56 protein-coding genes (1 of these 56 only partly in view) are annotated in these 55236 nt (G+C 72.4%); 34 read left to right on the top strand and 22 right to left on the bottom strand.

All coding sequences use genetic code 11. The annotated features are described in order from the left end of the window. Together HYV93_05775 and HYV93_05770 are read left to right on the top strand one after the other, a co-directional pair. Positions 1–41 carry the end of a pyridoxamine 5'-phosphate oxidase family protein gene (locus tag HYV93_05775; protein ID MBI2525472.1) on the top strand. 595 nt of this gene lie to the left of the window's left edge, so only the last 41 of its 636 coding nucleotides appear in the window; its start codon lies beyond the left edge, outside the window; it ends in the stop codon at positions 39–41. A gap of 237 nt (positions 42–278) precedes the next feature. After that, entirely contained in the window at positions 279–1295 is a 1017-nt protein-coding gene (locus HYV93_05770; protein MBI2525471.1) for a Gfo/Idh/MocA family oxidoreductase, read from the top strand. Here the strand turns inward: HYV93_05770 and HYV93_05765 are convergent. From HYV93_05765 to HYV93_05755, 3 genes are all read right to left on the bottom strand, one after another. Further along, entirely contained in the window at positions 1284–2291 is a 1008-nt protein-coding gene (locus HYV93_05765; protein ID MBI2525470.1) for an alcohol dehydrogenase catalytic domain-containing protein, read from the bottom strand. The two genes, HYV93_05770 and HYV93_05765, sit on opposite strands and share 12 nt — an antisense overlap. A 180-nt stretch (positions 2292–2471) precedes the next feature. Continuing rightward, positions 2472–2963: a hypothetical protein gene (locus HYV93_05760; protein MBI2525469.1), complete on the bottom strand. Its 492-nt coding sequence runs from the start codon at positions 2961–2963 to the stop codon at positions 2472–2474. 74 nt (positions 2964–3037) lie between these two features. Continuing rightward, the gene (locus tag HYV93_05755) at positions 3038–4957 is read right to left on the bottom strand and encodes a S9 family peptidase (protein ID MBI2525468.1); all 1920 of its coding nucleotides are present in this window, start codon (positions 4955–4957) and stop codon (positions 3038–3040) included. A 99-nt stretch (positions 4958–5056) separates the two neighbouring features. Between HYV93_05755 and msrA the strand changes: the two genes are divergently transcribed. Beyond that, a complete protein-coding gene (gene msrA / locus HYV93_05750; GenBank protein ID MBI2525467.1) occupies positions 5057–5713 on the top strand; it encodes a peptide-methionine (S)-S-oxide reductase MsrA in 657 nt (218 codons plus the stop codon). A 67-nt stretch (positions 5714–5780) separates the two neighbouring features. Here the strand turns inward: msrA and HYV93_05745 are convergent, their stop codons facing one another. The 3 genes from HYV93_05745 to HYV93_05735 are packed head-to-tail and all read right to left on the bottom strand — an operon-like array spanning position 5781 to position 8993. Next, the gene (locus HYV93_05745) at positions 5781–7163 is read right to left on the bottom strand and encodes an amidohydrolase family protein (protein ID MBI2525466.1); all 1383 of its coding nucleotides are present in this window, start codon (positions 7161–7163) and stop codon (positions 5781–5783) included. A 37-nt stretch (positions 7164–7200) separates the two neighbouring features. After that, a complete protein-coding gene (locus HYV93_05740) occupies positions 7201–8016 on the bottom strand; it encodes an SDR family oxidoreductase (protein MBI2525465.1) in 816 nt (271 codons plus the stop codon). A 20-nt stretch (positions 8017–8036) separates the two neighbouring features. After that, positions 8037–8993, bottom strand: coding sequence for a cyclase family protein (locus HYV93_05735; protein ID MBI2525464.1), 957 nt, complete (start codon positions 8991–8993; stop codon positions 8037–8039). 161 nt (positions 8994–9154) lie between these two features. Between HYV93_05735 and larA the strand changes: the two genes are divergently transcribed. Next, the gene (gene larA, locus HYV93_05730) at positions 9155–10468 is read left to right on the top strand and encodes a nickel-dependent lactate racemase (GenBank protein ID MBI2525463.1); all 1314 of its coding nucleotides are present in this window, start codon (positions 9155–9157) and stop codon (positions 10466–10468) included. Here the strand turns inward: larA and HYV93_05725 are convergent. Further along, on the bottom strand, positions 10431–10679 hold the full coding sequence (locus tag HYV93_05725; GenBank protein ID MBI2525462.1) for a hypothetical protein: 249 nt from the start codon (positions 10677–10679) through the stop codon (positions 10431–10433). The two genes, larA and HYV93_05725, sit on opposite strands and share 38 nt — an antisense overlap. Here HYV93_05725 and HYV93_05720 point away from each other — a divergent pair. The 3 genes from HYV93_05720 to HYV93_05710 all read left to right on the top strand — a co-directional run bounded on the left by HYV93_05720 (position 10678) and on the right by HYV93_05710 (position 13620). Continuing rightward, the gene (locus HYV93_05720; GenBank protein ID MBI2525461.1) at positions 10678–10905 is read left to right on the top strand and encodes a hypothetical protein; all 228 of its coding nucleotides are present in this window, start codon (positions 10678–10680) and stop codon (positions 10903–10905) included. The genes HYV93_05725 and HYV93_05720 overlap by 2 nt on opposite strands. Then, positions 10902–12515: a thiamine pyrophosphate-binding protein gene (locus tag HYV93_05715; protein MBI2525460.1), complete on the top strand. Its 1614-nt coding sequence runs from the start codon at positions 10902–10904 to the stop codon at positions 12513–12515. Before HYV93_05720 ends, HYV93_05715 begins: the two co-directional genes overlap by 4 nt. A 151-nt stretch (positions 12516–12666) precedes the next feature. After that, a complete protein-coding gene (locus HYV93_05710) occupies positions 12667–13620 on the top strand; it encodes an ABC transporter permease subunit (GenBank protein MBI2525459.1) in 954 nt (317 codons plus the stop codon). A gap of 5 nt (positions 13621–13625) precedes the next feature. Here HYV93_05710 and HYV93_05705 read toward each other — a convergent pair whose 3' ends face one another. Further along, on the bottom strand, positions 13626–14222 hold the full coding sequence (locus tag HYV93_05705; GenBank protein MBI2525458.1) for a hypothetical protein: 597 nt from the start codon (positions 14220–14222) through the stop codon (positions 13626–13628). Then, positions 14219–14947 carry a hypothetical protein gene (locus tag HYV93_05700; protein MBI2525457.1) on the bottom strand — a complete coding sequence of 243 codons (729 nt, stop codon included), beginning with the start codon at positions 14945–14947 and terminating at the stop codon, positions 14219–14221. The genes HYV93_05705 and HYV93_05700 overlap by 4 nt, the downstream gene beginning before the upstream one ends. A 95-nt stretch (positions 14948–15042) precedes the next feature. On the opposite strand from HYV93_05700, the gene HYV93_05695 reads away from it, so the two are divergent. The 5 genes from HYV93_05695 (at position 15043) to HYV93_05675 (ending at position 21361) form a co-directional block, all read left to right on the top strand. Then, entirely contained in the window at positions 15043–15633 is a 591-nt protein-coding gene (locus HYV93_05695; protein ID MBI2525456.1) for an SRPBCC family protein, read from the top strand. Between the two features lie 45 nt (positions 15634–15678). After that, the gene (locus HYV93_05690; protein MBI2525455.1) at positions 15679–17679 is read left to right on the top strand and encodes a tetratricopeptide repeat protein; all 2001 of its coding nucleotides are present in this window, start codon (positions 15679–15681) and stop codon (positions 17677–17679) included. Between the two features lie 156 nt (positions 17680–17835). Then, positions 17836–18219 carry an STAS domain-containing protein gene (locus tag HYV93_05685; GenBank protein ID MBI2525454.1) on the top strand — a complete coding sequence of 128 codons (384 nt, stop codon included), beginning with the start codon at positions 17836–17838 and terminating at the stop codon, positions 18217–18219. Then, positions 18219–19178, top strand: a complete 960-nt coding sequence (locus HYV93_05680) for an MBL fold metallo-hydrolase (protein MBI2525453.1) — start codon at positions 18219–18221, stop codon at positions 19176–19178. The genes HYV93_05685 and HYV93_05680 overlap by 1 nt, the downstream gene beginning before the upstream one ends. A 107-nt stretch (positions 19179–19285) precedes the next feature. Beyond that, positions 19286–21361, top strand: coding sequence for a CHASE2 domain-containing protein (locus HYV93_05675; GenBank protein MBI2525452.1), 2076 nt, complete (start codon positions 19286–19288; stop codon positions 21359–21361). Here HYV93_05675 and HYV93_05670 read toward each other — a convergent pair. Together HYV93_05670 and HYV93_05665 are read right to left on the bottom strand one after the other, a co-directional pair. Continuing rightward, a complete protein-coding gene (locus HYV93_05670) occupies positions 21348–21962 on the bottom strand; it encodes an OmpA family protein (GenBank protein MBI2525451.1) in 615 nt (204 codons plus the stop codon). The two genes, HYV93_05675 and HYV93_05670, sit on opposite strands and share 14 nt — an antisense overlap. Before the next feature lie 16 nt (positions 21963–21978). Beyond that, positions 21979–22425 (bottom strand): FecR domain-containing protein, encoded by a 447-nt coding sequence (locus HYV93_05665; protein MBI2525450.1) that lies wholly within the window; start codon positions 22423–22425, stop codon positions 21979–21981. A gap of 62 nt (positions 22426–22487) precedes the next feature. On the opposite strand from HYV93_05665, the gene HYV93_05660 reads away from it, so the two are divergent. Beyond that, on the top strand, positions 22488–22934 hold the full coding sequence (locus HYV93_05660; GenBank protein ID MBI2525449.1) for an ATP-binding protein: 447 nt from the start codon (positions 22488–22490) through the stop codon (positions 22932–22934). 26 nt (positions 22935–22960) lie between these two features. Here HYV93_05660 and HYV93_05655 read toward each other — a convergent pair whose 3' ends face one another. Then, a complete protein-coding gene (locus HYV93_05655; GenBank protein ID MBI2525448.1) occupies positions 22961–23938 on the bottom strand; it encodes a hypothetical protein in 978 nt (325 codons plus the stop codon). Further along, positions 23935–25815: an adenylate/guanylate cyclase domain-containing protein gene (locus tag HYV93_05650; protein ID MBI2525447.1), complete on the bottom strand. Its 1881-nt coding sequence runs from the start codon at positions 25813–25815 to the stop codon at positions 23935–23937. Before HYV93_05650 ends, HYV93_05655 begins: the two co-directional genes overlap by 4 nt. Before the next feature lie 9 nt (positions 25816–25824). On the opposite strand from HYV93_05650, the gene HYV93_05645 reads away from it, so the two are divergent. Together HYV93_05645 and HYV93_05640 are read left to right on the top strand one after the other, a co-directional pair. Continuing rightward, positions 25825–26535 (top strand): ChaN family lipoprotein, encoded by a 711-nt coding sequence (locus HYV93_05645; GenBank protein MBI2525446.1) that lies wholly within the window; start codon positions 25825–25827, stop codon positions 26533–26535. Next, the gene (locus HYV93_05640; protein ID MBI2525445.1) at positions 26526–26753 is read left to right on the top strand and encodes a hypothetical protein; all 228 of its coding nucleotides are present in this window, start codon (positions 26526–26528) and stop codon (positions 26751–26753) included. Before HYV93_05645 ends, HYV93_05640 begins: the two co-directional genes overlap by 10 nt. A gap of 6 nt (positions 26754–26759) precedes the next feature. On the opposite strand, the gene HYV93_05635 is transcribed toward HYV93_05640, so the two are convergent. Continuing rightward, positions 26760–27356, bottom strand: coding sequence for a hypothetical protein (locus HYV93_05635; protein MBI2525444.1), 597 nt, complete (start codon positions 27354–27356; stop codon positions 26760–26762). A 120-nt stretch (positions 27357–27476) separates the two neighbouring features. Here HYV93_05635 and phnD point away from each other — a divergent pair, with 120 nt between their 5' ends. The 5 genes from phnD to HYV93_05610 are packed head-to-tail and all read left to right on the top strand — an operon-like array spanning position 27477 to position 31617. Then, entirely contained in the window at positions 27477–28502 is a 1026-nt protein-coding gene (gene phnD, locus HYV93_05630) for a phosphate/phosphite/phosphonate ABC transporter substrate-binding protein (GenBank protein ID MBI2525443.1), read from the top strand. A gap of 16 nt (positions 28503–28518) precedes the next feature. Further along, positions 28519–29241, top strand: a complete 723-nt coding sequence (locus HYV93_05625; protein ID MBI2525442.1) for a phosphonate ABC transporter ATP-binding protein — start codon at positions 28519–28521, stop codon at positions 29239–29241. Continuing rightward, positions 29238–30029, top strand: a complete 792-nt coding sequence (phnE, locus tag HYV93_05620; protein MBI2525441.1) for a phosphonate ABC transporter, permease protein PhnE — start codon at positions 29238–29240, stop codon at positions 30027–30029. The genes HYV93_05625 and phnE (HYV93_05620) overlap by 4 nt, the downstream gene beginning before the upstream one ends. Continuing rightward, the gene (phnE, locus tag HYV93_05615) at positions 30026–30832 is read left to right on the top strand and encodes a phosphonate ABC transporter, permease protein PhnE (protein MBI2525440.1); all 807 of its coding nucleotides are present in this window, start codon (positions 30026–30028) and stop codon (positions 30830–30832) included. Before phnE (HYV93_05620) ends, phnE (HYV93_05615) begins: the two co-directional genes overlap by 4 nt. Beyond that, positions 30829–31617: an HAD-IIA family hydrolase gene (locus tag HYV93_05610; protein ID MBI2525439.1), complete on the top strand. Its 789-nt coding sequence runs from the start codon at positions 30829–30831 to the stop codon at positions 31615–31617. The genes phnE (HYV93_05615) and HYV93_05610 overlap by 4 nt, the downstream gene beginning before the upstream one ends. 62 nt (positions 31618–31679) lie before the next feature. On the opposite strand, the gene HYV93_05605 is transcribed toward HYV93_05610, so the two are convergent. Both HYV93_05605 and HYV93_05600 read right to left on the bottom strand, forming a co-directional pair. After that, positions 31680–32417, bottom strand: a complete 738-nt coding sequence (locus tag HYV93_05605) for a TerC family protein (protein ID MBI2525438.1) — start codon at positions 32415–32417, stop codon at positions 31680–31682. A 19-nt stretch (positions 32418–32436) separates the two neighbouring features. Further along, positions 32437–33378: a TIGR03560 family F420-dependent LLM class oxidoreductase gene (locus HYV93_05600; GenBank protein MBI2525437.1), complete on the bottom strand. Its 942-nt coding sequence runs from the start codon at positions 33376–33378 to the stop codon at positions 32437–32439. Positions 33379–33653: 275 nt separating this feature from the next. Between HYV93_05600 and HYV93_05595 the strand changes: the two genes are divergently transcribed. The 6 genes from HYV93_05595 to HYV93_05570 all read left to right on the top strand — a co-directional run bounded on the left by HYV93_05595 (position 33654) and on the right by HYV93_05570 (position 37560). Then, positions 33654–34955, top strand: coding sequence for an ATP-grasp domain-containing protein (locus HYV93_05595; protein MBI2525436.1), 1302 nt, complete (start codon positions 33654–33656; stop codon positions 34953–34955). An 81-nt stretch (positions 34956–35036) separates the two neighbouring features. Continuing rightward, a complete protein-coding gene (locus HYV93_05590) occupies positions 35037–35459 on the top strand; it encodes a nucleotidyltransferase domain-containing protein (protein ID MBI2525435.1) in 423 nt (140 codons plus the stop codon). Then, entirely contained in the window at positions 35452–35865 is a 414-nt protein-coding gene (locus HYV93_05585) for a DUF86 domain-containing protein (GenBank protein MBI2525434.1), read from the top strand. Before HYV93_05590 ends, HYV93_05585 begins: the two co-directional genes overlap by 8 nt. A gap of 60 nt (positions 35866–35925) precedes the next feature. Then, complete coding sequence (locus tag HYV93_05580) at positions 35926–36231, top strand: hypothetical protein (GenBank protein ID MBI2525433.1); 306 nt, start codon at positions 35926–35928, stop codon at positions 36229–36231. A 33-nt stretch (positions 36232–36264) separates the two neighbouring features. After that, entirely contained in the window at positions 36265–36792 is a 528-nt protein-coding gene (locus HYV93_05575; GenBank protein MBI2525432.1) for a hypothetical protein, read from the top strand. Positions 36793–36795: 3 nt separating this feature from the next. Next, complete coding sequence (locus HYV93_05570) at positions 36796–37560, top strand: CoA synthetase (GenBank protein ID MBI2525431.1); 765 nt, start codon at positions 36796–36798, stop codon at positions 37558–37560. 103 nt (positions 37561–37663) lie between these two features. Here the strand turns inward: HYV93_05570 and HYV93_05565 are convergent, their stop codons facing one another. The 4 genes from HYV93_05565 to HYV93_05550 all read right to left on the bottom strand — a co-directional run bounded on the left by HYV93_05565 (position 37664) and on the right by HYV93_05550 (position 42817). Continuing rightward, positions 37664–38455: a glucose 1-dehydrogenase gene (locus HYV93_05565; GenBank protein MBI2525430.1), complete on the bottom strand. Its 792-nt coding sequence runs from the start codon at positions 38453–38455 to the stop codon at positions 37664–37666. A gap of 334 nt (positions 38456–38789) precedes the next feature. Further along, on the bottom strand, positions 38790–39635 hold the full coding sequence (locus HYV93_05560; GenBank protein MBI2525429.1) for an RluA family pseudouridine synthase: 846 nt from the start codon (positions 39633–39635) through the stop codon (positions 38790–38792). 6 nt (positions 39636–39641) lie between these two features. Then, a complete protein-coding gene (locus HYV93_05555) occupies positions 39642–42134 on the bottom strand; it encodes an ABC transporter permease (GenBank protein MBI2525428.1) in 2493 nt (830 codons plus the stop codon). Next, positions 42131–42817 carry an ABC transporter ATP-binding protein gene (locus HYV93_05550; protein MBI2525427.1) on the bottom strand — a complete coding sequence of 229 codons (687 nt, stop codon included), beginning with the start codon at positions 42815–42817 and terminating at the stop codon, positions 42131–42133. Before HYV93_05550 ends, HYV93_05555 begins: the two co-directional genes overlap by 4 nt. Position 42818: 1 nt before the next feature. On the opposite strand from HYV93_05550, the gene HYV93_05545 reads away from it, so the two are divergent. From HYV93_05545 to HYV93_05535, 3 genes are all read left to right on the top strand, one after another. After that, positions 42819–43484 carry an arylesterase gene (locus HYV93_05545; protein MBI2525426.1) on the top strand — a complete coding sequence of 222 codons (666 nt, stop codon included), beginning with the start codon at positions 42819–42821 and terminating at the stop codon, positions 43482–43484. 108 nt (positions 43485–43592) lie between these two features. Further along, positions 43593–47069, top strand: coding sequence for an indolepyruvate ferredoxin oxidoreductase family protein (locus tag HYV93_05540; protein MBI2525425.1), 3477 nt, complete (start codon positions 43593–43595; stop codon positions 47067–47069). A 47-nt stretch (positions 47070–47116) separates the two neighbouring features. Next, on the top strand, positions 47117–47617 hold the full coding sequence (locus HYV93_05535; GenBank protein ID MBI2525424.1) for a superoxide dismutase family protein: 501 nt from the start codon (positions 47117–47119) through the stop codon (positions 47615–47617). Positions 47618–47641: 24 nt separating this feature from the next. On the opposite strand, the gene HYV93_05530 is transcribed toward HYV93_05535, so the two are convergent. After that, a complete protein-coding gene (locus tag HYV93_05530) occupies positions 47642–47785 on the bottom strand; it encodes a hypothetical protein (GenBank protein MBI2525423.1) in 144 nt (47 codons plus the stop codon). Between the two features lie 9 nt (positions 47786–47794). Next, positions 47795–48262: a hypothetical protein gene (locus HYV93_05525; GenBank protein ID MBI2525422.1), complete on the bottom strand. Its 468-nt coding sequence runs from the start codon at positions 48260–48262 to the stop codon at positions 47795–47797. 142 nt (positions 48263–48404) lie between these two features. Between HYV93_05525 and HYV93_05520 the strand changes: the two genes are divergently transcribed. The 5 genes from HYV93_05520 to HYV93_05500 all read left to right on the top strand — a co-directional run. Continuing rightward, positions 48405–51308 carry a GAF domain-containing protein gene (locus tag HYV93_05520; protein ID MBI2525421.1) on the top strand — a complete coding sequence of 968 codons (2904 nt, stop codon included), beginning with the start codon at positions 48405–48407 and terminating at the stop codon, positions 51306–51308. Next, positions 51298–51693, top strand: a complete 396-nt coding sequence (locus tag HYV93_05515; GenBank protein MBI2525420.1) for a response regulator — start codon at positions 51298–51300, stop codon at positions 51691–51693. The genes HYV93_05520 and HYV93_05515 overlap by 11 nt, the downstream gene beginning before the upstream one ends. Next, positions 51690–52781, top strand: coding sequence for a response regulator (locus tag HYV93_05510; protein ID MBI2525419.1), 1092 nt, complete (start codon positions 51690–51692; stop codon positions 52779–52781). The genes HYV93_05515 and HYV93_05510 overlap by 4 nt, the downstream gene beginning before the upstream one ends. A 96-nt stretch (positions 52782–52877) precedes the next feature. Beyond that, entirely contained in the window at positions 52878–54596 is a 1719-nt protein-coding gene (locus HYV93_05505; protein ID MBI2525418.1) for an adenine deaminase, read from the top strand. 124 nt (positions 54597–54720) lie between these two features. Continuing rightward, a partial coding sequence (locus HYV93_05500; GenBank protein ID MBI2525417.1) for a peptide ABC transporter substrate-binding protein occupies positions 54721–55236 on the top strand: 516 nt, incomplete at its 3' end.

The raw sequence follows: 55236 nt of genomic DNA, 5'->3' as shown, positions 1-55236 counted from the left end.
ATCGGCGCCTCCAGGACGGCTACCGCACCGGGCTGTACTGAGCGCCCCGCAGCCTCAGCCCACGCTTGCCTGGAACACGCGGCGGACGTTGCCCCCGAAGACCGCGGCGACCTCTTCCGTCCACCTCTCTTGACAGCCCCCGGCCGCCCGCGCAGTATGGCGCCCGGCAAGTGCGGTGTGATCGGCCCCGCGGCAGGCGGGATGCCGCGCATCACGCGGGCAGTCGCCGAGGATATCCGGCCTGCGCCCGATTCGACGGTGGCTGGCTCGAGGTGGGCATGAGGGGAGAGAAAGAGTTGCGCTTCGGGCTCGTCGGAACGTCCGGCCACGCCAGCCGCGTCGCGGCGCCGGCTCTCCGGCAGAGCCCGGACACGGTCGTGCTCGGTGCGGTGGGGAGCCGTCCGGAGCGCAGCGCCGAGTTCGCGGCCCGCCACGAGCTGCCCCGCGTGTACGGCTCCCTGGATGACATGCTCGGCGACCCGGAGGTCGACGCCGTCTGGATCTGCTCGCCCAACTTCCTGCACGCCACCCACATCGCCCGCTGCGCGGCGGCCGGCAAGCACATCCTCGCCGAGAAGCCGCTGGCCACGACCGACCGGGACGCCGCGGTCGCCATCGGCGCCGCGCACGAGGCCCGCGTGACGCTGAGGGTGGGGTACCAGCATCGCTTCCGTCCCGCGCATCTCCGGCTGCGGGACCTGCTGGGGGCGGGCGCCGTCGGCGACATCGGCCTCTTTCGCATCCACCGCTTCTGGCGCTATCCCTACTATGGCGACCAGGACGCCTCCGGCCCGCCGTCGTGGCGGCGGTCGGCGGTGGAGAGCGGGGGCTGGGTCATCAACGATCTCGGCTCTCATCTGATCGATCTCATGCTGTGGCTGGGCGGGCCCGAGGCCAGCCTGGTCGGCGCCGCGCTCGCCGCGCAGCGCTTCGCGGTGGAGACCGAGGACACGGCCGCGCTGCTCCTCGCCCTGGGGGGCCAGGGCATCGGCATCGTCGAGACCAGCGCGGCCAGCGCCAGCCCCGGAAGCCGCGTCGAGATCTACGGCAGCGCCGGCTGGATTCGCGCCGATGACACGTTCACCGGGGCGGCCACGCTCCAGACCTCCGCCGCCGGGGGAGGGACTTTCGCGGCACCGGCAGCGCTGGCGCCGTACGCGGCCCTGGTCGCGGACTTCGTGCGCGCGGTGCGCGGGCAGCGGGGGGTGGGCGCGACGGGCGACGAGGCCGCGGCCAACGTGGCGATCGTCGAGGCGGCCTGCGCCCGGCCGGTACTTCGGCGGTCAGGGGCGTGAGCCGGCTGGCGTGATGACGGTCTTGATGCCCTTCCCGGCCGCGGCGTGGGCGAAGGCCTCGGCGATGCAGTCGAGCGGGAAGCGCGCGGTCACGAGCCGCTCGACGCCCAGTGACGGCAAGAGCGCGAGGGCGCGACGGAAGGCGGTGCCGCGGCCGAACACGCCGCCGATCCTGATCTCACGGTACTGGGCGTCGAAGAGATCCAGCGGGAGGCGACTTTCCCGGGGGCTCACGCCCACCAGGTTCACGATGCCGGCGAATCTGGTCAGGGCCACCGATTGGGCCACGAGCTCCGGCCTGCCGACGGCCTCGCAGACGACGTCCGCGCCGCGCCCGCGCGTCAGTGCCATCAGCCGGTCGCGCAGGTCCTCCCTCGCGGGGTCCACGACGGCGTGAGCCCCGAGCCGCCGGGCCACCCGGCGGCGCTCCTCGACGGGGTCGGAGAGGACGAGGCGCCGCGCCCCGCGCCGTCGGGCCAGCACCATGGTGAGGAGCCCCATGAGGCCTCCTCCGATGACGAGCACGGTGGCCTCGGGCGGCATGCGGAACGCCTCGAGGCCGGCCAGACAGCAGGCGGCCGGCTCGGCCATTGCGGCAGTGACGGGGTCGAGCCCTCGGGGCAGCGGGTGGACGCAGCCGGCGGGCAGCAGGGCGCGCTCGGCGAAGCCGCCGACACGGACGCACTGTGCGCACTGGCTGATGCGCCCGAGGCGGCACGGATCGCACCGGCCGCACCCGTACGAGGGCTCGCAGGCCACCCGGCGCCCGACGAGGCGGGGGTTCACGCCCCGGCCCGTCTCTCGTACCACGCCGCTGTACTCGTGGCCGAGGACGAAGGGCGCCGGGCGAGCGAAGAGGCCCTGGACGGTATGGACGTCGGTGCCGCAGATGCCGGCGGCCTCGACATCGACGACCACCTGCCTCGCCCCCGGCGCGGGATCGGGCACCCCGTCGATCGTGAAGCGGTCGCCGCCCCGCCAGGTCGCCACCTTCATGGCCCCGTCTCCTTCCCGGTCATGGCCGCTTCGCTATTGCGGGAAAACCCTGCAGGCGGCTCAAAGAGGTTCAGATGCGAGGCGGCGCCCGACGGTCGCACGCGAGGCGTACTCGCTGTACGTTGAGCGTGCGGCCGAGGGCGCCGTACCTCCGCAGATGGGCCTCTTTCAGCAGCCTGCCTAGGTGCTGGGTCGCGCGAACCGGCACACGGTGGCGCCGGAGATCCGCACGAGGTCCTCACGGCGCATGGTGATCGAGACGGAGTTGCTTCCCGCGTTGAACGCCACCCGCTCGTTCCGGCAGAGCGCCTCGTCGACGAGCACGGGCAGGCCGAACAGGTTGCCGAAGGGCGGCACCGCGCCGGGGGCGCAGCCGGTCAGGGCGGAGAGCTCCTCCGGCGTCGCGAAGCGGAGCTTTCGGGTGCCGAGGATGATGCGGAGCTGCGCATTGTCGGCCTTGAGGTGCGCGGGCAGGACGACCTGCACGTAGCGATCGTCCGCGCGCACCACGAGCGCCTTGGCGCCCTCCTCGAGCGGCGTGCCCCGGGCGCGGGAGGCCTCCTCGCTGGTGTGCACCGGCGCGTGCTCGAAGATGGCGAAGTCCACCCCGGACTCGCGCAGCCACCGCTCGAGCCTGTCCGTGACCGGCGTTCTCGCCCCGGGGTCGGCCATGCCCCCGGTAGCATGCCGCCGTTCCGGCTGCGCGGCAAGAGCCCAGGGAAGGCGAGAGTGTCCGAGTGCGACCCTCACGGCGTTCTCCGCCCGCCGAGGCAGCGGGCGAGGAAGTCCTCGACCTCCGTGTAGTGCCGGATCGCGTTCCGCCAGTTGCCGTAGCTGCGGCTGTGGCCTTCGTCGGGGAAGACGACGAAGCGCACCTCCTTGCCGGCCTGCTGGAGCGCGGCGACCATCTGCTCGGACTCGCGGACGTTGACGCGGACGTCCCGGGCGCCGTGGATGATGAGCAGGGGCCGCTCGGCCTGGTGCGCCCTGAAGAGCGGTGACTTCGCCTCCAGGCGTCGCCGGTCCTCGGGACGGCCGGGATCGCCCACGTACTTGTGAAAGAGCGGCATGACCCCGAGTTGCCAGTACGGCGGCACCGTCTCGTAGAAGGTCACCAGATTCGAGATGCCCACGATCGCGACGCCGCAGGCGAACTGCTGCGGCGTGAAGGTCATGCCCACGAGGCTCGCGTAGCCGCCGTAGCTGCCGCCGTAAATCGCCACCCGCGCGGGGTCGGCGACGCCCGTGCCGACCGCCCACCGCACCGCGTCGATCAGGTCATCGTGCATCTTGCCGGCGTACTCGCCGACCGCGAGCTCGCGGAACGCCCGGCCGTACCCGGTCGAGCCCCGGTAGTTCACCTGGAGCACCGCGTAGCCGCGGTTGGCGAGGAACTGGACGAGGCTGCTGTAGCCCCAGTAATCGCGGGCCCAGTGGCCGCCGTGGACGAGCAGCACCACCGGGCCCGGGCCCGCGAAGCCGGGGGGGCGCGTGAGGTAGCCGTGCAGGGACAGGCCGTCGCGGGTGGGGAGCCCGATCGGCTCGGTCGTGGCGAGGGCCTCCGCGAACTGGACCATCTGCGAGCGGCCGAGAAGGGTGCGCGCCTTCGTCTGCCGGTCCACGAGATAGTTCTCGAAGCCTTTCTCGGTGAAGACCTCGACGGTCACGAAGCGCTCGGCATCATCGAAGCTGAGCATGTGGAAGCCCGTCGGGATCCCGCGCCGGAGGGGCTCGAGATCCGCCTGCAACGACGGGTCGAAGAAGTGGATCGCCTGGCGGCCCGGGTACGTCACGACGGCGAGGGGGGTCCGCGTCCGCGCGCTCATGATCGCCCACTCGAGGTCGAGCCGGGGGTCTTCGTGGACGAGCGACTCCGCCCCGGTCGTGAGATCGACGCGGACGAGCGAGAGGCGGTCGCGCCCACGGCTGGACAGGAGCCAGAGCCCGCGGTCGTCCGGCGTGACGTCGAGCATCCGGAGGTTGAACTCCTCGAGGTCCAGGCGCTGGAGCTCGACCCAGCCGCCCTCGCGCAGGACCTCGAGCGCGCGCGCCTCGGCGCCGATCCGGCGGACCCGCGCGCGAGGGCGGCTGTCCGCGTCGGTGAGCCAGTCGAGGACGTCGCCGGGGTTCTCGGCGATCAGCGCCGGCTGGCGCGTGTCGAGGTGCACCCGGTACAGGTCGAAGACCGCCCGGTCCCGCCTGTTCCAGGCGATGACGACGTGGGCCGGATCCCTCCGGCTCACGCGGTGAACCCAGGCCCGGCTGCCCGGCGCTGGCGTGAGATCGACGGGCGGGTCATCCGGGCGATCGATGGACGCCAGGTAGACGTGGGTGTTCTCGTCCCCGCCCTGGTCGTGCAGGTACAGGATGCGGCGGCTGTCGGCCGCCCACGTGAAGGAGAAGACGGTGCGCCGCGAGTGCGTGTCGATCGGGCGAGCGTCGTCCGCCCCGATCGTGCGGAAGTGCACGGTGCTGCGGCCCCCGTGGGAGGCGAGCCAGCCGAGACGCGTCCCGTCAGGGGACACGCGATAGCCCCAGTTGACCTCGCGGCTCGCGAAGAAGTGGCGAAGCGCGATCAGCTCGGGCGGGCGGGAGGGTGCGGGCGTCGGACCCGCCGGCGCCATGGCGCAGCCCGCGAGCAGGAGGGCGGCCAGCCAGATCCTCATGACGTCACCTCCGCCATCCATGGTACCCGAAGACGCCTCCAGTCGGCCGCGCTTGCCCTGGGGGGTACGCTGTGTCTACCCGGGGAGGAGGGGGGCACCATGCTGGGAGCGTGGAAGAAGACGATCGTGATGCCGACGCGAGAGCAGGCGCTGGCCGGGCGCGCGGAGCCGATGCCCCTGTCCGACCGGCACTTCGTCCATGGCCGGAGGCTCCGGCCGCCGTTCCCCGAGGGCCTCGAGTCGGCCCTGTTCGGACTCGGGTGCTTCTGGGGCGCCGAACGCGTCTTCTGGCAGATCCCCGGGGTGTGGACGACCGCCGTCGGCTACGCGGGAGGCGTGACGCCCAACCCGACGTACGAGGAGGTGTGCTCGGGCCTCACCGGCCACAATGAGGTGGTGCGGGTGGTGTTCGATCCGCAGGCGGCCAGCTACGAGGCGCTGCTCCGCCGCTTCTGGGAGAGCCACGATCCCACGCAGGGCATGCGCCAGGGCAACGACGTCGGCACGCAGTACCGCTCGGGAATCTACATCCACACGCCCGAGCAGCGCCGACTCGCCGAGGCCTCACGCGACGCCTACCAGCGGGCGCTCCGCCAGGCAGGGTACGGGCCCATCACCACCGAGATCGTCGAGGCGCCGGAGTTCTACTACGCGGAGGAGTACCACCAGCAGTACCTCGCGAAAGATCCGTCCGGGTACTGCGGGCTCGGCGGCACCGGCGTCGGGTGCCCGGTCGGCATCGCCGCGTCAGCGTGAGCGCGAACGTCCGAGGAGGAGCCGCTCCCCGGCGTCGGGCCGCTCCCTTCAGGGCACAGCCGCGGGGTCAGCAGGCCGGGCGCGCGAGCACGGCGGGGTCGATCTTCCGGGGGACGAGGCGGCCGTCGTCCGTGCCGCCCAGCAGCCGGCCGCCCTCCACGATGACCTTGCCACGCAAGATGGTCGTCACGGGCCAGCCGCGCGCCTCCCACCCCTCCCAGGGGCTGTAGTCGCTCACGTGGAAGTCCTCGCGGGTGAGCCGCTTCCTGATGGCGGGGTCGATGAGGACGAGATCGGCGTCGCTCCCGGGCGCGATCACCCCTTTTCGGGGGTAGAGCCCGAGCAGGCGGGCCGCGTTCGTCGCCGTGACCTCGGCGAAGCGCTGGAGCGACATGCCGTGCCCGACCACGCCCTCGGTGAACACGATGCCCATCCGGGCCTCGGCGCCGAGGTTGCCGCCCGTGACATCCTCCACGCTCTTGCCCCTGAGCTTGAGCTCGAGCGAGGTGGGGAACTCGTCGGTGCCGACCGTGGACACCCCGCTGCCCAGCAGGCCATCCCAGAGCGCGCGCTGATCCTCCGGACCCTTGAGGGAGGGGTAGGTGTGGTAGCAGAAGCCGCGCGGGGTCCGGTAGTCGTCGGCGGTGAAGCACGTGTAATGGTGGAGCGTCTCCGCGTACACGGGCTGCCCCGCCGCGCGCGCCTCGGCGACGGCCTCGACGCCGGCCTGCGCGGAGGTGTGGACGAAGTAGACGGCGGCGCCCGTCGCCCGGGCGAGCGCGATCGTCCGGCGGAAGGACAGCGCCTCCGAGAGCGTGTTGTGGATGAGGTGCAGGTTGGCGCCCTCGAGCCGGCCGTCTGCCCGGAACCGCTCGTAGTTGAACTGGACGATGTCGTGGTCCTCGCCGTGCACGGCCATGATCCCGCCGTGGCGGGCCACCTGCTCCATGGCGGCCTGGATCCGGCCGAAGTCGAGCCGCGAGGGGGGCCGCTTCGCATGCGGGGGCAGGATGTCGGCGGTGAAGACCTTGATGGACGGGAACCCCTGCTGTATCGCCTCGGGGATCTGGTCGAAGATCCGCAGCGGCTGGACGCCCAGCAGCGCCACGCGGGGCTCGATCACCTCGGCCAGGTCCTTGCCGGGTCGCACGAAGCAGAAGTCCACGTGCGTCGTGGTGCCGCCGAAGGCCATCCCGCGGGTGTCCTCCTCGGGGCCCAGCGTGAAGAGCGGCTCCTCCGGCTGCATGGAGATCCAGTGGGCGAGATGCGTGTGGGGCTCCACGCCGCCCGGGACGACGATCTTCCCCGTGGCGTCGACCACGCGCCCGACGTCCCGGAGCTCGCCGAGCAGCCCCACCATGGCGATCCGCTCGCCCTGGACGCCGATGTCCCAGGCCCCCACGCCCTGCGGGGTGACGACCTGTCCGCCGCGAATCACCAGATCGAGCATGTCGTGCTCCTCATCGGGGCGCCGGGCGGGGCGCGCCTCAGTCGCCCATGACCAGGCCCCCGTCCACCTTGATGGCCTGCCCGGTCATGTAGTCGGAGTCGGGGCCGGCGAGGAAGGCCACCACGCCGGCCACGTCCTCGGCGCGCTCCGGCCGGCCCAGCGGGATATCCGCCGTGCGCCGCTTCCACGCCTCGCCGACGGGCCACCCCTCGAGCGCGCCCCACTCGCGGTCGATCTGCTCCCACATGGGGGTGTCCACCGCGCCCGGGCAGACGCAGTTGGAGGTGATCCGGTGGCGGGCCAGGGCCTGGGCTCCCGAGCGGGTGAGGCTGATGAGGCCCGCCTTGGTCGCCGCGTAGGGGGCGAGCAGCGGGTTGCCGCCGCGGTACGCGGCGATGGAGGCTGTCTGGATGAGCTTGCCGCGGAGCTCGGAGCCCGGGATCGGGTCCTGCGCGACCATGCGCCGCGCGGATGCCTGGAGCACGAAGAACGCCGCTTTCAGGTTGACCGCCACGACGCGGTCCCACTCGGCCTCGCTGACCTCGAGCAGGGGCTGGGCCCTGATCACGCCCGCGTTGTTGAAGAGGACGTCGAGGCGGCCGAAGCGGCGATAGGGCTCCTCCACCATGCGCGCGATGTCGGCCCCTCGCGTCACATCGACCTGGACCGCCGCCTGGCCGAGCGCGGCGGCGAGCCGCTCCACCGCGGGGCCGTCCACGTCGGCCAGCACCAGACGCGCCCCCTGGGCGTGGAGCCGGCGCGCGCAGGCCGCGCCGATGCCGCCGGCCGCCCCCGTGATGAGGACCACCCGTCCGCCCAGGTTCTCTCCGCCGCTCGTCCCGCGGTCGCTCATGGCTCCCTCCCGCCGGCCGGCTACTTGATCGCCTGCGGGTTGATGGGGGAGCCAGTGCCGCCGGTGATCACCAGCGGCGGCGCGCAGAAGAAGAACTCGTACACGCGGTCGGCCGCGCAGTCCTCGGCGAGCTCCTTGAGGTAGAAGATCTCGCCGTGGACGATCCCGATGGCCGGGATCGTGACCCAGTGCCAGGGCTGGAAGACATCCGGTCCCGAGTCGTTCGGCCGCACCTCGATCCCCCAGGTGTCGCTGCACATGGCCGCGACCTGCTTGGCGTGGATCCAGTCCAGGGTCTCGAAGGCCAGCCCCGGCGCGTCGCCCCCCGCGTAGCCGCCCCAGTCGTCCCGCTTCAGCCGGTCTTCCATCTGCCCGGTGCGGATGATCACGAAGTCGGCCCGCCCCACCTCCACCCGCTCCGCCTTCGCCGTCTCGTCGAGGTCGCGGATGGTGATGGGGTATCCGTCCCGGAGGAACTCGACCCCCTTGTGGCGCGCCACATCGAGCAGAACGCCCCGGCCCACCATCTTGCTGGCGAACTGCTCGATGCCGTTCCGGTGCGCGCCGCGGCAGTCCACGAGCGTGGCCGGGTAGCCGTTCCACATCTGCTCGCCGAGGAAGACATGCGAGAGCGCATCCCACTGCGTGGCGGCCTGGGTGGGCAGGTTGATGGCGTCATCCGCGTAGCGGAGGCCCGGCGTGACGTCGTGCTTGCCGGCGACGGCGTCGGTGCCCGTGGCGAGCATCTGGTGGATGGGGTTCCAGCGGCCGCCGAACATGCCGCGCTGGGGCCCGTTCTCGTCGAGATTGAGGCCGAGCCGGAACACCTTGCCCTTCTTCACCAGCCTGGCCGCCTTGACGATGTCCTCGGGCGTGATGTAGTTGAGCACGCCGAGCTGGTCGTCCGGCCCCCACTTGCCCCAGTTCTTGAGCGCTTCGGCCTTCTTCAGGACGTCTTCCCTCGTGAGCTTTGCCATGGCTCCTCCCGCCTGTCGTGAGCTCCGGTCGGCGCGCGCGCCGGGGACAGCCTAGCAAGCAGGCGCCGCCCCGGCAAGGGCGGACACCGGGCCTGCCGGATGTCCGGCCACGCCGCGGGGGCGGCCGGACTATAATCGTCCGCAACGAGGGGGGCCAACCCATGCGAATCGATCTAGCCTATGACGAGACGGTCCAGACTGTCGATCTCCCGGACGAGGGCTTCCTTGGCACCCTCTCCGCCCGGCACCTGTCCGCGGCGAGGGACGTGGCCACGGTCGTGCGCGAGGCCCTTCAGCGCCCGATCGGTTCTCCGCCCCTGGCCGGCGTGATCCGGCCGGGCCGGCCGGTCACGGTCGTGATCGGGGACACGACACGGAGCTGGTCCCGCCCCGACCTCTACCTGCCGCCGCTGCTCGACGAGCTGAACCGCTTCGGGGTGCCTGATGCCGCGATCACCGTCATCTCCGCCACGGGCACGCACCGCCCGCAGACGCCGGAGGAGCGCCGCGCCCTCGTCGGCCCCGCCGTGCTGCCGCGCGTGCGGTTCGTGGAGCACGACAGCCGGGATCAGGCGGCGATGGTGCACGTGGGGACGACCAGCCGCGGCACGCCGGTCAGGGTGAACCGTGTGGTGGCCGGGGCCGAGCAGCTCATTCTCTCCGGCGCCGTGACGCAGCACTTCCTGGCCGGCTACGGGGGCGGGCGCAAGGCGATCGTGCCGGGCGTCGCCGCCTACGAGACGATCCAGACGAACCACAAGCTGTCGCTCAGCCTCACCCGGGGCGAGGGCGTCCTGCCGACCGTGGATTCGCTCCTCGCCGACGGGAACGCCGTGTCCGAGGACATGGCCGAGGCCGCGGGCATGCTCAAGCCCTGCTTCGGACTGAACGTGATCGTCAACGAGGACATGCAGATCGCGCGGATCATCGGCGGCCACTGGGAGGCCTCCCACCGCGCAGCCTGCGACATCGTGCGAGAGACGGTGTGCTGCGGGATTCCCCACCTGGCCGACCTCGTCATCGTCTCGAACGGCGGCTACCCCAAGGACATCAACATGTGGCAGTCCAGCAAGACGATAGACAACGCCGCGCGGGCCGTCGCCCCGGGCGGCGTGATGCTCTGGCTGACCTGCTGCCGCGATGGCCTCGGCGCCGAGGAGTTCGCCACGGCCCTCGAGGAGGGCGGCGACAAGCAGCAGACCGAGGAGCTCATGCGGCGCAAGTTCACGATCGGCGCCCTGGTCACCTACGTGATCCAGAAGCACGCCAGCCGGTGCCGCGTGCTGATCGTCACCGCGCTCGAGCAGCGCCACTGCCGGCAGCTGGGCCTGGAGCCGGTGGGGTCAGCGGGCGAGGGGCTCCGGGCCGCCCACGCGCAGCTGGGCCGGACGCCCACGACCTACGTCATGCCCCACGGCGGGTCGGTCGTGCCCGTGCTCAGGCGGCAGCCGGCGCGGGCGGTCGCCGCCGGATGACGAGCGGCGCGGCGAGCGAGGCGGCGGTGGCCAGGAGCAGCACGAGCGAGATGGGGCGCGTGACGAAGGGCAGGAAGCTGCCCTGGGACAGCGCCAGCGCCTGGCGCAGCGCCTCCTCCAGGGGCCGGCCGAGGATCAGGGCCAGGACGAGCGGGGCGGCCTCGAAGCCGAGCTTGCGCAGCAGGTAGCCTCCGACGCCGAAGCAGACCATGGTCAGCACCTCCGCCACCCGCCCCGTGACGCTGTGGGCGCCGATCAGGCAGAAGCCCTGGGACCTGGCGGCGCTCAAGATCCTCGTCGAGGAGGCGGGCGGGCGCTTCACCGACCTGACGGGGACGCCCACCATCTACTCGGGCACGGGGCTGGCGACCAACGGCCGGCTGCACGCTCCTGCCCTCGACCTGATCCGCGGCCGCCGGGAGACGCCGCTGACATGACGCGAACCGGAGCCCACCTGGTCGTCGAGGCCTTGCTGGCGGCGGGCATCCGCCACGTCTTCTCGCTCTCCGGCAACCAGATCCTGTCCGTCTACGACGCGACCATCGGGCGGCCGCTGTCCATCATCCACACGCGGCACGAGGCCGCCGCCGTCCACATGGCCGATGCCTGGGGGCGGCTCACCGACGAGCCGGGTGTCGCCCTCGTCACCGCCGGCCCCGGCCACCTGAACGCGCTGTCCGCCCTCTACGGCGCCCGCATGGCCGAGTCGCCCGTGGTCCTGCTCAGCGGGCATGCGCCGCTCTCCCAGGCGGGCCGCGGCGCCTTCCAGGAGATGGACCAGGTGGGCGCCGCACGCCCCGTGACCAAGGCGGCCTGGCTCGCTCAGGACGCCGAGCGGCTCGGCGAGGAGGTGGCGACGGCGCTCGAGATCGCGCGAAGCGGCCGCCCGGGGCCGGTGCACGTGAGCCTGCCTGGCGACCTGCTGGAGGCGCGCGTCGGCGCCCCTCCGGCCGCGGCGCGTCGTCCCACCGCGCCCGCGCCCGACGATCTCGATGGCCCCATCGAGACGGCGCTCGCGCTCGTGGCCGGCGCGAAGCGACCGCTCCTCCTCGCCGGCCCCGCCATGGCGCGGGGGTGGCGCCGGGCCGCGGTGGAGCGCCTCGCCACGCTGACAGGTGTCCCCGCGCTGCCGGTGGAGAGCCCGCGCGGCATCAATGACCCGTGGCTCCACACGGCGGCCAGCTGCCTCGACCAGGCCGATGTCGTGCTGCTCGCGGGCAAGCGGCTCGACTTCGCCCTGCGCTTCGGCGAGCCTCCCGCCTTCGCGCCGGGGTGCCGCTTCGTCCAGATCGACGCCGAGGCCCAGCCCCAGCCAGACGGGCGCGTGGCCATGGCGATCACCGGCGAGCCGGCCGGCGTGCTGGCCCGGATGGCCGCCGCGGCGAGCGCGTGGACCTGGACGCATCGCGCCTGGGGCGATGAGGTTGCGTCGGCCCGGAAGAGGGTCCCCCTGGAGTGGGAGTCCCTTCGGCGATCGTCGAGCCGCCCCATGCACCCGCTCCGCGTCTGCGCGGCGCTACAGCCCCTGCTGGACAGGGGGGCCGTGCTCGTCGTGGATGGAGGGGAGTTCGGCCAGTGGGCCCAGGCCGGTCTCGAGGCGGAGAGGCGCCTCATCAACGGGCCGTCGGGCTCCATCGGCAGCGCCATCCCGATGGCGCTCGGGGCGAAGCTCGCGCATCCCGAGTGCCAGGTCCTGGCCGTGCTGGGCGACGGCACCTTCGGCTTCCACGCCTTCGAGCTCGACACGGCCCTGCGCGTGGGACTGCCACTGGTCGCCGTGGTCGGCAACGACGCCCGCTGGAACGCCGAGCATCAGCTCCAGCTCCAGCGCTACGGCGCTGACCGCGCCGTCGGCTGCGAGCTGTGCCCGTCGCGCTATGACCAGGTGGCCGCGGCGCTCGGGGGATACGGCGCACTCGTGGACGACCCCGCCGATCTCGAGCCGGCCCTCGCCCGCGCCATCGGGTCCGGCGCCCCGGCCTGCATCAATGTCCTGATCGACGGCGTGGCGGCGCCGACCTACCGCTCGGGTACCGCGGGCCACTGAGGTTCGCCCCGTTCACCCGGCCCGCGGATGCCCCGGACCTGCCGCCTGGAAAGAACACGACGTGTCCAGTCGCTGTTCCGGCTGAGCGTCCTCAGGCGTCGCAGGCCCGCTTCAGTCGTGCACTGTCGAGCTCAACCTCTTCGACAACCTCGTGAGCCGGCACCCGGACGGCAAGCTGCACGCGGCCCTGGCCACGGAGTGGAAGATCCAGGGCCAGACCACCTGGGTCTTCAAGATCCGCCAGGGGGTGAAGTGGCACAACGGGGACCCCTTCTCGTCGGCAGACGCCAAGTGGAGTCTCCAGCGCACGCTGGACCCGAAGGTCAAGGCCCGCGTCTCCACGGTGTTCACCACCATCGACAGGATCGAGACGCCCGACGCGGCGACCCTCGTCGTGCGTGCCATCCCCGAGATGGCGCCGCGGATCGCGAGCCTGCTCAAGGGCGAGGTGGATATCATCACCCAGCTCCCGCCCGATCACGGGGAGCGGGTCAACGTCAATCCGTCGCCCCGCGTGGTCGGAGCGCTCTACGCCGGCCTGTACTGCATCGGCGTGAACAGCAAGGTCCCCCCGCTCAACAACCCGTTGGTTAAGCAAGCGCTGTCGCTCGCCGATGCCCAGCTCGCCTTCCCCTTCATCCTGCTCGCCATCGGGATCATCGCGGTGCTGGGGCCGTCGTTCCCGACGCTCGTGGTGGTGATCGGGCTGTCCGGGTGGGTCTCCTACGCGCGCGTCCTGCGCTCCCAGGTGCTGTCGCTTCGCTCGCGGGAGTTCGTGGACGCGGTCCACGCCCTCGGGGGCTCGGTTCCGCGCATCGTGCTCCGGCACGTGCTGCCCAACGTGCTCTCCTCGCTGGTGGTGATCGCCACTCTCGAGCTGGCGCGCGCCATCGTGCTGGAGGCGACCCTGTCCTTCCTCGGCCTCGGCATCCAGCCGCCGACCCCGTCCTGGGGCGGCATGGTCCACGAGGGGCGGGAGTACCTGGACTCGGCGTGGTGGATCTCGACGTGCCCGGGGCTCGTCCTCATGGCGACCTCCATCGTCGTGAGCCGCACCGGCGACTGGCTCCGGGACCTCCTCGATCCGACACTCAAGGGCGAGTAGGGCGCCTACCCGGTGAGCGCGCGACGCGCTCGCCGGGCCCGCGCGGGGCCGTGCAGGGCCAGCAGGCGCTCGCGCGAGATCCAGAGCCGGTGGGCGCGCGTGCGGGTCCCGGCCCGCCGACGCGCGGCACCCGCCGGGTGGAACGCCGCCAGGAGCACGCGCTGATACGCCGCGACGCAGCGCGCCCAGAACAGCCGGTCCCCGGCCGCCTCGGCGAAGCCGAGCCGCTGAAGCCCGCCGAAGAAGACGGTCATGGCCGCGAAGGCGCGCAGGTGCGCGAGGTCGCCGCCGTCCGCCGCGCGCGTGGCCAGCGCCTCCAGCGAGGTCACGAAGCGGCGGCGGAACACGAGGCCCACGGGGTGCTGGCGGCCTTCCTCGTGGTGGAGTGCCACGATCCGGCGATTGTTGAGATGCAGGAGGGCGACGGGATCGCCGCGGCGCACGGCCGTGCCGTCGGCCAGCGAGAACGTCCGGCGGCTCCGGCGCACCTCGAGGCAGAGCGCGGGCCCCACCTGGGCGGCCGGAGCATCGAGGGCGTGGAGTGTCCGGTAGCCCCGGTCGAGCCCCACGACGATCCAGCGGATCCACCCCCCGCGCGTCACGACGGCTCCCCGCAGCCGCGCACGAGGCCTGCCACGCGCGCGCGGCGCTCCGGCGGCATCGGCGCACGCCCCAGCCACTGGCAGAACTCCGCTGGCTGAGCGGTCGCCCACTCGGCGACCTGGCCGGCGCTGGCGAAGGCCTCGCGCAGCCGCCGGTCGGCGATGCCGCCGAAGAGCACGAGGAGCATCCGGGCCAGCGCCGCGGCCACCCGGCTCTCGATGAGGACATGCGCCGTCAGCTCCTGGGCCACGTCCTCCCCGCGCGGCTCCAGCGAGAGCTCCGTCAGCGCGCTGCCCCGGATGGTCCCGATGAGGCCGCTCGAGTGCTCGCCCCAGGAGAGCATAACGCGGCGCCGCGCCGCGCGCACGAGGATGCGGTACTGCCCGCGCGAGCCGTCGCCGTCGTCGGCCTCGTACCAGTCCTCCCCGAGCGCTCGCACCTCGTGGCGCGCCAGATCGCGGAAGCGCGCCGCCGCGGCGGTGATGTCGGGCGCGTCCACGAGCGCGGTGTAGAGATCGAAGGGGGCGCGCGCCGGGCGCCCGCGCACCGTGCGGCTCCAGGTACGGTGGCCCCAGGTGCGCTCGACGCCCGCCGCGATCTCGGTCGGGAAGGTCACGCGCCCCGGCAGGAACGGCGGCCAGGGCAGGGTGGCCTCGCCGACGGCCAGGCCTGCGGCCACGAGGGCGAGGAGGGAAGCTGCCAGCCACCGCGTAACGCTTGGCACGATCCTCTCCGCCATGGGACACTGGAGGATGCAATGGTCCGCGGCAGCCAACCGCCGCCCGGGCAAATCCATCTTGCCACGACAAGGGAGTGTTCATGAAGCGCTCGTTGCCGATCGCCGCCGTGCTCGTCCTTCTGGCCTGGACGCCCGCCGCAAGCACCCTTGCCATGTCGGAGGAGCAGCGCCGGCGCCTGGAGGGCGGCGACGTCGTCGTCCTCGACATCCTCCCGCCCGGCCACCAGGCCGCGGCGGCCCAGGGGGGAACGGCATTCAGCCTCGTCAACGCCCCCCCGGAGGCAGTGTGGCAGCTCGTCATCGACTATCCCCGCCACGTTGGGCTTTACCCGAAGGTGACGATGGCCGAGGTCCTCGAGGTCGGCGACGATCATGCCCTGGTCCGGTACGTGGTGGGAGTGGGGCTGTTCTCGTTTCGCTTCCACGTGGACAACTACCCCGACGCGGGACGCCGGCGCCTGGCATGGCAGCTGGCGGCCGGGCGCTCCAATGGGCTGTTCCGCGCGAACTGGGGCTACTGGCACGTCGAGCCCCATGGCGCGGCCACCATGCTCACCTACTCGATCGCGGCCCGCACCGTGTTGCCCGCCTTCCTCACTCGCGGGGCCGAGCGCGAGGGCCTCGTGGACACCATCAAGGCGGTCCGCGATCGCGCCGAGGGCCGCAGCTAGCGCCGCGTTCTTGACAGGCTCTCCGCGCCTCCCTACCTTGAGGGCGTGGACGAGACCACCCTCTGGCTGCAGCGCGCGGCGGCATCGCTTCGCGAGGGGCGCGACGCCGAGGCCGAGCGCCAGTGCCGTCACGCGATCGAGGGCGACCCCCGGCGCGCGGAAGCCTATTCCCGGCTCGGCGCCGCCCTCACCCGCCAGCGGCGCACGCGAGAGGCGGAAGCCGCCTTCCGGGAGGCCGTGCGCCTCTCGCCGCGGGCCGCCGCGGCGCGCGTGGACCTGGGCGATGCGCTCCTGGAGCAGGGGCGCCCGGTCGAGGCGGAAGCCGAGTACCGCGAGGCGGTGGCGCAGGCGCCGCAGGCCTTCAGGGGGCACTTCAAGCTCGGGCTGGCGCTGGAGCGGCAGCGGCGCTGGGCCGAGGCCGAGGCGGCGTACCATGCGGCCGCGGTGCTCAGGCCCGATCATCCTCTCGTGCCTCTCCGGCTGGGCCTCATGTGCCGGCGGCAGGGCAGGTACGCCGACGAGGAGCAGGCGCTGCGCGACGCCGTGCGGCTGGCGCCTGGCCACGCCGAGGCGCAACAGAACCTCGGCATCGCGCTTGCGCGCCGCGGCCTGCGCCTCGAGGCCGAGACGGCCTTCAGGGAAGCGGCGAGGCTCGCGCCGCGGAACCCCCACGTCCACGACGGGCTCGGGATGGTCCTGGCCGCCCAGGGAAAGCACGCCGAGGCGGCGGTGGCGCTCGCCGAGGCCGTCAGGCTCGCGCCCACCTCTGCCAGGGCGCGCGCGCACCTGGCCGGCGTGCTGCGCCGTCAGCGCCGTTGGCGTGCGGCCGCCGCCGCCTATCGCGAGGCCATCCGCCTCCGCGGCTCGGTCGCCGCGCTCCACGGCCGCCTGGGCGTCGTCCTCTGGCGTCTGCGCCGTCACGGCGAGGCCGCGGCCGCCTTGCGGGAAGCGATCCGGCTCGAGCCTGGCAACGCGGCGTGGCACGGTCGCCTGGGCCGCGTCCTCGAGCACCAGGGGCATTTCGCCGCCGCCGCGCTGGCGTTCCGGGAGGCGATCCGTCTGCACCCCGAGGACCTCGCGACCCACCTGGGACTGGCCGCGGTGCTCCGGCGGGAGAGCCGCTGGGCCGAGGAGGCCGACACCTACCGCCGGGCGCTGCGCCTGTGTCCTGACGATCCGGAGCTGCATTACGATCTGGGGCTCGCGCTGTCGGCCCAGGGGCTCGACGCCGAGGCGGAAGCGGCCTTCCGCGCCGCGGTGGCCCTGGCGCCGGGCGATGCCGATCACCACGTGGAGCTGGGCATCGCGCTCGGGCGGCAGGGCAAGCATGCCGAGGCGGAGGCGGCGCTGCGCGAGGCCGTCCGGCTCGCCCCGACGAATGTGGTCGCCCTCGGCAATCTCGCCGTCGGCCTCGGCCGCCAGGGGCGCTACGCGCAGTCCGAGGCGGTGTACCGCGAGGCCCTGCGCGTCAAGCCCGGGGGCGCCGCGCTGCATCGGGGGCTCGGCGTGGTCCTGTACTTCCAGGGCAAGTACGCGGCGGCGGAGGCGGCGCTGCGCGAGGCGGCCCACCTCAAGCCCGGCTTCGCGCGCACCCACAGCTATCTTGGCGAGCTCCTGAGCGAGCAGGGGCGGCCCGCGGAAGCGGCGGAGGCCTTCCGCGCCGCCATCGCCGCCAAGCCCGACAGCCCGTCGGCGTACCGCGGTCTCGGCGGCGTGCTCCTGGCCCAGGGGCTCCATGCCGAGGCCGAGGCCGCCTATCGCGAGGCGCTCCGCCTGCGCCCGGCCGAGGCGCAGAATCATTTCAACCTGTGGACGGTGCTCGAGCGGCAAGGCAAGCACGCCGAGTGCGAGGTGGCCTATCGCGAGGCGATCCGCGTCAAGCCCGATCACGCCGAGGCCCACGCCCGCCTGGGTGCGGTGCTCGTCCGGCTCAGGCGGCTCGACGAGGCCGCTGCCGCCTACGCGGAGGCGCTGCGGCTGCGCCCCGATGATTCCCGGTTCCGTCACGCGCTCGAGGCGGCGCGGCGGCGCCTCCGCCGTCGCTGAGCCCACGACCCGCCGCCGCGCGCGGACCCGTCGCCGAGTGACTCCACGGGCGCGGGCCCAGGGCACACGTCGCACGCTGATCTGATCTCGTCCCGCCGCAGGATGCCCGCCGGCTCCCCCGCCGGAGGACCTCGCGTGGTAAGATTCGAGCCGACCATGGAGCTGGCACCGCGCCGCTGCGCTGACGCCGTGATCCTCTGTCCCGCCGGCCGCATCGACCACACCGTGTCGCCCGATTTCAAGGCCGCGCTGGCGCCGCACCTCGACCGGTGCGGGGCGGAGCGGGACCGTGTGGTCCTCGATCTCTCCGGCGTGGAGTACATCAGCAGCGCGGGTCTCCGCGTGCTCATGCTGGCCGCCAAGCAGGTCAAGGCGCAGGGGGGCACGATGGTCGTCGCGGCGCTGGGGCCGATCGTGCGCGAGATCTTCGAGATCAGCCGCTTCCACCTGGTCCTGGACGTGTACCCGACCACGCGCGACGCGCTGGCCGCCGTCTCGCCGGCGGCGCTCGCGGCCTTCTCGCAGACCGGCGTGGGCTGATGCTCGTCCGCTTCTGGGGCACGCGCGGCTCCATCCCGGTATCGCTGTCTGCCGCCGCCGTCACGGAGAAGATCGTGACGGCGCTGGTACGTGGAGCGGGACGCGGGCTCGACACACCGGCGAAGGCACGAGCCTTCGTGGAGCGCGAGCTGGAGTTCGCGACCGCGCACAGCTTCGGCGGGAACTCCTCGTGCGTGGAGATCGAGACGGGGAGCGGCGAGTACGTGCTCTGTGACCTCGGGTCCGGGGCCCAGGTCTTTGGCCACCACGCGCTCGCCCGGCACGGCCCGGCCCGGGGCCAGACGTACCACGTCTTCATGTCGCACCCGCACTGGGACCACATCATGGGTTTTCCGTTCTTCGTCCCCGCCTATCTCCCCGGGAACCGGATTCGCATCTACGGCTGCCACGCGGCCCTGGAGGAGGCCTTCCGCCGGCAGCACGGGGCGCCCTCGTTCCCGGTGGAGTTCTCGCAGCTCAGCGCCACCATCGAGTTCGTCCGCCTGGAGGCCGGCCGCGACTACGCGATGGCGGGGCTGAAAGTGCGGCCCCACAGGCAGGTGCACTCGGGCGACTCCTACGGGTATCGCTTCGAGAGAGAGGGCAAGGCGGTGGTGTACTCGACGGACTCCGAACACAAGCGTGACGATCCCGGCGAGACCGCGGCCTTCGTCGAGTTCTTTCGCGACGCCGACCTGGTGATCTTCGACGCCATGTACTCGCTGGCCGATGCCATCTCGGTCAAGGAGGACTGGGGGCACTCGAGCAATATCGTGGGCGTGGAGCTCTGCCAGTTGGCGGCCGTCAAGCACCTCTGCCTGTACCATCACGAGCCCCTCCACGACGACGCGAAGATCGCCGGGATCCTGCGCGAGACCCGCCGGCTCGAGGAGCTCACGCGGAGCGGCCGGCGGCTCGAGATCTCGGCCGCCTACGACGGGATGGAGATCGCCGTCTGACCGGGTCGGACCATCGGCACTGGGCCGACCGGCCGTGGCTGCGCGCCCTGCGTGGCCGGCGCGGCCGGCCCGCCGGGCTGGCCCTGCTGGCCGTCCTGCTCGCCGGGGTGCTCGCGCTCGGGCCGTCCGGGCTTCGCTGGCTGCGCCTCGCCGGCTTCGATGCCTACCAGATGCTGGCGCCGCGTCAGCGCGCGACCGCCCCCGTGCTGATCGTGGCCGTGGATGAGGCGAGTCTCGACCGTCACGGCCAGTGGCCCTGGCCGCGGACACTCCTCGCGCGGCTGCTCTCCAGGATCGGCGAGGCGGACCCGGCCGCCATCGGGCTGGACATCTTGATGCCGGAGCCGGACCGGCTCTCGCCCGACCGGCTCCCGGACCTCGTGCAGGGGATGGAGCGCGAGGTGGTGGAGCGCCTCGCGCGCATGCCCACCAACGACGGGACGCTGGCTGAGACCCTCCGGGCCCTGCCGGCGGTGCTGGGCGTGGGCGGGCTCGACACCGCGGAGTCTCCGGCCGCCCGCCCGGCGCTCCGCGAGCCGACGCTGCGGCTGGTCGGGGGCGATCCCATCCCTTTTCTTCGACGCTACGGGTCAGTCATCCGCAGCGTCGACGAGATCCACGCCGCGGCCCGGGCGCATGGTCTCCTCTCGGCGGATACGGAAGCGGGCGTGGTCCGGCGGCTGCCGCTGCTGGCTGCGGTGGGGCGAACCCCCGTGCCGGGTCTCGGCGTCGAGATGCTCCGGGTGGCGACCCGGACGCCGGCGCTGACCCTTCGAGTGGGGAGGGGCGGGCTGGAGGCGGTGGGCATCGGCGACGTGACGGCGCGCAGCGAGCCCGACGGCAGCGCGTGGCTTCACTTCTCGCCGCATGATCCGGCGCGATTCGTCTCCGCCGTCGACCTGCTGGCCGGCGCGATCGAGCCGGCGCGGCTCCGCGGCAAGCTCGTCCTCGTCGGCGTCACGGCGCTCGGACTCTCGGACTATCAGGCGACGCCGCTGGGCGACCGGATGTCCGGCGTGGAGATCCACGCGCAGCTCCTGGAAGGGCTGGTCGACGGCACCCTGCTGTCGCGCCCGGCCTGGACGCGCTGGCTCGAGTCGGGCCTGCTCCTGGCCGGTGGGCTCGGACTCGTCTTGCTGGTGCCAGGGCTTCCCGTGGGGCGCTCGGTGCTGGTGGGGCTGGGAGCGGTTGCGGCGGTCCTCGGCGTGGGCATCGCGCTCTTCGTGGGCGCGGGCATCCTCGTGGACGCGGTGGCGCCGGCGATGGGCCTCGCGGGGCTCTTCACCGCGATGCTCGGGCTCACCCTGGCCGAGGCCGACAGTCAGCGCTCCAGCCTGCGCCGCCAGGTGGAGCGGCAGCGCGAGGCGGCTGCCCGCGTTGCGGGCGAGCTCGAGGCGGCCCGTCGCATCCAGATGGGCAGCCTGCCGAGTCCGGCCAGCGCGTTCCCCGGGGAACGGCGCTTCAGCCTGTACACCTTTCTCGAGCCCGCGCAGGAAGTGGGCGGGGACCTCTACGATTTCTTTCGCCTCGACGAGGACCGGCTCGTCTTCCTCGTCGGGGACGTCTCGGGCAAGGGCCTGCCCGGGAGCCTCTTCATGGCGGTCAGCAAGTCGCTCTACAAGAGCACCGCGCTCCGCCGCCGTGGGCAGGTCGCGGCCATGATGCGCGAGGCGAATGTCGAGATCTCACGCGACAACACGGAGCTGCTGTTCGTCACCCTCTTCGCGGGCATCCTGGATGCGAGGATGGGCGTGCTCGAGTACTGCAATGCCGGCCACGACGATCCCTGGCTCCTGCCCCACGGCGAGCGCGGACTCGAGAGGCTCTCGGGCGGCGGCGGCCCCCCCCTGTGCGTCCTGGAGGAATTTCCCTATCTGGCGGCGACCCGCCAGATGGAGCCGGGCGAGACGCTCTGCCTCGTCACCGACGGCGTCACCGAGGCACGGGGCAAGTCGGGCGAGCTCTACGGGCGCAAACGGCTCGAGGCGCTGCTCGCCGGCCTCGGCACGGGCGCAGGCCCGGAGACCGTGGGCCACGCGATCCGCACCGACGTGGCGGGCTTCACCGAGGGAGTGGAGCCGGCCGACGATGTCACCATCATGGTCCTGCGCTGGAATGGCCCGGGAGGGGCCCCGGGCGCGCCGGCCGCCGCCGGGCCAGGCGCCGCGGTCAGCGGACGCTGATCTCGACGCGCCGATTGAGGGGCTCGGGGACGCCCTCCGCGGTGGGCACACGCCGCTCGCGCTTGCCGCGCCCCTCCACGCGGATGCGCTCGACCGGGATGCCCCACTTCACCAGATCGTCGCGCATCCGCCCGGCACGCTGGAGCGAGAGCCTGTCATTGTACTCGTGGCTTCCCACCGCGTCGGCGTGGCCGATCACCACCACCTCCGGCGATGGCCGGCGGGCGATCTCGGAGAAGATCTGGCCGACCACCTGCTCGGATTCGGGCGTGAGGTCGTCCTTGCCGTGGAGGAAGTAGAGCGTGAACGAGACCGGGCGGGCGGGCTGGGCGGCGAGGGCGGCTCCGAAGACCTCGCGGATCTCCTGCTCCGTGGCGCGCCCCTTCTCGAGCTGGCCCTCGACCCGGATCCGCGCGGCGTCAAACGGCTGCTCGAGCACCTGCTGCTGGGCGCCATGGGTCACCGCCACGGCCGCGTGCGTTCCGTCCTGCGAGGGGAGCAGGACGTAGAGGTCGTCGCGGGTGGCCCGGGCGCAGCCGGCCCAGAGGGCGAAGGAGAGGACGAGCAGGCCGAGAGCCGTCTCGCCCGCTTTGCGCCTCACCGCGGCGCCGGCACACTCACTGCGCGGTCTCGGTGACGCGGACGACGAGCTCGGTGCCGCGCACGCCCAGCAGGGCGGCGGGGGTCCTGACCCGCATCGCGTCCGGAGATCGTTTCGCGATCTTGCCGGACACGGCAGCCAGCGTTCCCTTCTGGAGGCGTGTCTCGAACACGCCGTCGTGCGTGGTGGGGTCGAAGGCGAAGCGCTGGATGGCCAGCACGCTGTGGGGCCCGGCCGAGAGGAGGCTCGCGTCCGCGAAGGTGATGCCGACGGAGCCGTCGGCGCCCGTCACGACCACGTCGGACTCCTGGACCCCCGCGCCGACCGGGGCCGGCAGTCTCTGGCCCGCCCGCTCGATGAGGACGGCGCCCTGCGAGACCTTGATCTGTCCGACGTCGGCGGCCCGCGCGGGCGTGGCGGCCAGGAGGAGGAGCAGCGCGAAGGGGATCGGCCAGCGCGTCATGGGGCACTCCTTTCCTCGGTGCGACCGGATGCAGCCTCTATAATAAGCCGGCGAGCAACCCTGTGACGACCTCTCCCGACCAGGCCGGAATCTTCCCCGCCCGCATGGATGCCCTGCCCGCGGCCGTCGCCTTCGTCGCCGAGATCTGCGGCGCCGCCGGTCTCGGCCGCGAGGACACCCTCCGGCTCACCCTGCTGGTGGAGGAGCTCTTCGCCAACACGGTGACGCATGGCCATGGGGGGGACAGCGAGGCGCCGGTGCGTCTCGGGTTCGCGATCACCCCGGGGCGGATCGCGCTCACCTACGAGGACACGGCCCCGCCCCACGACCCCCGCACGGCGGCATGTCCGGCGGAGCCGGTGGGCGGGGCGGAGGAGCGGCCGGTCGGCGGGCTCGGCCTGCGGCTCGTCCAGAGCCTGGCGAGCGAGCTGTGCTATGTCCGCGACGGCGAGCGCAACCGGATCTCGCTGGTCCTCCCGGTATCCGGGGGGGGCAGGGGCCCCGGCTGACACCGGCTGCCCGGATCGCGCGGCCGTCAGGGCCGTGGCGTCGCGAGGAAACGCGCCTCGTCGAAGGCATCGGTGGCGAGATCCTTCATCCCCATCCGATCGTAGACGTGGCCGAGCAGCTGATGCAGTGAGGGCTCCGTGGCGTCCGCTGCGATGGCGGCGAGCAGCTCCTTGCGGGCCTCCTGGTAGAGTCCTTCCTGGGAGAGGAAGCCCGCGCGGAGGAGCGCGAGGGTCGAGCCCGACTGGCCCGGCAGGGCCGACGGCACGAGGAGCGCGAGCGCCTGCTGGACGCGCCGGGCGTCGGCCGGCGGGAGGATCTCGAACTCGGCGCGCTGGACGGGCTGGCGCTCCGTGTGTAGCTCCCAGGCGTAGCGCAGGCCGGGGCGCAGCGCGGGGGCTGTGGCCGGGTACAGGACGGGCTGGCGCACCAGGCCCCCTTCCTCCCACACGAGCCCGTCGGGCCCGAAGAGGCGGATCATGTAGCGGAGGCGGTCCGAGCCGGACCACTCGAAGGTGACGGGGCCGAACAGCAGTCGCGTCTCTCGTGGGGCGAGGAGGGTCGGCGGGGGCAGCCGCACGCTGCGGGTCGAGAGCGGGACGTAGAGGGAGACGTAGGCCGGCTTGTCCTGCTTGCCCACCAGGAACTGGGTGACGCTGTCGACGAGGGCCTGGACCCGCTGGCCGCCCGCCGCTCCGCTGGGAGCGGCCACGGCGAACGGCGAGTTGGCGGCGGTCACCGACTCGGGTGCGCGGCCTCCTGTGAACACGAGGACCGCGCGGGCGTCGGCCGATGCGCGGACCTGATCTCCCGGGCGGAGCGAGAGGAGCGGTTGGGGAGCCTTCCACTGCGCCTCTCCGGCGAGCTTGACCCGCACCTCGCCCTGGCCCGGCCGGATCTCGGTGAGGACCGCCACGGGCTCCGCCGCCCGGACGGCGGCGGGTACGGACAGGCCGACCAGGAGCCCGATCGCCAGTGTTGTCGGGTGCCCGAGTCGCATCCTCATGTCGCGCCTCCCCCCGGCGGCGGGCAGCGCTCGGCATGCACCGCCAACAGCTCGTGGACATGCACCGGCTGGCTCCGGCCCTTGACGGCCATGAGGCCCCGGTCCTTGGCCTCCACCCGCTCCCCGGCCAGCGCTCGCGTCTCCTCGGTGATCAGGATCGTCGTTCCGAGCTCCTTGTTCAAGCCCTCCACGCGGGAGGCCAGGTTCACGGGATCGCCGACCACCGTGTACTTGACCCGCGCGGCGCCCCCGACGTTGCCGACGAAGACCTGCCCGGTGTGGACGCCGATGCCCATGCGGAGCGTCGGGAGCCCCGCGGCGCTCCAGCGCCGGTTGAGCCCGTCCAGTGCCCGCTGCATGGCCTCCGCGCTCAGCACGGCGTGCCAGGCGTGCTCGGCGTCTGCCAGCGGCGCCCCGAAGATGGCGACGATCCCGTCGCCCACGAAGTCGTTGATCATGCCGCGGTGGGCGAAGATCGCGGCGGTCATCGCCTCGAAGTACTCGGTGAGGCGCGCGGCCACCTGCTCGGCGGGCATGGTCTCGGACAGCGTGGTGAAGCCGCGCAGGTCGGAGAAGAGGATGGAAACCGCGCGGCGCTCGCCGCGGAGGCTCGGGGCCTCGGCCAGCACCTGTGCGGCGATCTCCCGGCTCACGTAGCGACCGAAGGAGTCGCGGAAGCGCCGGCGGGCCAACCCCTCCGCCACGAGGCCGAGGAGCGAGGTGACGATGACGGGCAGGAGGAAGTCCACCCAGTAGCCGCTGCGCTGGAAGGCGAGGTACGAGGCGGGCACCCCCAGCAGCACGGCCGCCGTGAGGCAGACGAGGGTGCCAGCCAGCGGACGGAGGATGGCCATCACGACGCCGGCCAGCATGACGATGGCGATCTGGAAGGCGAGGCTCCTGACCCAGCCGGAGGGCCGGATGTGGGAGCCGGTCACGAGCATGTGGATCACGTTGGCGTGCACCTCGACGCCGGCGATGCTGCCGTGGGGCGTCGGGTAGAAGTCCCGGCTCTCGCCGTAGGTGCCCCCGACCAGCACGATCCGCCCGCGCAGCGGGTTGTCGGCGGCCAGCTCGGCCGTGTCCTCCGCCAGCGCCACCACGGCGCCGCTCGGGATCGCGAGGAAGGAGCCCGCGGGCCCCACGTAATTGATGCGCCACAGCTCGTTGGACCGGAGCGCCAGCGCTGGCGTCCCGACGAGGCTCCAGCCTCCGCCGACGCGCCAGGCGGGCGGCGAGATGCCGCCGCGCTCCCGGAGGGAGATCTCGAGCATGCCCCGGGTCAGCCCCGCCAGGCGCGCCACGACGGCCAGCGAGAGGGCGGGCAGCGGCGGCTCCGAGCCCCGCGGCAAGAGGAGAGCGACGCGACGGATCACCCCGTCCCGGTCCAGGGGGACGTCGGCCGCTCCGCGGAGCACCGAGCCCAGAAAGGCGGGGTCGGCCAGGGGCCCGGTCCTGGGAGGCGGCGCCTCCACCAGGACCACGCGGCTCACGCCCCCATCGGAGAAGTCCGTGATCGCCCGGGCCAGCGCCCCGTCGTCGGCCTCGGTGGTGGGGGTGCTGAACGCCATATCGACTCCCACCACCGCGGCGCCGGCGCGCTGGAGCCCGCGCAGCAGCCTGGCGAGGTAGTCACGGGGCAGGGGCTGGCGTCGGCCGAGCGACTCGAAGGCCTCCTCGTCGATGGCGACCACCACCACCTCGGGGGCGAATCGCTGCCCCTGGAGGTGTATCAGGATGTCGGCGCTCCGGGCCTGGAGGGCTTCGAGATAGCCCAGGGAGGAGGCCGCGGTGACGAGCAAGCTGGCGGCCATGCCCACCCCCCAGAGCTGCAGGACACGCGCCCGGCGTTCCCGCCACCACCCGGGAAGGCTCATAATGGGGCCATGATAATCGAAATACGACTCCTGGCCGCGACGGCCCTGTTGCTCTCCGCCTGCGCCGCCCCCGCCGGCATCGGCCCGGCCTCCCTCGTGCTCGCCCTGTCTGGCGACTCCGGGCGCCAGGCGGGCCTGGTCGCGCAGAGCGCCCGCGGCGTCGAGGTGCTCTACCTCGGCGAGGTGCACGACAACCCCCACCATCACGCCCAGCAGCGCCGGGTGCTCGAGGCCCTGCTGGCAGAGGGCGCCCGCCCGGTCGTGGCCTTCGAGATGCTGCCCGCGGAGCGGCAGAGCACCGTGGATCAGGCGCTCGGCGCCTCCGGCGGGCCGGCCGAGCTCGATGCCGCGCTCGGCTGGAGCCGGGCGGGCTGGCCGGACTTCGCCATGTACTGGCCGCTCTTCGAGGTGGCGCGGCAGCACAGGCTGCGCGTCCTCGCGACGGATCTGGAGCCCGCCCTCGTGCGGCGGATCGCGCGGGAGGGGCTGGCGGTGTCGGCGGACGGGGCGCGTCTCGCCTCCCTGCTCCCTCCCGATCCCAGGCGGGAGGCGGCCATCGCCCGGAGCATCCAGGAGGGGCACTGCGATCTGCTGCCCGAGCGGGCGATCCCCACCATGGTGGAGAGCTGGCATGCGCGCAACGTGGCCATGGCCCGGCGGCTCGCCGAGGGGCCCGGCGGCTCGCCGAGGCGCTCGGGCAGGCGCCGCAGGTGGTGGTGATCGCCGGGCGCGGCCATCAGGCGCCCGGCGGCCTGCCTGCCCAGCTCGAGGCGCTGCGGCCCGGGACGCGTCAGCTCGTGGTCGAGCTGCTCGAGGCGCGTCCGGGGGACGATCCGGGCGAGGTGGTGCGGGAGGCAACGGGCGACATCGTCTGGCTCACGCCTCCGGCCGTGCGGCCGGATCCCTGCGAGGGACTGCGCCGCCGGCTCGGCAAGTAGCCGGCGTCAGTGCGGGGCGGCGCGGGGGGAGGAGGCGCGCTGGGCCTCGATGGCCGAGATGCGGCGGTAGCTGACCCCCAGCTTCTTGCCGTCGTCGTCCAGCAGGAGCAGGCCGTCGCCGGTGATCTGGCTGAGCGCGCCCATGAGGGGCTCGGGCGCATTGCGCACGGAGACGGAGACCCGCCGGCCGACCAGCGGCTCGGCCTCGGCCTGCCACATGGCGCGGAGCTCGTCGATGGTGCCCGGAAGCATGTCGCTCTCGCGGATGGGCTCGGCCTCCCGGATCGTCCCCAGTCCGGGCAGGTCGAACTCGGCCGGCGGCGCTGCGGGAGCTTCCGGGCCCGGGGAGGCCTCCGGGAGCTTGACCGAGGCGCGGAGAACCTCCGCCAGGCGGGCCATCATGCCCCAGAAGATGTAGGCGCCGATGAGCACGCCACCCAGCGCCAGAGCGAGGCCCACCTGCGCCCGGGGCTTGCCGAGGACGCCCAGGTCGTAGAGCGTGTAGGAGAGGAGGAGCAGCGGGAGGATGGCGGCGAGCGCGAAGACGATCGCTCCGGCCCGCTGGAGAGTGTAGGTCCGCGGCTTGGGCTGGGCCGGGTCCATACGAGGACTCTAGCGCGAATGGCCCGCCCCCGGCAGGCTTTTCCCCCGCCGCCTCGGCCCCGCGCGCCCCGTGTTAGTATCCGTCAGCGGCTCGCGGACTGAGCGGGCCGGGAGGAGACCATGCGAACGCCCAGGGTCCTGACCCCGCTGCTCATCCTCGTGGCCGCCGGCCTCGTGCTCGCGGGGACGGCCGGGGCCGCCGAGGCCTGCAAGGCGCGCGGCACGCTCGACGTCCTCTACTGCGACGAGAACGGTGACGGCATCCCCGATGTCCCGAAGGACCCCGCCAGGATCCTCAACCCCGACACGCTGGTCTTCGCCTACGTGCCGGTGGAGGACCCGGCCGTGTACGGCTCGGTGTTCGCCGACCTGCTCCGCCACGTCGAGAAGGTGACGGGGAAGAAGACGCAGTTCTTCGGACCGCAGAACTACGCTGCCCAGCTGGAGGCCATGCGCTCGGGGCGGCTGCACATCACCGGGTACTCCACGGGGAGCCTGCCCTACGGCGTGAACCTCTCGGGGGCCGTGCCCTTCGCCCAGATGGCCACGCCGAAGGGGGCGCGCGGCTATCACCTGATCGTCATCGTCCAGGCCGCGAACGCCCGGATCAACTCGGTGGCCGACCTCAAGGGGAAGCGCGTGGCCCACGTCTCGCAGACCTCCAACTCGGGGCATCAGGCGCCGGTGTATTTCTTCTCGAAGCTCGGCGTGGTGCCGGGCAAGGACTACCAGATCGCGTTCTCGGGCAAGCACGACAACTCCGTGCTCGGCGTGGTCAATGGCGACTACGACGCCGCGGCGGTGGCCGACTCCGTGCTCGAGCGCATGGTCAACCGCGGTGTGGTCAAGGCCACCGACTACAAGGTCGTCTACACCTCGCCCGTGTTCCCCACGGCGGGTTTCGCCTACTACCACGCGCTCGAGCCCCGGCTCGCGGAGAAGATCAAGGAGGCCTTCTACACCTTCAAGATCCAGGGGTCGAGCCTGGGCAAGGAGTTCAGGGACTCGGTGGGCTTCGTGCCCATCGACTACCGGAAGGACTGGGGGGCCGTCGTGGGCATCCTCGAGGCCAACGGCGCCCGGTTCACCCGCGACTCCCCCGAGTACCAGAAGTTCTCCAGGCCGGCCCGCAAGGGCGGCGAGTAGGCGCGAAAGCCCGGCGGTGCTCGAGGTCTCGGCGCTCGCGAAGCGCTACCCCACGGGTGACCTCGCCCTGCGGGGGGTCTCCCTCACCGTGGCCGACGACGAGGTGATCCGCTGCATCAATCGGCTCGTCGAGCCCGACGCGGGCTCCGTCCGGCTGGACGGGCTCGAGCTGAGGACGCTCCCCCCTGCCGAGCTGCGCCGCGCCCGCCGCCAGATGGGGATGATCTTCCAGGAGTTCAATCTCGTGGAGCGCCTCACCGTGATGGAGAACGTGCTGTCGGGCCGGCTGGGCTACGTGGGGCTCTGGAAGGCGTGGCGCCGTCGCTTCCCGCCCGCGGACGTGGCGATGGCCTTTGCCACGCTCCGGCGCGTGGGGCTCGAGGGGATGGAGAACAAGCGGGCGGATGCGCTCTCCGGGGGGCAGCGCCAGCGGGTGGGCATCGCGCGCGCCCTGGTGCAGCGCCCGAAGATCCTCCTCGTGGACGAACCCACCTCGAGCCTCGATCCGAAGACCTCCGAGGCGGTGATGGCGCTCATCACCGAGCTCGCCGTCGAGGAGCGCATCCCGGCCCTGATCAACATCCACGACGTGCGCCTGGCCCGCCGCTTCGCCCAGCGGATCATCGGGCTCAGCGCGGGCCGCGTGGTCTTCGAGGGCCCCCCCGCGGCCCTGGACCGCGCCGCCCTCGGCCTGATCTACGGCGGCGCCGGCGAGGAGCTGGAGGCGGCCCTGGCATGAGCCACGCCGCCGTCTGGCGCCCGCCCTCCGCATGGCCCGCGCGCTGGATGGGCCCGGCCGCCTGGCTCGGCCTGGCAGCCTTCCTCGCCTGGAACGTGTGGAACCTCGAGGTGGACGCGGCCCGTCTCGCGCGCGGCCTCGCGCGGGCCGGCACCGTCTTCGGCCGGGCCTTCCCGCCGGACTTCCAGCGGTGGGAGCTCCTGCGGGAGGGGATCGTGGAGAGCCTGCAGATGGCCACGCTCTCCACCGCCCTCGGCACTGTGCTCGGCATCCCCGTGGCCGTGATGGCCGCCCGCAACGTGGGGCCGCTGCCCGTGTACGCCGCGGGGCGCGGCATCGTCACGGTGGGGCGAACCTTCCACGAGATCATCGTCGCCATCATCCTGGTCAAGGCGGTGGGCTTCGGCCCACTGGCGGGGATGCTCACGCTGACGGTGAACTCGCTGGGGTTCTTCAGCAAGCTGCTGGCGGAGCAGATCGAGCAGATCGACCGCGGCCAGGTGGAGGCGGTGCGCGCCACCGGGGCCGGGCGCGGCGCGGTGCTCCTCTACGGGGTGCTCCCCCAGGTGCTGCCGCGCATCGTGGGGCTCACGGTGTACCAGTGGGACATCCACCTGCGCCAGTCGACCATCATCGGCATCGTGGGGGCGGGTGGCATCGGGACCACGCTGTACAACTCCTTCTCCCGCTACGACTACGACTTCACGCTGGCCATCCTGCTCGTCATCGTGGCCATCGTGAGCCTCGGCGAGTGGCTGAGCGCGTGGGCGCGCCGGCGCATCCAGTGATCGCCGGGCCGGAGGCGGGACCGCAGGTCTGGGTGCGGTACACGCCCGCCCAGGCGGCCGGCCGGCTCCTGCTGCGGGTGTCCATCGTGGCGGCCATCGTGTGGGCGGCGCGGGGCATGGGCGTCCGCTGGGAGTGGGTGGCGGACTCACCCACCCAGCTGGCCGACCTCTTCGGGCGCATGCTGCCGCCCGACTGGGCCTTCGCGGGGGCGCTCCTGGAGCCGTTGTTGCAGACCGTGAACATCGCCACCCTGGGCACGGCGCTGGCGGTGCTCCTGGCCTGCCCCGTCGCCTTCCTGGCGGCGCGCAACACCACGCTCAACCGTCCCGTCTATCTCGCCGCCCGGCTGCTGATCGTGGTGAGCCGCTCCGTGGACTCGCTGGTCTGGGCCCTCATCTTCATCATCATCGTCGGGCCCGGCTCGCTGGCGGGAGCGCTGGCGGTGGCGGTCCGATCCCTCGGCTTCGTCTCCAAGCTCTTCGCCGAGGGGATCGAGGAGATCGACCGCGGGCAGGTGGAGGCGGTGACCGCCACCGGCGCGGGCCGCCTGCACGTGCTCTTCTTCGGGATCGTGCCGCAGATCCGCCCCGTGTTCGCCGGGGTCTGCGTCTTCCGCTGGGACATCAACATCAGGGAGTCCACGGTGCTCGGCATCGTGGGCGCGGGCGGCATCGGCTTCGTGCTGAACACCGCGATCCTCGGGCTCGAGTGGGCGCGCGTGGGGCTCATCCTGCTCGTGATCCTCGGCGTGGTGGCGCTGTCGGAGGTGGGCTCCGCCGCCGTCCGGAGGCGGCTGACGTGACCATGTCGCGCCGGGAGCTGCGCGCGCTGCGCGGCTTCGTCTTCGATCTGGACGGCTGTGTGTGGACGGGCGACATCCTCGTGCCGGGAGCGGCCGAGGTGCTGGCCCTCCTGAGAGCGCAGGGGCGGGCGGTGTCCTTCCTCACCAACAACTCGCGGGCGCGGTCAGCCACCATGCACGCCAAGCTCGCGCGCCTGGGCGTCGAGGCCGCGGTGGAAGACGTCCTCACGCCGCTCGAGATCCTCGGCCAGGTGATCGCCGCGCGCTGGGGGGCGTCGCGGGTGCTCGCCATCGGGGGCCCCGAGCTCGAGGCGGCGGTGCGGGACGGCGGCCACACGCTGGTGCCCATGGACCGCTACGGCGAGGCCACGGTGGTCGTGGTGGGCAACGACTTCGCGTTCAGCTTCGAGCGGCTGACGGCCGCCGCTCGCGCGATCGCGGGCGGCGCGGCCTTCGTCACGGCGAACCTCGACCCGCGGCTGCCGCTCGAGGGCGGCGACTTCCTCCCCGGCTGCGGGGCGGTGGCGGAATCGGTGGCGGCGGCGGCGGGCGCCCGCCCCGTCGTGATCGGCAAGCCCGAGCCGCCGCTCTTCGAGCTGGCGCTTCAGCGTATGAGGGTGCGCGCCGAGGAGGCCGCCATGGTGGGGGACAGCGTGGACTCCGACATCCGCGGCGCCCGCCGCGTGGGGATGACGGCCATCCTCTTCGCCCCCGACGGCGGTCTCGACGGCGTCGCGCACTTCGTCGTGAAGTCCATGGCCCAGCTCCGCCGCCTCCTCTCGTAGGGGTCAGGTCTTGCATTACGACATCGGTCAGGGTGACGTGTCGGTTTGCAAGACCTGACCCCCTACTCGAAGCGGTGGTGGAGGGGCAGCGGCCGGCGCTTGGCGCGGTAGCGCAGGTTCAGCAGCTCCACGAAGAGCGAGAAGGCCATGGCGAAGTAGAGGTAGCCCTTCTCCACGTGGGTACCCATCCCCTCGGCCACCAGCATCACGCCGATGAGCAGGAGGAAGGCCAGCGCCAGGATCTTCACGCTCGGGTGGCGCTCGACGAAGCCGCCGATGGGGCCGGCGGAGACGAGCATCACCAGCATGGCGAGGACCATGGCGACCACCATGATGGAGACCTGGCTGGCCATGCCCACCGCCGTGATCACCGAATCGAGCGAGAAGACGATGTCGAGGAGGAGGATCTGCGCGAGGACCCACAGCAAGGCTGTCCGCTGCCCGGCCGACGCGGTCTCGACGTGCTCGGCCTCCAGCTTGTCGTAGACCTCCCAGGTGGCCTTCCCGATCAGGAAGAGGCCGCCCCCCAGGAGGATCAGGTCGCGCCCCGATACGGGATGGCCGAGGACGGAGACGAAGGGGGCCGTCAGGCCCATCATCCACGAGATGGCGAAGAGGAGACCGATCCGGATCACCAGCGCCAGCGCGAGGCCGAGCCGACGGGCCAGGGCCTGCTGGCCCGTCGGCAGCCGTCCCGTCAGGATGGCGATGAAGACGACGTTGTCGATGCCGAGCACGATCTCCATGGCGGTGAGGGTGACCAGCGCGACGATCGCATCCCCTGCAGGCATGGCAGCCATCCTCCCCGGGTTCCGCGGCTCAGGCGAGGGCGGGCATCACGGCCCGCGCGAAGAGCTCCAGCGCCGCGATGTCCTCCTGATCCAGGAGCTGGAGGAGGACCCGCTCCATTCCGGCCTCGGCCCACCACCGGAGATCCTGCGCGACGGCCTCCGGGGAGCCGGCCAGGAAGCCCGCCGCGCGCCAGCCCTCCTCGTCCTCGGGCAGGACGGGGAAGATGGCCCGGGCGGCGCCGATCCGCTGCGCCACGTCGGCCGGGTCGGCGCCGAGGGCCAGGGGGACCATCAGCGAGCGAGTGATGGTCTCGGGATCGCGGCCGACGGCCCGGCAGTGCTCGGCCAGCACCTGGCGCTTCTGGCGGAAGCCCCCCACGTCCACGCGCGTCACATTCCACTCGTCGGCGAACTCCGCCACGATCCGCAGGGTTCGGCGCTCGCCCCGCCCGCCGATCACCAGCCGTAGCCGACCGTGGCGCGGCAGGGGGTGGCTCTCGGCCCTGAGGAGCGGGAAATAGGGCTGCTCGAGCGTGACGGGCTGGCCCACGCCGAGAGCCCGGATGAGCCGGGCGCCGCACTCGAGGCGATCGAGGCGCTCCTTGAGAGGGGGGAACGGCAGCCCGAACATCGCGTGCTCGTACGCGTTCCAGCCGGCGCCGATGCCGAGGTCGACCCGGCCGCCCGACAGCGCGTCCACGGACGCCGCCATCTTGGCGAGCAGCGCCGGATGGTAGAAGGTGAGGGGGGAGACGAGGGGGCCGAAGCGGATGCGCCGCGTGCGGGTCGCCAGCGCCGCGATCGAGGTCCACGTCTCGAGTGACGGCCGCCGCGACTGGCCGGCGAGCCCCGTCAGGTGGTCGGAGCGGCACAGGGACTCGTAGCCGAGATCCTCGGCGGCCTGCGCGAGCCTGAACCAGCGCTCCCAGGTGAGCCCCTCCTGTCCCTCGATCATGATGCCGATGCGCATGCGATGGCTCCTTCACCAGGGGCGGGCACCCGGGCTGTCGCCACGCCCGCCCCCGCCGGATGGTTGCGCTGGGCGGGTCTCCTCGCGCGATCTCAGGTGCTGTCACCCCCACAGGGGCGGGCACCCGGGCTGTCGCCACGCCCGCCCCCGCCGGATGGTTGCGCTGGGCGGGTCTCCTCGCGCGATCTCAGGCGCCGTCACCCCCGTTTCGACCGCCTCGGTTGCGTCATGATAAACTCACTTCACTGCGAGCGACACGTTCGACTCTGCCCATCATGATCCCGGAGCCAGCCCGCACCTCTCGTCCCGCGCGTAGCCGCCGCCGCCCACGGCCCGGCGACGGGCGCAAGCGCCTCCTCCTGCTGATCCCCACCAGCACCTACCGCACCGAGGACTTCGTCGCGGCGGCCAGCCAGCTCGGGGTGGATCTCGTCATCGCCTCGGAGCGGCCCAGCGTCATGTCGGGCGAGTTCCCGGACCACCTGCTCACGCTTCCCTTCCACGACCCCGAGGCCGCCGCCCGGCAGGTCGAGGCGCTGGCCCGCGAGCGCCCGATTCATGCCGTGGTGCCCGTGGACGACGTCACGACGGTGGTAGGCGCGGTCATCGCCGAGCGACTGGGTCTCCCTGCGGCGAATCCCGTGGCGGCCGTCAGCGCGACGCGGAACAAGCTCCGCATGCGCGCGATGCTGGCGCGGGCCGGGGTGCCGGGACCGGACCACATCGCCTTCGCGGCGACCGAGGACCCGGCGGCCGCCGCGCGGCGCGTGCCGTACCCCTGCGTGCTCAAACCGCTCATGTTGTCGGCGAGCCGGGGGGTGATCCGCGCCGACGACGAGGCGGAGTTCGTTCGGGCCTTCCGGCGCATCGCGGCCATCCTGGCGGACCCGGAGGTGCAGGCCCTCGGCGAGGGCGCCGACCGCATCCTGGTGGAGCGCTTCATCCCGGGCGTCGAGGTGGCGCTGGAGGGGCTCCTCAATCACGGCGAGCTCAACACGCTGGCGCTCTTCGACAAGCCGGACCCGCTGGACGGCCCGTTCTTCGAGGAGACCATCTACGTGACACCCTCCCGGCTCCCGGCTGCGACGCAGCGGGCCATCCAGGTCTGCGCCGCCCGCGCCGCAACGGCGCTGGGGCTCCAGGATGGCCCCGTGCACGCCGAGCTGCGCCTGAACACCGAGGGGCCGTGGATGCTCGAGATCGCCGCCCGCTCCATCGGCGGGCTCTGCTCGCGCACGCTACGCTTCGGCACGGGGTGGAGCCTCGAGGAGATCATCCTGCGGCATGCGCTGGGGCTGCCCATCGAGACGCTCGAGCGCGAGGGCCGCGCGGCGGCGGTGATGATGATTCCCATCCCGAGGGCCGGCATCCTCGAGGCTGTGGAAGGGGTCGACGCCGCCCGCGCCGTGCCGCTGGTGGAGGACGTGACGATCAGCGCGCATGCGGGGCAGGAGCTTGTGCCGCTCCCCGAGGGGCACCGCTATCTCGGCTTCATCTTCTCCCGCGCCGACACGCCGGCCGAGGCCGAGGCCGCGCTCCGCCAGGCCCACGCCTGCCTCCGCTTCGTCATCCGCTAGCCGGCCCCATCGCCAGCGGGCCCGGCAGGGGCGCCAGGGAAACCGGAGCCAGTGCTCGCCGCCCACCGCTATAATGCCCGCATGATTCGCGCGAAGCCCCTCCCGGCGGACATCCAGTCGCGGCTCCACACACTGGGTCGGACGCTGGAGGCCTGCCCGGCCGTCGTCTTTGCGTACCTCTTCGGGAGCGCCGCGACACGCACGCTCCGCCCCCTCAGCGACGTGGACGTGGCCGTCTATGTCGATGAGTCAGCGGATCCGGCGGACGCCCGGCTGGAGATCCTCCAGCTGCTCACCAGGCACCTCGGCACCGACGAGGTGGACCTGGTGGTCCTCGACATGGCGCCCACGGCCCTGGCAGGGCGGATCCTCGGCACGCGTCGGGTCATCCTGGATCGGGACCCCTTCCGCCGTCACCGCTTCGAGTCGCAAGTACTCCGGCAGTTCATGGACTTCAGGGTCCTGGAGCACCGGCTCCTGTCGCGGCGGTTCGCTCGTGGTTGACCCGGATCTGATCCTCCGCAAGCTCGCCGACCTCGATCAGTACCTGGTGCAGGTCTCGGAGTACCGGGGGATCACCGTCGAGGAGTACCGCCGGGACTGGAAGATCCAGCGCATCGTCGAGCGCACCCTCCAGATGGCCATCGAGGTGTGCGTGGACGTGGCGAGTCACATCATCGCCGACCGCGGTCTCCGCGTTCCGGCCACCTACGCCGAAGCCTTCGAGATCCTGGGCGAGGCCGGTCTGCTCGATGCCGCACTGACAGCGCAGATGGTTCGCATGGCCGGGTTCCGCAACGTCCTCGTCCACGAGTATGCACGCGTGGACGCGGAGATCGTCGTCGGGATCCTCGCGGGGCGCCTGGGCGACCTGGCGCGGTTCAGGGCCACCGCCCTCGCCTGGCAATAGCGCCGGGGGCCGGGCGGCCGGTTCCGGTGATACCATGCCGGCACGAGGAGGGAGCCCGCGATGGACAGTGCCCCGATGAGCATGCGGGAGGCCGCCGGCCTGGTGCGTGACGGCGACCAGGTGGTCTACGTGGGCTACATGAAGATGGAGCCCGTGGCCTTCTTCCACGAGCTCCTCCGTCAGGAGCGGCGCCGTCTCCGCCTGGTCCTCGCGCCCAGCTCGGGCTTCGTGGCCGACCTGATGATCGGCGCAGGCGCGCTCGCCGAGGTGGAGCTCTCGAGCCTCTCCTTCCTCGAGTACGGCTTCGCCACCAATTTCCGCCGCCACGCCGAGGCCGGCACGCTCGTGTGCCGGGAGCACACCTGACCTGCCCTCATCGCCGCGCTCCAGGCTGGAGTGATGAACGTCCCCTTCCTCCCCGTGCGGGGGCTCCTCGGGACCGACTACATGAAGGTCCGCCCCGACTTCGTCGCGATGGCGAACCCCTACGATCCCCGCGAGGAGATCGCCGTGGTGCCGGCCATCGCTCCGGACGTGGCCGTGTTCCACGGCTTCCGCGGCGACCGCGCAGGCAATGTCATCACCTGGGGGAGGCTGGACGCCAAGCTGATCGCCCAGGCCGCCCGCCTCGTCATCGCCACCGTGGAGGAGGTGTCGGAGGGGGACCTGGCGGCGGAACCGCACACGGGGGTGCTGATCCCCGGCATCCACGTCACAGCCCTGGTCCACGCCCCGCGTGGCGCCCACCCCACCGGTTGCGTCGGACATTACGGCGACGACCGCGCCCATATCGCCGAGTACCTGCATGCGGCGGGAAGCGCCGAGGGGATGCGCGCCTACCTGGCCCGCTACGTCCTCGGGACTCGGAGCCACGCGGAATACCTCGAGCGCGTCGCGGCCGTGCCGGCCGGCGCGGCGCGGAGCTGAGCCGTGGTGGCCGACTACACCCCGGCCGAGCTGATGGCCGCCGCCATCGCCCGCCTCCTCCGCGACGGGGAGACCATCGCCGTGGGCTCGGTGTCCCCGATCCCCGCCAGCGCCTCTCTTCTCGCAAAGGCGACCCATGCCCCGCGGGCCCGCCTCATCCTGCTCGGCAGCCCGGAGCATTTCCCGTTCAACGGCGGGATGCAGGAGTTCTACAACTTCGCCATGCGGGGGTGCATCGACGTCTTCTTCGGCAGCGGCGCCCAGATCGACGGGACTGGGGCCTTCAACCTCTGCCTGATCGGCGATCCGGCCCGGCCCACGGTGCGGCTTCCCGGCGGGCGGGCCCAGGGCGTGCTCCCCTTCGTCATCCCCCGCACCATCCTCTTCCGCACCGACCACAGCCGCCGCGTCTTCGTGCCGCGGGTGGACTTCGTGACGGCGCCGGGCTCCTCGCCGCCGAGTGTCTATCGCCGCGGCGGGGTGAGCGAGGTGGTGAGCGATCTCGCCGTGCTGACCTTCCACCCGGAGCGGAAGCGGCTCGAGCTGACGAGCGTGCACCCGGGCGCGACGCTCGAGGACGTCGAGGCCCGCACGGGCTTCCCGCTCCACCCGCCGCGGCCGACGCCGGTCACCCCGCCGCCGACCCCGCACCAGCTCGCGCTCCTGCGCGGCCCCGTGCGCGAGCAGCTGGCGGCCATCTACCCCGAGTTTGTCAGACAGCAGCCGGCGCCGGCCGGGGTAGGGGCCCCTCCCCGCGGAACACGCTGAGTCGCCACCCACGGCAGCGTCTCCGGACGGGCCACGGTTCCGCGGGGCCGGCCCCCTGCCCCCCCCCGGGCGCCGCGTGTCGACTGCCGTCCCGGCCGGCGCTCTACCCCTCGCCGAGGTGCGGGGCCGGGCCGCCATCCACGATGATGGTCTCCCCTGTCATGAACGAGGAGGCGTCGGAGGCGAGGAAGATGCACGGGTAGGCGATCTCCTCCACGCGCCCCCAGCGGCCCATGCCCACGCGGTTGGCCACGGCGTCGTAGGTCCTCTTCGCGTCCGGGTTGGTCTTGTGGAGGACGTCGAGGTAGCCCTCGGTCTCGACGGGGCCGGGGGCGACGGAGTTGACGCGGATGCCCTGGCGTCCCCAGGCCATGCCGAGGCTGCGGGTGAAGTTGATGACGGCGGCCTTGGCGGCGCCGTAATGCGGCATCATCGTCGAGCCGTAGACGCCGGCGATTGAGGCGATGTTGATGATGACGCCGCGGCCCTGGCTCATCATCTGCCGCCCCGCCCACTTGCAGCCGAAGAAGACGCCGTTGAGATTGATCCCGATCACGGCGTTCCAGCCATTGGGCGAGATCTCCTCGGGCTTGGCGCGGAAGGAGGCGCCGGCGTTGTTCACCATGACATCCAGCCGCCCGAGCTCCCGGGCCGTGCGCTCCACGAGCGCTTTCACGCCGTCCTCCTGGCGCACGTCCACCGCCATGGCGAAGGAGCGGCGGCCCAGCGCCTTGATCTCGGCGACCACGGCTTCCAGGTGTTCGAGCTTGCGGCTCGCCACGACGACGTCGGCGCCGGCGCGGGCGAACTCCAGGGAGATCGAGCGGCCGATGCCCAGGCCCCCCCCGGTGACGATGGCGATCCTGCCTTCCAGCGAGAACGGCGATGCGGCCATGGAAGCCTCCTTCACCAGGCGCGGGCACCCGGGCTATCGCCCGCCCGCGCCCGCCGGAACACTGCGTGTGGCTGCTCGATCGCGCTGCGGGAGTCCCGTTTTCCCCTGCCGTTTTCCCCTGGCGGGCACCCGGGCTATCGCCCGCCCGCGCCCGCCGGAACACTGCGTGTGGCTGCTCGATCGCGCTGCGGGAGTCCCGTTTTCCCCTGGCGGGCACCCGGGCTATCGCCCGCCCGCGCCCGCCGGAACACGGCGTGTGGCTGCTCGATCGCGCTGCGGGAGTCCCGTTTTCCCCTGGCGGGCACCCGGGCTATCGCCCGCCCGCGCCCGGCGATTATAGCGCGCGGCCGACGCGGGAGAAGGCGGCCGGCGCGGGGCTCTCGAAGCGCATGGCGGCGCCGCTCCGCGGGTGGACGAAGCCGAGCCGCGTGGCGTGAAGGCAGAGCCTGCCGATGGGGCTCCGCGCGCTGCCGTGACGCGCATCCCCCACGATGGGGTGGCCCAGGCCGGCGAGCTGGACCCGGATCTGCTGCCGCCGCCCGGTGCCCAGGGTCAGCTCGAGCAGCGTCACGGCCGCGTCCCGCTCCAGCACGCGGTAATGGGTGATGGCCTCCTTGCCGTCGCGGGCGGCGCGCACGCGCAGCCCGCGGTCCTGGGCAAGTTGCGCGACGAGCGTCCCGTGATCCTCGCGCACCCGGCCCTCCACGAGGGCGACGTAGACGCGCTCCACCGAGCGGGCCTCGAACTGCTCCTGCAGGATGCGCTTGGCGGCCGGGGTCTTGGCCACGACCAGGAGCCCCGAGGTCTCGCGGTCGAGGCGATGGACGATGAAGGGGCGCTGCGGCGGGCGCCCGGCGCCGAGATAGCTCCAGAGCATCCGGTAGGCCGTGCGCTCCCGCTCCCGATCGGTGGCGATCGTGAGGAGGCCCGGCGGCTTGTCGATCACGAGGAGATCGGCGTCCTCGTGCACGAGGCGGAGCGCGGCGGGGAAGGGCATGCGGGAGGCCGTCGCGCCGAGGCCGACCCTGTCCCGAGCGCCCACCGCCGCGCGCCCGTCGCGCTTCACGGCCCCGTTGACGCGCACGCGCCCGTCGCGGAGCCACTGGTGCAGACTGGTCGTCGAGGCCTCGGGGAAGAGTGCGCGGAGCCTGTCCAGCAGCGTGGACCCGTCGGCGGGCATCACTCGTCACTCCTGGCGGAGGACGCCGAGGGGCGGATGACCGAGGAGGCGGAAGCTGGCGAGGAAGCCCACAGCGAGGGCGAGGACAGCGGGGCCCGCCACTCCCAGCAGGAGCGTCGCGGGCTGCCATCGCCACGGCACCTCGAGGAAGAAACGCTCGACGACCCACGCCAGCACGCTGGCCAGCCCTGTCCCGGCGAGCCCCGCCGCCCCGCCCAGGAGCGCGTACTCCACGGCGAAGGCCCGGGCCAGGAGGCCTCGCGTGGCGCCCACGGCCTTGAAGATCACCGACTCGTAGAGCCGCTGGTGGCGTGTCATGGCCAGCGCTCCCGCCAGCACCACCAGCCCCGCCACGACGGTGAAGGCCGCCACCAGGCGGATGGCCAGCGTGATCTGCTCGAGAATCGCCGCCACGCGCTCGAGGACCTCGCGGACCGGGATGGCGGTGACGTTGGGGAAGGCGGTGACCACGGCTGACTGCACGGCCGCCTCCCGCTCGGGGCGCACACGCGCCGTGGCGAGGTAGATGCTGGGCGCGCCGTCGAGCGCTCCCTGGGAGAAGATCACGAAGAAGTTGGCGCCGAGGCTCCGCCAGTCGACCTTCCTGAGGCTTGCGACGCGGGCCGACACGGTCACGCCCTGGATGTCGAAGGCCAGCGTGTCGCCGAGGGCGACGCCCAGCGTGCGCGCGATCTCCTCCTCGACCGAGCAGAGCGGCTCGCGGGCCGCCTCCTCGGGCGTCCACCAGCGCCCGGTCACGACGGTGTCGCGCCCCGGCGCCGCCGCCGCCCAGGTCAGCACGTACTCGCGGGTGAGGTACCACTGTTCCTCTCGCCGCCCCGCCTCGGGCGCCACGGGCACTCCCTTGATCGCCGCCAGTCGCGAGCGCACCACCGGGATCAGCTCGGGAGGCGCCTCGCCACTGGTCTCGGCGACGAGGCGCGCGAAGCGCTCAGCCTGATCGGGCTGCACGTCCACGAAGAAGAAGGCCGGCGCTCGCTCGGGGCTGCGCCCCGCGATCTCGCTGCGAAGGCTCCGCTCGAGGAGCACCACCGAGACGATGAGCATCACGGCCAGCCCCAGCGTGACGAGGACGGCTGGCGTGTGGCCGCCCGGGCGATGGAGCGCCGCCACACCCTGGCGCCAGACCAGCGGTCCGCGGCGCGGCAGCCGCCGGGACACCACGATGGCGACCCGCCCGGCCAGGAGGAGGAGGCCGAGCCCCGCGGCAACCCCGCCGACGAAGAGACCGCCGACCTTCCAGGACCCCGCCTGCCAGAGCGCCAGCGCCGCCAGCCCCGCCGCGATGGGGAGCGCGGCGCCCCAGGGACGCCGGCCGGGCAGGGCGCCTTCGATCTCGCGCCTCAGGATCAGCGCCGGGGGCACGCGCCGGATCTCGAGCAGCGGCCAGAGCGAGCAGAGGAGCGTGACGCCCAGCCCGAGCGCGATCCCGCGGAGGATCGCCCCCGGGGAGAACACCGGCTCCACCTCGAAGGGCAGGAGGGTCGAGAGGAACGGGATCAGCAGCGGCTGGAGCGCTGTGCCCATGGCCGCCCCGAGCATGCCGCCGGCCAGCCCCAGCGTCACCGTCTGCGCGAGGTAGATCGCGAGCACCTGACGCCAGCCGGCGCCCAGACACTTGAGAATGGCGATGGTCCGGAGCCGCTCGCGGATGAAGGCGCTGACGCTCGATCCCACGCCGATGCCGCCCACCAGGAGTGCCACGAGTCCCGTGAGCCCCAGATAGAGCGTGAGCTGATCCCAGAAGCGACGCAGCCCGGGTTGTGCCTGCCTGAAGGTCGTGATGCGGAGCCCGGGGTCGGGCAGGAGCTGTGCCACGCGCTCGCGGAGCCCGTCCGCCTCCTCGCCCGCCGGAAGGCGCAGCAGGGTGCGGTGGCGGACGCGGCTGCCCGGCTGGATGAGGCCGGTGGCGGGGAGATCGCCGTCGGCGATGAGGACGCGCGGCCCGAGCGAGAAGACGCCTGCCGAGCGGTCAGGCTCTCCGGTGATGCGTCCGGCGATGGTGAACTCCGCCTCGCCGATCCACACGCGATCGCCCGGAGCAAGGCCCAGCCGCGCCAGCAACGCGTCCTGGACGAGGGCACGCCTGCCGCCGATCAGCGCCGGGAGCGGGCGGTCCGGGTCCGTCGTGAGCCGGCCATAGAACGGGTAGCCCGCCGGGACTGCCTTGAGCTCGACGAGCGCGCTCGCGTCTCCGGCGCGCGCCATGGCCGCCAGCTCCGCCACGTGCAGGCGCTCGATCCCCTCGGGCGCCAGGGCGTCGAGCGCGCGGTCCGCCTCGCCGGACAGGGGCCGCGTCGAGCGGATCTCCACATCGGCGCCCATGAGCGCCCGGGCCGAGCGGCCGACCGTCCGCTCCAGCGCATCGGCGAAGCTCCCCACGGCGACCACCGCGCCCACTCCCAGCGTGACACAGGCCAGCGCATAGCCCCAGTGCCGCCAGGCTCCGCGCAGCTCGCGCGCGGCCATCCCGATCACGCGATGGCCCCGTTCATCGGCTCGTCGCCCACGATGCGTCCGTCGCGGAGCAGCACCAGCCTGTCGGCATGCGCGGCCAGCGCCGAGTCGTGGGTCACCAGCACCAGCGTGCTCCCCAGGGTCCGGTTCAGCGCCAGCAGGAGGTCGATGATCTGCTTGCCCGTGGCGGAGTCGAGGTTGCCCGTGGGCTCGTCGGCCAGGAGCAACGGCGGCCGGCGTGCGATGGCGCGCGCCACGGCCACGCGTTGCTGCTCGCCGCCGGAGAGCTGCACGGGGTAATGGTGGGCGCGCTCCGCGAGCCCCACCTCGGCGAGGAGGGCGCGCGCCCGGTCGAGCGCGTCGCGGTCGCCGCCCAGCTCGAGCGGCACCGCCACGTTCTCCAGCGCCGTGAGTGTCGGGATCAGATGGAAGGACTGGAAGATGTAACCGATGGTGTCGCGCCTGAAGCGGGCCAGCGCGTCCTGGTCGAGCCGCGTGACCTCCACACCGCCGACCGTGATGCGGCCGGCGCTCGGCCGGTCGAGCCCGGCGATGAGGCCGAGGAGGGTGGACTTCCCGCTGCCCGAAGGCCCCGCGATGGCCACGAACTGGCGGGCCGGCACCTCGAGAGAGATATCGCTCAGCACCTCCAGCGGCCTGCCGCCGCTCGACAGCCGCATGAAGAGGCCCGCGATCTCGATCATGATGCGCCCATACTACACTACGGTCATGAGCCCCTTCCGCCGCCTGGCTCCGCTCTCGGGCGTCGTCGCCCTGACACTCTGCATGGCGCTGGCCCGCACCGCCGCGCCCGCCGCCGGCGAGCGCGTCATCCTCTGCTTCGGCGACAGCCTCACGGCCGGGCTCGGCGTGACGCCCGCGGAGGCGTACCCGGCCCGGCTCGCCGCGCGGCTGCTGGCCGAAGGGTACCGCTACCGCGTCGTCAATGCCGGCGTCTCGGGCGACACGACGGCGGGCGGGCTCCGCCGCCTGGACTGGGCGCTCAGGCTCGAGCCCGCCATCGTGATCCTGGCGCTCGGTGCCAACGACGGGCTCCGGGGCCAGGACCTGCGCGGGGCGAGGGAGAACCTCGATGCCCTGGTCGGGCGCTTCCAGCGGGCCGGCGCCCGCGTGCTGCTGGCGGGCATGCGGCTGCCCCCGAACTACGGCCGGCCCTACGCCGAGGAGTTCCGGCGGATGTACGAGGCCGTCGCGCGCCAGCACCGGGTGCCCCTCATGCCCTTCCTCCTCGACGGAGTGGGCGGCAACCCACGCCTCAACCAGCCCGACGGCATCCACCCCACCGCCGAGGGCCATCGCCTGATCGCCGAGCGCCTCTGGCCCCACCTCCTCCCGCTGCTCAGCCCCTGAGTAAATTGCCCTGGGTCAGTTGCTTCATGCGCCGTTCGGGCCTACCATGGGTGCGCGAGGCCGGCGATGTCCCCAATCCCCCGAGACAGCGATGAGACGCGAGGGCACATGACGAGCACGGCGGCGGAGTTCTCGCTGGAGAGCAAGTACACCCAGGAGCAGGGGCGCATCTACCTGAGCGGCATCCAGGCGCTGGTCCGGGTCCCGCTCGACCAGCACCGTGCCGACCGCCGCCGGGGGCTCAGGACGGCCACCTTCATCTCGGGCTACCGGGGCTCTCCGCTGGGCGGGCTCGACCTCACGCTGGAGCGGCTCAGGCCGCTCCTGGCCCGGCACGAGGTGGTGTTCTCCTCCGGCCTCAACGAGGACCTCGGCGCGACGGCCGTGTTCGGCAGCCAGATGGCCGGCCTCTTCCCGAAGCCGAAGTACGACGGCGTCCTCGGCATGTGGTATGGCAAGGCGCCCGGCGTGGACCGCACGGGAGACGTCTTCAAGCACGCGAACTACGCCGGCGTCGGGGACAACGGCGGCGTGCTGGCGCTGGCCGGCGACGATCCCATCTCCAAGTCCTCGACGCTGCCGAGCCACTCCGAGGTGGCCTTCTACGACGCCTTCATGCCGACGCTCTTCCCCGGCAATGTCCAGGAGGTCCTGGACCTCGGGCAGCACGGCTTCATGCTGTCGCGCACCTCGGGGCTCTGGGTCGGGTTCAAGATCGTCACGAACGTGGCCGACGAGACGGGCACCGCCGAGGTGGCCGCCGAGCGCATCGCCCCCGTCATCCCCACGGTGGAGCTGGACGGCCGCCCCTTCCGGCACCAGATCAACGTGATGCTCATCCCGCCCTTCGGGCTCGACATGGAGCGCACCATCCATGACGCGCGGCTCGAGCTGGCGCGCCGCTACGCGTGGGCGAATCACCTCAACCGCATCACGGTGCCCACGCCGGGGGCATGGCTCGGGATCCTCGCGGCGGGCAAGACCTACTACGACGTGCGGCAGGCGCTCTCGGAGCTGGGGCTCGACGACGCCGGCCTGCGGCGCCACGGGATCCGTCTCCTGCAGATGGGGATGCTCTTCCCCATGGAACCGCGCATCCTCCGCGAGTTCGCGCGAGGGCTCGAGGAGATCCTCGTGGTCGAGGAGAAGCGTTCCTTCCTCGAGATGTTCGCCAAGGAGCTCCTCTACGGCGCGCCCGAGCGGCCCCGGATCGTCGGCAAGCAGGACGAGGAGGAGCGGCCGCTCTTGCCCGTCACCGGCGAGCTGGACTCCGACCTGATCGCTCGCGCCGTCGCCCGGCGGCTGGCGCGGAAGGTGCGCGTCGAGTCGGCCGAGGCGCGGATCCGGCACCTGGACGAGGTCAAGGGGCGGCCGCGGACGCTGGCGCTGGCGCGGTCGGCCTACTTCTGCTCCGGCTGCCCGCACAATCGCTCGACGGTCATCCCCGAGGGCAGCGTGGCGGCGGCCGGCATCGGCTGCCACGGCATGGCGCTCGGCATGGGCCGCGGCCTCATCGGCATCACCCACATGGGGGGCGAGGGGGCGCAGTGGGTGGGCATCGCCCCCTTCACCGAGACGCCGCATCTCTTCCAGAACCTGGGCGACGGCACGCTCTTCCACTCGGGCACGCTGGCGATCAGCTACGCCATCGCCTCCGCGGCCAACATCACCTACAAGATCCTCTACAACGGGGCGGTGGCCATGACCGGCGGCCAGGCCGCCGCCGGGGCCCTGGCGATCCCGGCGCTCACGCGCAAGCTCGAGGCCGAGGGCGTCAAGCGCATCGTCATCACCACGGATGCCCCCGGGACGTACCGGGGCGTGGCGCTGGCGGGCATCGCCGAGGTGTGGCACCGCGACCGGCTGCTGGAGGCGCAGGCCCTGCTGGCCTCGATCCCGGGTGTCACGGTGCTCATCCACGACCAGCAATGCGCCGCCGAGAAGCGGCGCCTGCGCAAGCGCGGAAAGCTCGCCGATCCCGCGCGGCGCGTCGTCATCAACGAGCGCGTGTGCGAGGGGTGCGGCGACTGCGGGAAGAAGTCCAACTGCCTCTCCGTCCAGCCGGTGGAGACCGAGTTCGGCCGGAAGACGCAGATCCACCAGTCCTCCTGCAACAAGGACTATTCCTGCCTCCTCGGCGACTGCCCCTCATTCCTCACGGTGGAGCCGGTGGGCCCTCCGCAGAAGAACGACCGGCGACTGCCCCCGCTCGAGGCCGAGCTGCCCGAGCCCGCGCTCAAGGTGCCCGCCGACGGCTTCGCGGTGCACATGATGGGCATCGGCGGCACGGGCGTCGTCACCGTCAACCAGATCCTGGGCACGGCCGCGCTCCTGGACGGCCGACACGTCCGCGGCCTCGACCAGACCGGGCTCAGTCAGAAGTGGGGGCCTGTCGTCTCGGACCTGAAGATCGGCTGGCGCCCCCTCCAGGAGGCCAACAAGGTCTCGGCGGGTGGCGCCGACCTGTACCTCGGCTTCGATCTCCTCGTCGCCGCCGACCCGGGCAATCTCGACAGGGCCGAGCCCGGACGTACCGTCGCCGTGATCTCCACGAGCCAGATCCCCACCGGCCAGATGATCGTGGACACCGCCGTGCACTTCCCCGAGCTCGCCGGCACGCTCATGAGCATCGACCGCGCCTCTCGGAAGGACGACAACGTCTATCTCGACGCCGGGGCAATCGCCGAGGGGCTCTTCGGGGACCACATGGCGACCAACCTCCTCATGCTGGGCGCGGCGTACCAGGCCGGGGCCCTGCCCCTCTCGGCCGCCTCCATCGAACGGGCGATCGAGCTGAACGGCGTGTCGGTGGAGATGAACCTCCTGGCCTTCCGGTGGGGGCGCATGGCCGTGGTGGATGGCAAGCGCGTGGAGGCCGCCGTCCGCAAGGCCACGGGGCGCGAGGCCGAGGCGCGGGCGCTGTCGCCCGAGACTCAGCGACTGGTGGACGCGGCCGGCCTCGAGGGGGAGGCCCGGCGGCTGCTGGAGGCGCGGGTGCCCGAGCTGATCGCGTACCAGAGCCCCGACTATGCCCGGCAGTACGTCGAGTTCGTGGCGCGAGTCGCCCGCGCCGAGGCCGAGCGTGTGCCGGGGCGCACGGGACTCACGGAGGCCGTGGCGCGCTATCTCTTCAAGCTGATGGCCTACAAGGACGAGTACGAGGTGGCGCGGCTGCACCTGGATCCCGCGCTCGGGGCCGCGCTGCGGGCGCGCTTCGGCCAGGCCATCACCTATCACTGGCATCTCCAGCCGCCGCTGCTCAGGGCGCTGGGGCTCAAGCGGAAACTCCGTCTCGGCGGCTGGTTCGCGCCGGGCCTCCGGCTCCTGCGGGCCATGAAGGGGCTGCGCGGGACGGCGCTGGACCCCTTCGGCCGGGCCCGGGTGCGCCGGGTGGAGCGGGCACTGCCGGGCGAGTACCGGAGCATGATCGAGACCGTCTTGACCAGGCTCGGCCCGGCGAACCACGATACCGCCGTGGCCATCGGGGAGCTCCCCGACGGGATCCGGGGCTACGAGGGCATCAAGCTCGAGAGCGTGGGGCGGTTCCGGGACGCGGCACGGCAGCTCATGGCGAGACTCGACTGACGGAGGGCGACAGAACCGTGAGACGGCTCCTGGTGGCATGCGCGGGGATGGTGCTGAGCGGCTGCGCGGGCATGATGGCAGAGCAGGAGCCTCCGATGCTTCCGTCGGCGGAAGCCACGCTGAGGGACAAGGACGGCAAGCCGGTCGGGTCGGCCACGCTGATCGAGACGGCCGCGGGGGTGCGGATCGCGGTGACGGGCCGCCGCCTGCCGCCCGGCGAGCGGGGGATCCACATCCACGCGGTGGGGCAGTGCCAGCCCCCGACCTTCGACTCGGCGGGCGGCCACTTCAACCCCGCGGGCAAGCAGCATGGGCTGCAGAACCCGGCCGGCCCGCATGCCGGCGACCTGCCCAACATGAAGGTCGCCGCGTTCGGCGAGGGTGGCATCGACGTGACCACCAGGGCGGTGACGCTCTCACCGGGCCCCACCTCGCTCCTCGGCGGCCGGGGCACCGCCCTCGTCATCCACAGAGAGGCCGACGACGGGAAAACCGATCCCGCGGGCAATAGCGGGGCGCGCATCGCCTGCGGGGTGATCACGAGGTAGCCGCTCGGCCGCGCGCCGCGCGGGTCAGCGCCGGGGCGACTCGCCGGTCTGGCCCGGGATCTGGATCAGGGGCGAGGCGTTGCCGCCGAGCATGTACTGCGGCAGCCGCCCGTCCCATCTCGCCAGGTCTTGCTGCTGGATGAGCACGGGAGTCAGCGAGGCGGCCACGCGGGCATTTTAGGTGGCCTCGGCCTCGCCCTTGACGCGGAGGGCGTCGGCCACCCCCTTGGCCTCGGCCAGCGCGGCGTCGCCCTTGCCCTTGGCCTGGGCGGCCACGATCTCGGCCTGCCGCTGGGCCTGGATCAGCTCGTAGCGCTTCTGCTCGGCCTTCTGCTCCTCGATCTGCTTGGCCTCGATGGCCTTCTCGTAGTTCGGATCGAAGCGGATATTGGCGAGCGCCGCCTCCTTGAGATCGACCCCGTACTTCGCCAGCCACGTGGTGAGCTCCTTCTGGACGTCGGCCTTGATGAGCGGGCGCTTGGATGCCCACGGCGAGGGTGAGCACGATCCTGGGCACGAGGGCGAGGGTGCCGCCGCGGAACAGATCGGCCTGGCGCTTGAGGGCGTAGTAGAACGCGAGCCCCACGACGAGCACCGCGGCGGCGAAGACCAGCTTGCCCATGGCGTCCCTCCTCCCCCTCCCATACCGCGCCCGGCGCGGGGCAGCGAGGTTTTTCTCCCGACGGCTCGATTGACGCCGTGGGGCCCGGGGTGTCATCCTCCTGGCTGGAGTGAGCCACCATCAGCCCGTCGAGCGACCCTGTGCCCGGGCCAGCCGGGTGACCCCGTGAGACGCCGCGGCGGCCTCTTCCTCAAGTACGTCGCGCTGTTCGCCACCCTGGTCAGCGGCGCCCTCCTCGCCAGCGGCCTCGTGGAGATCTACTTCTCCTACCAGGAGAACAGGGCCGCGCTGGTGGCCGTGCAGCGCGAGAAGGCCGCGGGGGCGGCCGCGCGCATCGAGCAGTTCGTCCGCGAGGTGGAGCGCCAGATCGGCTGGACCACCCAGCCGCTGCTGGCCGCGCGCGGCGATGCCCTCACGCAGCGCCGCTTCGACTTCATCCGGCTGATCAGCCAGGTCCGCGCCATCACCGAGGTGAGCCATCTCGACGCCTCCGGGCGGGAGCAGCTCCGCGTCTCGCAGCTCGCCATGGACGTGGCAGGCAGCCAGGCCGACTTCTCGGGGGAGCCCAGGTTCCTGGAGCCCAGGGCCGGCAAGGTGCACTTCGGCCCCGTGTACTTCCGGAAGGAATCCGAGCCCTACATGACCATCGCCGTGCCGCAGCGCGGAGGCGGGGGCGTGACGGCGGCCGAGGTGAACCTCAAGTTCATCTGGGACGTGGTCTCCCGCATCAAGGTCGGCAAGGCCGGTCAGGCCTACGTGGTGGACTCGCGCGGCCAGCTCGTGGCGCACCCGGATATCAGCCTCGTCCTCCGGAAGACCGACCTCTCCGCGCTGGCCCAGGTGAGATCGGCGCTCTCCGGGCCGCCGGGGCCCGGCGAGGCGAAGGAAGAGGTGATCATCGCCGCCGACCCGCGCGGCAAGCAGGTCCTCACGGCCCACGCTGCCGTGGCGCCGCTCGGCTGGGTGGTGTTCGTGGAGCTGCCGCTCGGCGAGGCCTTCGCGCCGCTGTACGCCTCCAGCATCCGCACGGTGGTGCTCCTCGCCGTGGGCTTGGTGCTTTCGCTGCTGGCCAGCCTGGTCCTCGCCCGGCGCATGGTGACGCCCATCCAGGCCCTCCAGGCCGGGGCGGCGCGCATCGGCGCGGGCGAGCTGGGCCACCGCATCGAGGTGCGCACCGGCGACGAGCTGGAGGCCCTGGCCGACCAGTTCAACACCGCCGCCGCCCAGCTCGAGGAGTCCTACGCCACCCTCGAGCAGAAGGTCGAGGAGCGCACCCGCGAGCTCAGCGAGTCCCTCGAGCAGCAGACCGCGACCAGCGAGGTCCTCAAGGTGATCAGCCGCTCGACCTTCGATCTCCAGCCCGTCCTCGAGACGCTGGTGGAGAACGCGACGAAGCTCTGCGGCGCGGAGCGAGGACTCATCTTCCGGCTCGACGATGAGGCGTATCGGGTGGCCGTGCATTACGGAGCTCCTTCCCCGGCGTGGCTGGAGTTCCTCGACAGGAACCCGATCCGTCTCGGACGAGGGACCCTCGTGGGACGGAGCGCCCTCGAGCGACGGGCGGTCCACATCCCCGATGTCCTGGCCGACCCCGAGTACCAGTGGGCCGAATCCCAGCGCCTGGGCGGTTTCCGGGCGATCCTGGGAGTCCCCATGCTGAGGGAAGGTGTTCCCATCGGGGTCTTCGCCCTCTGGCGGGATGACCCCAAGGCCTTCACCGACAAGCAGGTCGAGCTGGTCACGACCTTCGCCGACCAGGCGGTGATCGCCATCGAGAACGTGCGCCTGTTCAGCGAGCTCCAGGCACGGACCGGGGAGCTGACCCGGTCGGTGGAGCAGCTCACGGCGCTGGGCGAGGTGGGCCGGGCCGTGTCCTCGACGCTGGACCTCGAGACCGTGCTGACGACCATCGTCTCCCAGGCCAACGCGCTGTCCGGCACCGACGCCGGGGCCATCTACGAGTACGACGAGCATACGGGGGAGTTCCACCTGCGCGCCACCCGCAACCTGCCCGAGGAGTTCCTCGAGGTCGCCCGCCCCATCGGGCTCCGGAAGGGGGAGGGCGCCACGGGGCGGCTGGCCGAGACGCGCGCGCCCGTCCAGATCCCGGACATCGCCCGGGAGGACGCGTACCAGAGCCGGCTGCGGGACGTTCTCCTGGGCCAGGGCTACCGCGCGCTCCTGGCCGTGCCGCTGCTCAGGGAGGACCATCTGATCGGCGGGCTCGTGGTGACCCGGAAGAGCCCCGGCGAGTTCCCGCCCGAGGCCATCGCCCTCCTCAACACCTTCGCCACCCAGTCGGCGCTGGCCATCCAGAACGCGCGGCTCTTCCGCGAGATCGAGGACAAGAGCGCCCAGCTCGAGGTGGCCAACCGGCACAAGTCGGAGTTCCTGGCCAACATGTCCCACGAGCTCAGGACGCCGCTCAACGCGGTGATCGGCTTCTCGGAGGTGCTGCTGGAGCGGATGTTCGGCGAGCTGAATCCGAAGCAGGACGAGTACCTCCAGGACATTCTCTCCTCGGGCCGGCACCTGCTCTCGCTCATCAACGACATCCTGGATCTCTCCAAGATCGAGGCGGGCAGGATGGAGCTCGAGCTGACGACATTCGACCTGCCCGTCGCGCTCGACAATGCCCTCACGCTGGTGCGGGAGCGGGCGATGCGGCACGGGATCACGGTCCGGCTCGCCGTGGACGACCGGGTGGGCCCGATCGTCGGCGACGAGCGCAAGGTCAAGCAGGTGCTCCTGAACCTGCTCTCGAACGCCGTGAAGTTCACGCCCGAGGGCGGGCGGATCACCGTCCGGGCCGTGCCGGCCGGCGGGGCGGTGGAGGTGTCGGTGTCTGACACCGGCATCGGCATCGCCCCGGAGGACCAGGGGGCGATCTTCGAGGAGTTCCGCCAGGTGGGCACCGACTACGCACGCAAGCGCGAGGGGACCGGTCTCGGTCTCACGCTGGCGCGCAGGCTCGTGGAGTTGCACGGCGGCACGATCCGGGTCCAGAGCGCCGTCGGTCAGGGGTCCACGTTCACCTTCACGCTTCCGGTGGAGCGCCATGGCCAGTGAGCTGATCCTGATCGTCGAGGACAACGAGAGGAACCGCAGGCTCGCCCGCGACGTCCTGCAGTTCAAGGGCTACCGCACCATCGAGAGCGACACCGCGGAGGAGGGTCTCCGGCTGGCGCAGGCGGAGCAGCCGGCGCTGATCCTCATGGACATCCAGCTGCCGGGGATGAGCGGCATCGAGGCGCTGGGGCGGCTCCGGGCCGATCCGCGGACGGGCGCGATCCCTGTCATGGCAGTGACGGCCTCGGCCATGACGCACGACCGGCAGAAGATCATGGCCGCGGGGTTCGACGGTTATCAGTCCAAGCCCATCAACGTGAAGGAGTTCCTCCAGGCCGTGCGCGATCTGCTGGACCGGAGCCGCGGCGCCGGAGGCGGGGCGTGACTCACCCCGCCCGCATCCTGGTGGTGGACGACACGCCGCACAACGTGAAGCTCCTGGCCGACCTGCTGGCGGTGAAGGGCTACGCGGTGGCGACGGCGGCCTCCGGGCGCGAGGCCCTCGACAGGGTCACGGCCGACCGTCCCGATCTCGTGCTGCTGGACGTCATGATGCCGGAGATGAGTGGCTACGAGGTCTGCCGCGCGATCCGCGAGGATCCCGCGACGGCCATGCTCCCCGTGGTGATGGTCACGGCGCTGGACCCGGCGCAGGAGCGGATCAAGGGCCTCGATGCCGGAGCCGACGACTTCCTCACGAAGCCGGTGAATCACGCCGAGCTGCTGGCGCGGGTGCGCTCGCTCCTGCGCATCAAGGCGCTCCACGACCAGCTCGCCGAGTCGAACCGGACGCTGGAGGAGCGCGTGCGCCAGCAGGTGGCCCAGCTCGAGCGCCTCGGCCGGCTCAAGCGCTTCTTCTCCCCCCAGCTGGCCGAGCTCATCGTGGCGGGGGATGCCGCCGATCCGCTCCAGAGCCACCGGAGGGAGGTCACCGTGGTCTTCCTGGACCTCCGCGGCTTCACGGCCTTCGCCGAGACGGCCGAGCCCGAGGAGGTGATGGGGGTGCTGCGCGAGTACCACGCCGAGATGGGGCGGCTGATCCTGGCCCACGAGGGGACGCTCGAGCGCTTCACCGGCGACGGCATGATGATCTTCTTCAACGACCCGGTGCCCGTACCCGATCCCGCGGCGCGGGCCGTACGCATGGCAGTGGCCATGCGCGAGCGTGTCGCCGAGCTGATCGTCACGTGGCGCCGCCAGGGGTACGAGCTCGACTTCGGCATCGGCATCGCCCAGGGCTATGCCACGATTGGCGCCATCGGCTTCGAGGGGCGCTGGGACTACGGTGCCATCGGCACGGTCACCAATCTCGCCGCCCGTCTCTGCGGAGAGGCTCGGCCGGGCCAGATCCTCGTCCCGCGCCGGGTGCTGGCGGGCGTGGACTCGCTGGTCGAGGCCGAGCCCGCCGGCGATCTCGCCCTCAGGGGCTTCTCGCGGCCCGTCCCCGCCTTCAACGTCCTTGCCCTCAAGTAGTCAAGCAGGGGTCAGGTCTTGCATTACGACATCGGGGCCATCGGTTGGGCTGCGTGTCGGATTGCAAGACCTGACCCCCGTGGGATAATCGCGTCCATGTGGGCGAAGGAGCGCAGGGCGCTGGTGGCCGTGGCGCAGGGGCGGGCGCCGGCCGACCGGTACGTGCGGGGCGGCCTCCTCCTCAACGTGTACACGGGTGAGATCTACCCGGCCAACGTCGCGATCAAGGGCGAGCGCATCGCCTATGTGGGCCTCAGGGAGACCATGGTGGGGCCGCGCACGGAGGTCATCGACGCCGCGGGCCGCACGCTGGTCCCGGGCTACATCGAGCCCCACACGCATCCCTGGAACCTCTGCACGCCCGCGGGGCTGGCCCGCCACATCCTGCCGCTGGGCACCACCACGATCTTCGCCGACAACCTCCTCCTCTACTGGCTTGCCGGCCTCCGGGGCTTCGAGCGGACGGTGGCGGCGCTCTCCCGCGGGCCGCTGCGCTTCTACTGGATGGCCCGTCCCCACGCCCAGTCGCGCACGGCGGGGGAGGAGGCGCGCTTTCCCATGAGGGCACTGGCGCGCATGCTCGACAACCCGCGGGTCGCGGCGGTCGGCGAGGTGACGCGCTGGATGGACCTCCTGGCCGGCAGGCCGGGGCTCTTCGAGCGCCTGGCGCTGGGCCCGGCGCGCGGCAAGCGCATCGAGGGGCACACGGCCGGCGCCAATGCCGAGCGCATCGCCGCGCTGGCCGCCGCGGGGCTCAGCTCCGACCACGAGCCCATCACGGGGCAGGAGGCGCTGGACCGGGCCCGCCAGGGGATCGCCCTGATGCTGCGCCACTCCTCGCTCCGCCCCGATCTCCGCGGCCTGCTCGAGCCCTTCGTCAAGTCGGGCTCTCTGGGTCGGCTCATGCTGACGACGGACGGCAGCACCCCCGCCTTCACCATGGAGCACGGCCACGTGGATGGCCTCGTGCGCCTCGCCATGGAGGAGGGCGTGCCGGCTGTCGAGGCCTACCGGATGGTCACGCTCAATCCGGCCAGCTACTACGGCAAGGACGCCGATCTCGGCGGGATCGCGCCCGGCCGCTTCGCCGACATCCTGCTGCTGGCCGATCTCACCGAGCCCCGTCCCAGCGCCGTGATCGCCCGCGGACGGCTCGCAGCCCGGGACGGGCGGCTGCTGGCGCGCCTCGCCGAGCCCGCCTGGGACCGTGTCTTCACCTCGGGGGCCGCGAGGCTCGGGCGGCGCTGGCGGATCGCCCCGGCCGACCTCGCGCTTCCCGCGGGCCCGCTGCCCGTGATCCGGCTCGTGAGCACCGTCATCACGGCGCTCGAGGAGCGGCCAGCGGCGGCGGGCGACCTCCACGTCGCGCTGCTGGACAGGCTGGGACGGTGGGTCACGACCACGGCGCTGGCCGGCTTCGCCGCCGATCTCGATGGGCTCGCGGCCACGCTGTCCACCGACTACCAGATCATCGCCGTGGGGCGGAGCCCGGAGGCCATGGCGCGGGCGGTGAACCGCCTCCTGGCCCTGCGGGGCGGCGTCGTCCTGGTGCAGGGCGAGCGCGTCGCCTTCGAGCTCGGGCTGCCGGTGGCCGGGCTCATGTCCACGCGGCCCTTGCCCGAGCTGGCCGCGAAGGAGCGCGAGCTGAAGGGCCTCCTGATCTCGCGCGGCTATCCCTTCCACGACCCCATCTTCACGCTCTACTTCATGGTGGCCGACTTCCTGCCGGCGGTGCGGCTGTCCTCCCGCGGTGTCTGGGACGTCAAGCGCGACCAGCTCCTGCGCCCCAGCCGGCCACTCCGCCCCGCTCCCTGACGCGGCGCGCGAGGTCCGGCCCCCCGGGGGAGGTTGTCGGTGGGGATGGGTTCGCGTATAGTCGGGCCGATCACGGATCCCCGGAACAATCGGCAGCTTTCTCCCGCAGAGAGGAGAACGGCGCATGAGGAACTGGCGGCGTGCATTCATCGTCGGAGGCCTCGCCGCGGCGGGGCTGGTGGCACTCACGCTCACCCCGGCTGCGGCTCAGGCGCCGAAATCGGGCGGCGCGATCAACATCATGCTTCGCGAGGATCTGTCCCAGGGCTTCGCCATCCACGAGACCGCCACGATCTCCGTGGTGTTCCCGGCGAGCCCGTGCTTCAACAACCTGGTCTTCTTCGACCCGCTCAAGTCGGTCGAGAGCGTGGACACGATCATCGGGGAGCTGGCCGAGCGGTGGTCCTGGCAGGACAACTACCGGAACCTCGTCTTCTTCCTCCGCAAGAACGTCAAGTGGCACGACGGCAAGCCTTTCACCTCCAAGGACGTCAAGTTCACCTTCGACATGCTTCGCGAGGCGCCGGAGGCCCAGGCCAAGCTGCGGATCAACCCGCGCAAGGACTGGTACGCCAATGTGGAGGGTGTGGAGGCGCCGGATCCTCACAGCGTGGTGTTCCGGCTGAAGCGCCCCCAGCCC

The organism is Candidatus Rokuibacteriota bacterium, from assembly GCA_016188005.1.
GTDB lineage: Bacteria > Methylomirabilota > Methylomirabilia > Rokubacteriales > CSP1-6 > UBA12499.
The sequence above is the reverse complement of the archived record's forward strand: the minus strand, read 5'-3'. Positions and strand labels throughout refer to the sequence as shown.

What these genes read in the sequence shown, in the direction of transcription:
- HYV93_05770 (MBI2525471.1), top strand. Translation starts at nt 279, where the DNA reads ATGAGGGGAGAGAAAGAGTTGCGCTTCGGGCTCGTCGGAACGTCCGGC.
- HYV93_05765 (MBI2525470.1), bottom strand. Translation starts at nt 2,291, where the DNA reads ATGAAGGTGGCGACCTGGCGGGGCGGCGACCGCTTCACGATCGACGGG.
- HYV93_05760 (MBI2525469.1), bottom strand. Translation starts at nt 2,963, where the DNA reads ATGGCCGACCCCGGGGCGAGAACGCCGGTCACGGACAGGCTCGAGCGG.
- HYV93_05755 (MBI2525468.1), bottom strand. Translation starts at nt 4,957, where the DNA reads ATGAGGATCTGGCTGGCCGCCCTCCTGCTCGCGGGCTGCGCCATGGCG.
- msrA (MBI2525467.1), top strand. Translation starts at nt 5,057, where the DNA reads ATGCTGGGAGCGTGGAAGAAGACGATCGTGATGCCGACGCGAGAGCAG.
- HYV93_05745 (MBI2525466.1), bottom strand. Translation starts at nt 7,163, where the DNA reads ATGCTCGATCTGGTGATTCGCGGCGGACAGGTCGTCACCCCGCAGGGC.
- HYV93_05740 (MBI2525465.1), bottom strand. Translation starts at nt 8,016, where the DNA reads ATGAGCGACCGCGGGACGAGCGGCGGAGAGAACCTGGGCGGACGGGTG.
- HYV93_05735 (MBI2525464.1), bottom strand. Translation starts at nt 8,993, where the DNA reads ATGGCAAAGCTCACGAGGGAAGACGTCCTGAAGAAGGCCGAAGCGCTC.
- larA (MBI2525463.1), top strand. Translation starts at nt 9,155, where the DNA reads ATGCGAATCGATCTAGCCTATGACGAGACGGTCCAGACTGTCGATCTC.
- HYV93_05720 (MBI2525461.1), top strand. Translation starts at nt 10,678, where the DNA reads ATGGTCAGCACCTCCGCCACCCGCCCCGTGACGCTGTGGGCGCCGATC.
- HYV93_05725 (MBI2525462.1), bottom strand. Translation starts at nt 10,679, where the DNA reads ATGGTCTGCTTCGGCGTCGGAGGCTACCTGCTGCGCAAGCTCGGCTTC.
- HYV93_05715 (MBI2525460.1), top strand. Translation starts at nt 10,902, where the DNA reads ATGACGCGAACCGGAGCCCACCTGGTCGTCGAGGCCTTGCTGGCGGCG.
- HYV93_05695 (MBI2525456.1), top strand. Translation starts at nt 15,043, where the DNA reads ATGAAGCGCTCGTTGCCGATCGCCGCCGTGCTCGTCCTTCTGGCCTGG.
- HYV93_05685 (MBI2525454.1), top strand. Translation starts at nt 17,836, where the DNA reads ATGGAGCTGGCACCGCGCCGCTGCGCTGACGCCGTGATCCTCTGTCCC.
- HYV93_05680 (MBI2525453.1), top strand. Translation starts at nt 18,219, where the DNA reads ATGCTCGTCCGCTTCTGGGGCACGCGCGGCTCCATCCCGGTATCGCTG.
- HYV93_05665 (MBI2525450.1), bottom strand. Translation starts at nt 22,425, where the DNA reads ATGACGCGCTGGCCGATCCCCTTCGCGCTGCTCCTCCTCCTGGCCGCC.
- HYV93_05655 (MBI2525448.1), bottom strand. Translation starts at nt 23,938, where the DNA reads ATGAGGATGCGACTCGGGCACCCGACAACACTGGCGATCGGGCTCCTG.
- HYV93_05650 (MBI2525447.1), bottom strand. Translation starts at nt 25,815, where the DNA reads ATGAGCCTTCCCGGGTGGTGGCGGGAACGCCGGGCGCGTGTCCTGCAG.
- HYV93_05645 (MBI2525446.1), top strand. Translation starts at nt 25,825, where the DNA reads ATGATAATCGAAATACGACTCCTGGCCGCGACGGCCCTGTTGCTCTCC.
- HYV93_05635 (MBI2525444.1), bottom strand. Translation starts at nt 27,356, where the DNA reads ATGGACCCGGCCCAGCCCAAGCCGCGGACCTACACTCTCCAGCGGGCC.
- phnD (MBI2525443.1), top strand. Translation starts at nt 27,477, where the DNA reads ATGCGAACGCCCAGGGTCCTGACCCCGCTGCTCATCCTCGTGGCCGCC.
- phnE (MBI2525441.1), top strand. Translation starts at nt 29,238, where the DNA reads ATGAGCCACGCCGCCGTCTGGCGCCCGCCCTCCGCATGGCCCGCGCGC.
- HYV93_05605 (MBI2525438.1), bottom strand. Translation starts at nt 32,417, where the DNA reads ATGGCTGCCATGCCTGCAGGGGATGCGATCGTCGCGCTGGTCACCCTC.
- HYV93_05600 (MBI2525437.1), bottom strand. Translation starts at nt 33,378, where the DNA reads ATGCGCATCGGCATCATGATCGAGGGACAGGAGGGGCTCACCTGGGAG.
- HYV93_05595 (MBI2525436.1), top strand. Translation starts at nt 33,654, where the DNA reads ATGATCCCGGAGCCAGCCCGCACCTCTCGTCCCGCGCGTAGCCGCCGC.
- HYV93_05590 (MBI2525435.1), top strand. Translation starts at nt 35,037, where the DNA reads ATGATTCGCGCGAAGCCCCTCCCGGCGGACATCCAGTCGCGGCTCCAC.
- HYV93_05580 (MBI2525433.1), top strand. Translation starts at nt 35,926, where the DNA reads ATGGACAGTGCCCCGATGAGCATGCGGGAGGCCGCCGGCCTGGTGCGT.
- HYV93_05575 (MBI2525432.1), top strand. Translation starts at nt 36,265, where the DNA reads ATGAACGTCCCCTTCCTCCCCGTGCGGGGGCTCCTCGGGACCGACTAC.
- HYV93_05565 (MBI2525430.1), bottom strand. Translation starts at nt 38,455, where the DNA reads ATGGCCGCATCGCCGTTCTCGCTGGAAGGCAGGATCGCCATCGTCACC.
- HYV93_05560 (MBI2525429.1), bottom strand. Translation starts at nt 39,635, where the DNA reads ATGCCCGCCGACGGGTCCACGCTGCTGGACAGGCTCCGCGCACTCTTC.
- HYV93_05550 (MBI2525427.1), bottom strand. Translation starts at nt 42,817, where the DNA reads ATGATCGAGATCGCGGGCCTCTTCATGCGGCTGTCGAGCGGCGGCAGG.
- HYV93_05545 (MBI2525426.1), top strand. Translation starts at nt 42,819, where the DNA reads ATGCGCCCATACTACACTACGGTCATGAGCCCCTTCCGCCGCCTGGCT.
- HYV93_05540 (MBI2525425.1), top strand. Translation starts at nt 43,593, where the DNA reads ATGACGAGCACGGCGGCGGAGTTCTCGCTGGAGAGCAAGTACACCCAG.
- HYV93_05535 (MBI2525424.1), top strand. Translation starts at nt 47,117, where the DNA reads ATGGTGCTGAGCGGCTGCGCGGGCATGATGGCAGAGCAGGAGCCTCCG.
- HYV93_05525 (MBI2525422.1), bottom strand. Translation starts at nt 48,262, where the DNA reads ATGGGAGGGGGAGGAGGGACGCCATGGGCAAGCTGGTCTTCGCCGCCG.
- HYV93_05515 (MBI2525420.1), top strand. Translation starts at nt 51,298, where the DNA reads ATGGCCAGTGAGCTGATCCTGATCGTCGAGGACAACGAGAGGAACCGC.
- HYV93_05505 (MBI2525418.1), top strand. Translation starts at nt 52,878, where the DNA reads ATGTGGGCGAAGGAGCGCAGGGCGCTGGTGGCCGTGGCGCAGGGGCGG.